56 protein-coding genes (2 of these 56 running past the window's edge) are annotated in these 55,712 nt (G+C 69.7%); 11 read left to right on the top strand and 45 right to left on the bottom strand.

Annotated features, from left to right (window positions below):
• A protein-coding gene (locus G6035_RS06865) for a LacI family DNA-binding transcriptional regulator (protein ID WP_256127792.1) crosses the window boundary here: on the bottom strand, positions 1-899 show its 5' portion. It extends 166 nt beyond the left edge of the window; 899 of the gene's 1,065 nt are visible here — the first part of the coding sequence; it begins with the start codon at positions 897-899; its stop codon lies beyond the left edge, outside the window.
• A 213-nt stretch (positions 900-1,112) separates the two neighbouring features.
• On the opposite strand from G6035_RS06865, the gene G6035_RS06860 reads away from it, so the two are divergent.
• The 3 genes from G6035_RS06860 to G6035_RS06850 are packed head-to-tail and all read left to right on the top strand — an operon-like array spanning position 1,113 to position 4,470.
• Positions 1,113-2,096: a nucleoside hydrolase gene (locus tag G6035_RS06860; RefSeq protein WP_256127791.1), complete on the top strand. Its 984-nt coding sequence runs from the start codon at positions 1,113-1,115 to the stop codon at positions 2,094-2,096.
• Positions 2,093-3,523: an MFS transporter gene (locus tag G6035_RS06855; RefSeq protein ID WP_176616325.1), complete on the top strand. Its 1,431-nt coding sequence runs from the start codon at positions 2,093-2,095 to the stop codon at positions 3,521-3,523. Before G6035_RS06860 ends, G6035_RS06855 begins: the two co-directional genes overlap by 4 nt.
• Complete coding sequence (locus G6035_RS06850) at positions 3,520-4,470, top strand: ribokinase (RefSeq protein WP_176616324.1); 951 nt, start codon at positions 3,520-3,522, stop codon at positions 4,468-4,470. The genes G6035_RS06855 and G6035_RS06850 overlap by 4 nt, the downstream gene beginning before the upstream one ends.
• A 109-nt stretch (positions 4,471-4,579) precedes the next feature.
• On the opposite strand, the gene panC is transcribed toward G6035_RS06850, so the two are convergent.
• The 14 genes from panC to dacB form a co-directional block, all read right to left on the bottom strand.
• A complete protein-coding gene (gene panC / locus G6035_RS06845; RefSeq protein ID WP_176616323.1) occupies positions 4,580-5,506 on the bottom strand; it encodes a pantoate--beta-alanine ligase in 927 nt (308 codons plus the stop codon).
• A gap of 77 nt (positions 5,507-5,583) precedes the next feature.
• A complete protein-coding gene (locus G6035_RS06840; protein ID WP_176616322.1) occupies positions 5,584-6,507 on the bottom strand; it encodes a Rossmann-like and DUF2520 domain-containing protein in 924 nt (307 codons plus the stop codon).
• Positions 6,497-8,035, bottom strand: coding sequence for a PH domain-containing protein (locus tag G6035_RS06835; protein ID WP_176616321.1), 1,539 nt, complete (start codon positions 8,033-8,035; stop codon positions 6,497-6,499). The genes G6035_RS06840 and G6035_RS06835 overlap by 11 nt, the downstream gene beginning before the upstream one ends.
• Positions 8,032-8,559 (bottom strand): PH domain-containing protein, encoded by a 528-nt coding sequence (locus tag G6035_RS06830; RefSeq protein ID WP_371130893.1) that lies wholly within the window; start codon positions 8,557-8,559, stop codon positions 8,032-8,034. The genes G6035_RS06835 and G6035_RS06830 overlap by 4 nt, the downstream gene beginning before the upstream one ends.
• A gap of 46 nt (positions 8,560-8,605) precedes the next feature.
• Entirely contained in the window at positions 8,606-9,121 is a 516-nt protein-coding gene (locus G6035_RS06825) for a DUF3180 domain-containing protein (RefSeq protein WP_256127790.1), read from the bottom strand.
• A 91-nt stretch (positions 9,122-9,212) separates the two neighbouring features.
• A complete protein-coding gene (gene folK, locus G6035_RS06820; protein WP_176616319.1) occupies positions 9,213-9,743 on the bottom strand; it encodes a 2-amino-4-hydroxy-6-hydroxymethyldihydropteridine diphosphokinase in 531 nt (176 codons plus the stop codon).
• Entirely contained in the window at positions 9,740-10,111 is a 372-nt protein-coding gene (folB, locus tag G6035_RS06815; protein WP_176616318.1) for a dihydroneopterin aldolase, read from the bottom strand. Before folB ends, folK begins: the two co-directional genes overlap by 4 nt.
• Complete coding sequence (gene folP, locus G6035_RS06810; protein ID WP_176616317.1) at positions 10,108-11,139, bottom strand: dihydropteroate synthase; 1,032 nt, start codon at positions 11,137-11,139, stop codon at positions 10,108-10,110. Before folP ends, folB begins: the two co-directional genes overlap by 4 nt.
• A 5-nt stretch (positions 11,140-11,144) precedes the next feature.
• On the bottom strand, positions 11,145-11,705 hold the full coding sequence (folE, locus tag G6035_RS06805; protein ID WP_176616342.1) for a GTP cyclohydrolase I FolE: 561 nt from the start codon (positions 11,703-11,705) through the stop codon (positions 11,145-11,147).
• A 110-nt stretch (positions 11,706-11,815) separates the two neighbouring features.
• A complete protein-coding gene (gene ftsH / locus G6035_RS06800) occupies positions 11,816-13,891 on the bottom strand; it encodes an ATP-dependent zinc metalloprotease FtsH (RefSeq protein WP_176616316.1) in 2,076 nt (691 codons plus the stop codon).
• Positions 13,892-14,090: 199 nt separating this feature from the next.
• Complete coding sequence (hpt, locus tag G6035_RS06795) at positions 14,091-14,642, bottom strand: hypoxanthine phosphoribosyltransferase (protein ID WP_113716478.1); 552 nt, start codon at positions 14,640-14,642, stop codon at positions 14,091-14,093.
• A gap of 74 nt (positions 14,643-14,716) precedes the next feature.
• Complete coding sequence (gene tilS / locus G6035_RS06790; RefSeq protein ID WP_371130892.1) at positions 14,717-15,802, bottom strand: tRNA lysidine(34) synthetase TilS; 1,086 nt, start codon at positions 15,800-15,802, stop codon at positions 14,717-14,719.
• Complete coding sequence (locus tag G6035_RS06785; RefSeq protein ID WP_176616315.1) at positions 15,803-17,023, bottom strand: zinc-dependent metalloprotease; 1,221 nt, start codon at positions 17,021-17,023, stop codon at positions 15,803-15,805. It abuts the gene before it with no gap.
• A gap of 37 nt (positions 17,024-17,060) precedes the next feature.
• Positions 17,061-18,461 (bottom strand): D-alanyl-D-alanine carboxypeptidase/D-alanyl-D-alanine-endopeptidase, encoded by a 1,401-nt coding sequence (gene dacB, locus G6035_RS06780; RefSeq protein WP_176616314.1) that lies wholly within the window; start codon positions 18,459-18,461, stop codon positions 17,061-17,063.
• 212 nt (positions 18,462-18,673) lie between these two features.
• On the opposite strand from dacB, the gene G6035_RS06775 reads away from it, so the two are divergent.
• Complete coding sequence (locus G6035_RS06775) at positions 18,674-19,162, top strand: inorganic diphosphatase (protein ID WP_176616313.1); 489 nt, start codon at positions 18,674-18,676, stop codon at positions 19,160-19,162.
• A 22-nt stretch (positions 19,163-19,184) separates the two neighbouring features.
• On the opposite strand, the gene G6035_RS06770 is transcribed toward G6035_RS06775, so the two are convergent.
• Both G6035_RS06770 and serS read right to left on the bottom strand, forming a co-directional pair.
• The gene (locus G6035_RS06770) at positions 19,185-20,054 is read right to left on the bottom strand and encodes an HAD family hydrolase (RefSeq protein ID WP_176616312.1); all 870 of its coding nucleotides are present in this window, start codon (positions 20,052-20,054) and stop codon (positions 19,185-19,187) included.
• A gap of 74 nt (positions 20,055-20,128) precedes the next feature.
• Positions 20,129-21,406, bottom strand: a complete 1,278-nt coding sequence (gene serS, locus G6035_RS06765) for a serine--tRNA ligase (protein ID WP_176616311.1) — start codon at positions 21,404-21,406, stop codon at positions 20,129-20,131.
• Positions 21,407-21,457: 51 nt separating this feature from the next.
• On the opposite strand from serS, the gene G6035_RS06760 reads away from it, so the two are divergent.
• Positions 21,458-22,525, top strand: a complete 1,068-nt coding sequence (locus tag G6035_RS06760; protein WP_176616310.1) for a diacylglycerol kinase family protein — start codon at positions 21,458-21,460, stop codon at positions 22,523-22,525.
• Positions 22,526-22,574: 49 nt separating this feature from the next.
• Here the strand turns inward: G6035_RS06760 and G6035_RS06755 are convergent, their stop codons facing one another.
• The 4 genes from G6035_RS06755 to G6035_RS06740 form a co-directional block, all read right to left on the bottom strand.
• The gene (locus G6035_RS06755; protein WP_176616309.1) at positions 22,575-22,808 is read right to left on the bottom strand and encodes a hypothetical protein; all 234 of its coding nucleotides are present in this window, start codon (positions 22,806-22,808) and stop codon (positions 22,575-22,577) included.
• Between the two features lie 99 nt (positions 22,809-22,907).
• Positions 22,908-23,840: a prephenate dehydratase gene (gene pheA / locus G6035_RS06750; protein WP_176616340.1), complete on the bottom strand. Its 933-nt coding sequence runs from the start codon at positions 23,838-23,840 to the stop codon at positions 22,908-22,910.
• Positions 23,841-23,888: 48 nt separating this feature from the next.
• Positions 23,889-24,215, bottom strand: coding sequence for a rhodanese-like domain-containing protein (locus G6035_RS06745; RefSeq protein WP_176616308.1), 327 nt, complete (start codon positions 24,213-24,215; stop codon positions 23,889-23,891).
• An 84-nt stretch (positions 24,216-24,299) separates the two neighbouring features.
• Complete coding sequence (locus G6035_RS06740; RefSeq protein ID WP_176616307.1) at positions 24,300-24,800, bottom strand: DUF4190 domain-containing protein; 501 nt, start codon at positions 24,798-24,800, stop codon at positions 24,300-24,302.
• Between the two features lie 225 nt (positions 24,801-25,025).
• Between G6035_RS06740 and pgm the strand changes: the two genes are divergently transcribed.
• Positions 25,026-26,669, top strand: a complete 1,644-nt coding sequence (gene pgm, locus G6035_RS06735) for a phosphoglucomutase (alpha-D-glucose-1,6-bisphosphate-dependent) (protein ID WP_176616306.1) — start codon at positions 25,026-25,028, stop codon at positions 26,667-26,669.
• Positions 26,670-26,723: 54 nt separating this feature from the next.
• Here pgm and G6035_RS06730 read toward each other — a convergent pair whose 3' ends face one another.
• The 3 genes from G6035_RS06730 to G6035_RS06720 form a co-directional block, all read right to left on the bottom strand.
• Positions 26,724-28,445 (bottom strand): thiamine pyrophosphate-dependent enzyme, encoded by a 1,722-nt coding sequence (locus G6035_RS06730; protein WP_176616305.1) that lies wholly within the window; start codon positions 28,443-28,445, stop codon positions 26,724-26,726.
• A 54-nt stretch (positions 28,446-28,499) separates the two neighbouring features.
• Positions 28,500-30,086, bottom strand: a complete 1,587-nt coding sequence (locus G6035_RS06725; protein ID WP_176616304.1) for an FMN-binding glutamate synthase family protein — start codon at positions 30,084-30,086, stop codon at positions 28,500-28,502.
• Positions 30,087-30,177: 91 nt separating this feature from the next.
• A complete protein-coding gene (locus G6035_RS06720; protein WP_176616303.1) occupies positions 30,178-31,113 on the bottom strand; it encodes a cation diffusion facilitator family transporter in 936 nt (311 codons plus the stop codon).
• Positions 31,114-31,166: 53 nt separating this feature from the next.
• Here G6035_RS06720 and G6035_RS06715 point away from each other — a divergent pair, with 53 nt between their 5' ends.
• Both G6035_RS06715 and G6035_RS06710 read left to right on the top strand, forming a co-directional pair.
• Entirely contained in the window at positions 31,167-31,478 is a 312-nt protein-coding gene (locus G6035_RS06715) for a helix-turn-helix transcriptional regulator (protein ID WP_113716468.1), read from the top strand.
• 551 nt (positions 31,479-32,029) lie between these two features.
• Complete coding sequence (locus G6035_RS06710) at positions 32,030-33,331, top strand: uracil-xanthine permease family protein (protein ID WP_176616339.1); 1,302 nt, start codon at positions 32,030-32,032, stop codon at positions 33,329-33,331.
• 94 nt (positions 33,332-33,425) lie between these two features.
• Here G6035_RS06710 and G6035_RS06705 read toward each other — a convergent pair whose 3' ends face one another.
• The 5 genes from G6035_RS06705 to G6035_RS06685 form a co-directional block, all read right to left on the bottom strand.
• Positions 33,426-34,541 (bottom strand): glycerate kinase, encoded by a 1,116-nt coding sequence (locus tag G6035_RS06705; RefSeq protein ID WP_176616302.1) that lies wholly within the window; start codon positions 34,539-34,541, stop codon positions 33,426-33,428.
• Between the two features lie 29 nt (positions 34,542-34,570).
• Entirely contained in the window at positions 34,571-35,395 is an 825-nt protein-coding gene (locus tag G6035_RS06700; protein WP_256882219.1) for a glycerophosphodiester phosphodiesterase, read from the bottom strand.
• Between the two features lie 9 nt (positions 35,396-35,404).
• Positions 35,405-36,214 (bottom strand): HAD family hydrolase, encoded by an 810-nt coding sequence (locus tag G6035_RS06695; RefSeq protein WP_176616301.1) that lies wholly within the window; start codon positions 36,212-36,214, stop codon positions 35,405-35,407.
• 168 nt (positions 36,215-36,382) lie between these two features.
• Positions 36,383-36,898 carry a YbhB/YbcL family Raf kinase inhibitor-like protein gene (locus G6035_RS06690; protein ID WP_176616300.1) on the bottom strand — a complete coding sequence of 172 codons (516 nt, stop codon included), beginning with the start codon at positions 36,896-36,898 and terminating at the stop codon, positions 36,383-36,385.
• On the bottom strand, positions 36,891-37,841 hold the full coding sequence (locus G6035_RS06685) for a carbohydrate kinase (protein WP_176616299.1): 951 nt from the start codon (positions 37,839-37,841) through the stop codon (positions 36,891-36,893). Before G6035_RS06685 ends, G6035_RS06690 begins: the two co-directional genes overlap by 8 nt.
• Positions 37,842-37,942: 101 nt before the next feature.
• On the opposite strand from G6035_RS06685, the gene G6035_RS06680 reads away from it, so the two are divergent.
• On the top strand, positions 37,943-39,049 hold the full coding sequence (locus tag G6035_RS06680) for a GTP pyrophosphokinase family protein (RefSeq protein ID WP_176616298.1): 1,107 nt from the start codon (positions 37,943-37,945) through the stop codon (positions 39,047-39,049).
• Here the strand turns inward: G6035_RS06680 and G6035_RS06675 are convergent.
• Positions 39,046-39,651 carry a TetR family transcriptional regulator gene (locus G6035_RS06675; protein ID WP_176616297.1) on the bottom strand — a complete coding sequence of 202 codons (606 nt, stop codon included), beginning with the start codon at positions 39,649-39,651 and terminating at the stop codon, positions 39,046-39,048. The genes G6035_RS06680 and G6035_RS06675 overlap by 4 nt on opposite strands.
• A gap of 129 nt (positions 39,652-39,780) precedes the next feature.
• On the opposite strand from G6035_RS06675, the gene G6035_RS06670 reads away from it, so the two are divergent.
• Both G6035_RS06670 and G6035_RS06665 read left to right on the top strand, forming a co-directional pair.
• A complete protein-coding gene (locus G6035_RS06670) occupies positions 39,781-40,515 on the top strand; it encodes a DUF981 family protein (RefSeq protein WP_256127789.1) in 735 nt (244 codons plus the stop codon).
• 152 nt (positions 40,516-40,667) lie between these two features.
• On the top strand, positions 40,668-41,642 hold the full coding sequence (locus G6035_RS06665; protein WP_176616295.1) for a bile acid:sodium symporter family protein: 975 nt from the start codon (positions 40,668-40,670) through the stop codon (positions 41,640-41,642).
• Between the two features lie 281 nt (positions 41,643-41,923).
• On the opposite strand, the gene G6035_RS06660 is transcribed toward G6035_RS06665, so the two are convergent.
• From G6035_RS06660 to G6035_RS06590, 15 genes are all read right to left on the bottom strand, one after another.
• Positions 41,924-43,378 (bottom strand): aldehyde dehydrogenase family protein, encoded by a 1,455-nt coding sequence (locus tag G6035_RS06660; RefSeq protein WP_176616294.1) that lies wholly within the window; start codon positions 43,376-43,378, stop codon positions 41,924-41,926.
• Positions 43,375-44,904, bottom strand: coding sequence for an NAD(P)/FAD-dependent oxidoreductase (locus tag G6035_RS20395; protein WP_305144519.1), 1,530 nt, complete (start codon positions 44,902-44,904; stop codon positions 43,375-43,377). Before G6035_RS20395 ends, G6035_RS06660 begins: the two co-directional genes overlap by 4 nt.
• Positions 44,897-45,172: a (2Fe-2S)-binding protein gene (locus tag G6035_RS06650; RefSeq protein WP_176616292.1), complete on the bottom strand. Its 276-nt coding sequence runs from the start codon at positions 45,170-45,172 to the stop codon at positions 44,897-44,899. The genes G6035_RS20395 and G6035_RS06650 overlap by 8 nt, the downstream gene beginning before the upstream one ends.
• Entirely contained in the window at positions 45,165-46,349 is a 1,185-nt protein-coding gene (locus tag G6035_RS06645) for an FAD-binding oxidoreductase (protein WP_176616291.1), read from the bottom strand. Before G6035_RS06645 ends, G6035_RS06650 begins: the two co-directional genes overlap by 8 nt.
• An 85-nt stretch (positions 46,350-46,434) precedes the next feature.
• On the bottom strand, positions 46,435-47,106 hold the full coding sequence (locus G6035_RS06640; protein ID WP_256127788.1) for a GntR family transcriptional regulator: 672 nt from the start codon (positions 47,104-47,106) through the stop codon (positions 46,435-46,437).
• A gap of 63 nt (positions 47,107-47,169) precedes the next feature.
• Complete coding sequence (locus G6035_RS06635) at positions 47,170-48,120, bottom strand: ornithine cyclodeaminase family protein (protein WP_176616290.1); 951 nt, start codon at positions 48,118-48,120, stop codon at positions 47,170-47,172.
• The gene (locus G6035_RS06630) at positions 48,117-48,620 is read right to left on the bottom strand and encodes an aconitase X swivel domain-containing protein (protein ID WP_176616289.1); all 504 of its coding nucleotides are present in this window, start codon (positions 48,618-48,620) and stop codon (positions 48,117-48,119) included. The genes G6035_RS06635 and G6035_RS06630 overlap by 4 nt, the downstream gene beginning before the upstream one ends.
• Positions 48,601-49,866 (bottom strand): aconitase X catalytic domain-containing protein, encoded by a 1,266-nt coding sequence (locus tag G6035_RS06625; RefSeq protein WP_256882209.1) that lies wholly within the window; start codon positions 49,864-49,866, stop codon positions 48,601-48,603. Before G6035_RS06625 ends, G6035_RS06630 begins: the two co-directional genes overlap by 20 nt.
• Positions 49,863-50,864 carry a proline racemase family protein gene (locus G6035_RS06620; RefSeq protein WP_176616288.1) on the bottom strand — a complete coding sequence of 334 codons (1,002 nt, stop codon included), beginning with the start codon at positions 50,862-50,864 and terminating at the stop codon, positions 49,863-49,865. The genes G6035_RS06625 and G6035_RS06620 overlap by 4 nt, the downstream gene beginning before the upstream one ends.
• 10 nt (positions 50,865-50,874) lie before the next feature.
• The gene (locus G6035_RS06615; protein ID WP_176616287.1) at positions 50,875-51,780 is read right to left on the bottom strand and encodes a dihydrodipicolinate synthase family protein; all 906 of its coding nucleotides are present in this window, start codon (positions 51,778-51,780) and stop codon (positions 50,875-50,877) included.
• 107 nt (positions 51,781-51,887) lie between these two features.
• Complete coding sequence (locus G6035_RS06610; protein WP_176616286.1) at positions 51,888-52,913, bottom strand: proline racemase family protein; 1,026 nt, start codon at positions 52,911-52,913, stop codon at positions 51,888-51,890.
• A 29-nt stretch (positions 52,914-52,942) separates the two neighbouring features.
• Positions 52,943-53,647, bottom strand: a complete 705-nt coding sequence (locus G6035_RS06605) for an ABC transporter ATP-binding protein (RefSeq protein ID WP_371130894.1) — start codon at positions 53,645-53,647, stop codon at positions 52,943-52,945.
• 5 nt (positions 53,648-53,652) lie between these two features.
• On the bottom strand, positions 53,653-54,516 hold the full coding sequence (locus tag G6035_RS06600; protein ID WP_371130890.1) for an ABC transporter ATP-binding protein: 864 nt from the start codon (positions 54,514-54,516) through the stop codon (positions 53,653-53,655).
• Positions 54,513-55,577, bottom strand: coding sequence for a branched-chain amino acid ABC transporter permease (locus tag G6035_RS06595; protein ID WP_176616284.1), 1,065 nt, complete (start codon positions 55,575-55,577; stop codon positions 54,513-54,515). The genes G6035_RS06600 and G6035_RS06595 overlap by 4 nt, the downstream gene beginning before the upstream one ends.
• Before the next feature lie 2 nt (positions 55,578-55,579).
• Positions 55,580-55,712, bottom strand: partial view of a branched-chain amino acid ABC transporter permease gene (locus G6035_RS06590; protein ID WP_176616283.1) — the 3' portion only. Its footprint extends 761 nt past the window's final position; 133 of the gene's 894 nt are visible here — the last part of the coding sequence; the start codon falls outside the window, past its right edge — the gene reads right to left on this strand; its stop codon occupies positions 55,580-55,582.

The following is a 55,712-nucleotide window of genomic DNA, read 5'->3' as shown; positions in this document are numbered from 1 at the left end:
GTGGTCAGGGCGGGGCTTGAGGCCGCCGAATACGGCAGGTCGTCAAAGCCGGTCACGGCCAGTTCCCCGGGAACCGACAGCCGCGCCACGCGCGCCTCCTGCAGCACCCCATATGCGTGCGTGTCGGTGCTGCAGACCACGGCGGTGACACCCATCCGCCGCCACTGCGGCCAGGCCGTGTCAAAGGCGTCCGCGGCCGCAGCGACGTCGATCGTGGTTTCCGCCTGTGCCACCACGTCGATCCCGCGCTCCCGGGCGTGCCGGCAGAAGGCCTCCCGGCGCACGCGGAAGGTGTCTGTCCCCGTGGTGCCGTCCAGGTAGGCGACGGTGGTGTGCCCCAGGTCCGCCAGGTGGTCCGCGAGCATGACGGCGCCGCCGGCGACGTCAAGGTTCACGGACGGCATGGCGCTCTCCACGCCCGCGGTGTCCAGGAGTACCATGGGTCCGGCCGCCGGCAACCCGGCCAGGAAATCGGCGCTGGGTGCGTCCACGAGCAGCCCGGCCGGGCGCAGGGACAACAGGTTGCGCACCACCTCAAGGGTGGGTGTGCGGCCGGCCTCGGTCACGGAAAGCAGCAGCTGGAACCCGGCGCCAATCTCTTCGCGGACACCGTCGATCACGCGGGCGAAGAAGGGGTTGGAAACGTCCGGGGCCACCAGGATCACAATGTTGCTGCGCCCCCTGGCCAGGGAGCTGCCGAGGCTGTCCACAACATAGCCCAGCTCGTTGACGGCCCGGTCCACCTTGGCGATGTTCTCCGCCGAGACGCGGCCGGCGGTCTTGCCGCTGGTGACAAGGGAAACGGTGGCCGGGGAAACGCCCGCCCTCGCGGCCACCATGGCGGCCGTGACGCGGGCCGGCCGCGTGCCGTCGTGCCGGGGGTTTGTGGCTGGCTCCATGCATCGATGGTATCCGGCACGGGCGCAATCCCCGTCCATACGGCACGTCAAACGCTTGACGAACCTAACGTTAAGCGCTTGACGTCCATCACGTTTCAGTGCCACACTTATTTTCAGGTTCCCCGCACGCCGGCCCGGAACACCCTAAACAACGCCCAACCCCAGAAGACGCAACACCCCCGGGTGCTGCCGCCCCAAAGACGTGGAGAAACATTGAACGCCAACCTGCCACAACAGCCAGCTGCCACCGCAACCCGGAAAATCATCCTGGACTGCGACCCCGGCCATGACGACGCCGTGGCGCTGCTCCTGGCCCACGGCAACCCCACCATCGAACTGCTGGCCGTGACCACGGTGGTTGGCAACCAGACGCTGGAAAAGGTCACCCGCAATGCCCTGTCCGTGGGGACCATCGCCGGCATCACCGGCGTCCCGTTCGCGGCCGGCTGCGACCGCCCCCTGGTGCGCAGCATCGAGAACGCCCCCGACATCCACGGCGACAGCGGCATGGACGGCCCGGACCAGCCCGAGTCCACGATCGAGCTGGACCCGCGCCACGCCGTCGACCTCATCATTGAGACCATCATGGCCCACGAGCCCGGCACCGTGACCCTGGTGCCGACGGCCGGGCTGACGAACATTGCCATGGCCGCCCGCAAGGAACCGCGCATCGTGGAACGCGTGAGGGAAGTCGTCCTCATGGGCGGCGGCTACCACGTGGGCAACTGGAGCGCCGTGGCCGAGTTCAACATCAAGATCGACCCCGAAGCCGCCCACATCGTGTTCAACGCGGGCTGGAACGTGGTCATGGTGGGCCTGGACCTCACGCACCAGGCGCTGGCCACCCCGGATGTGGTGGCCCGGATCGAGGCTGTGGGCACCAAGCCGGCCAAGTTCGTCATGGAACTGATGGAATTCTTCACCAAGACCTACAAGGACGCCCAGGGCTTTGACTACCCGCCCGTCCACGACCCCTGCGCCGTCGCCTACGTCATAGACCCGACCGTCATGACCACCCGCAAGGTGCCCGTGGACATTGAGCTGACAGGCGCCCTGACCCTCGGCATGACCGTGGCCGACTTCCGCGCCCCTGCCCCCGCCGACTGCAAGACCTCCGTCGCCGTTGAGCTGGACCACAAGAAGTTCTGGGACCTGGTCACCGACGCCTTGGTGCGCATTGGCGAGGTGGCCGCATGAGCGCCGAAACCCTCAAGTCCGGGATGCGCAACGGCTCGGCCAATGTCACCGCGCTGATGGTGGCGATGCTGACCGCCTGCGTGGCGTTCCAGCTCAATGCCTCCATGCTCAGCCCCGCCCTGGTCACCATGGGCGAGGAACTGCACACCAACCAGGCGGCCATAGGCCTGTCGCAGACCTGGTTTTTCACCGCCGCCGCCGTGTTCTCCCTGTTCCTGCCGCGCCTGAGCGACATCATCGGCCGCAAGAAGGTGCTCATCGCCATGATGGCGCTGATGGGGATCGGCTCCGTGGTCTCGGCCCTGGCCCCGGACGTCACCTGGCTGTTCGTGGGCCGCATCATCCAGGGCGTGTCCGGCCCCACGGTGCCGCTGTGCCTGATCATGCTGCGCTCGGCCGTGAAGGACCCGAAGAAGTACGGCGTCCTGATGGGCCTGATCACCGCGGTCAACGGAGGCATTGCCGGCATCGACTCGTTTGTGGGCGGCTACTTTGCCGAGCACTTCGGCTTCCGCAGCATCTTCTGGCTCATGGTGGCCATCGCGGCCGTCGCCACGGTGCTGCTGGCCGTCCTTGCCGGGGAAAGCAAGCCCGGCGCGGGCACCCGCATGGACTGGAAGGGCGTGTTCTTCATCGTGGTGGCCGTCGGCGCCCTGCTGACCGCCCTCAACGAGGCCACCAAGCTGGTGGGCGGCATCACCGCCGGCCCGCTCGTCACCGCATTGGTGCTGGCCGTCGTCGCGGTTGCCGCGTTCATGGCCTTCTGGGCCGTGGAAAAGCGATCCCGGCAGCCCATGGTGGAGATTGTGCACCTGCGCCGTCGCTCCACCTGGGCGCCGCTGCTGACCACCACCCTGACCATGACCGGCATCTTCGCGGTCATTAATGGCATTGTGCCCGCCTTCGTCCAGGCGGCCGATCCCGGCTTCCACATTGGCGCCACCGAGATGAGCCTGCTGATCCTGACCCCCTACGCCCTGCTCGGCTGGATCTTCGGACCCATCACCGGCCGGCTGGCACCCGTGCTCGGGTACACCAAGATGCTGCGGATCGGCCTGGTGGGCAGCGTTGTGGCCCTGGCCGTCATCGGCTTCCTGGGCCTGCACAGCCTGCCGCTGATGATCGCCGGCACGGTCTTGCTGGGCATCATGTACGCCGGTACGGTGAACATCATGCTCAACGGTCTCGGCGTGGTCCTCTCCCCCGAAGGCAACCCCGGCTTCCTGCCGGGCATGAACGCCGGCGCCTTCAACCTGGGCGCGGGCCTCAGCTTCCTGGTGCTGCCGGCCATCCTGGTCGCCACGGGGTCCATGGGTGTCGTCGGGTCCTACACCACGGTGGTCGTGGTGGCCCTGGCCGTCACGGTGGCCGCCCTGGCCGCGTCGCTGCTGGTGCCCAAGCCGGTTGACGCGGAGGTTGACGCGTGAGTGTCCCCGCCCCGGGAGCCCGCATTGTGGTGGCCGGCTCGCTTAACGCCGACCTCACCATCTACTGCGAACGCCTGCCCCTGCCCGGCGAGACCCTGCACGGCAGCGGCTTTGCCGTGAACCCTGGCGGCAAGAGCGCCAACCAGGCCGTGGCTGCAGGCCGGCTGGGCGGGGCCGTCACGCTGATTGGCGCCGTGGGCCGCGACCCCAACGGCGACATGCTGGTGGCCTCCACGGCCGGGGCCGGCGTCGACGTCAGCCACGTGCGGCGGGTGGACGGGCCCACCGGCGTCGCGGTCATCTCGGTGGAGGACAGCGGGGAAAACAGCATCATCATCTCCGCCGGCGCCAACGGCACCCTGTCCCCGGACGCCATGGCCCCGGCCCTGTTCGACGGCGCCGGCGTTGTCTGCCTGTGCCTGGAGGTGCCGCTGGAGACGGTCCGGGCCGCCGCGCAGGCCGGGCACGACGCCGGCGCCACCGTCCTGTTGAACCTCTCGCCCTACGCCCCGGTCGGGGACGCGCTGGCGCACCTCACCGACGTGCTGCTGGTCAACGCACACGAGGCCTCGGCGTTCCTGGGCGGGCCGGCCATGCCGGCGGCCGACGCGCCCGAGTCCGACTGGCTCGACGCCGCCGCGCACTTTGCCGGCCGCGGCCTGGCGCAGGTCCTCGTGACGCTGGGCTCCGACGGATCGGTGGTGCTGGATTCAACCAACCGGGCCCACCCCGTGGTGCGCATTGCGCCGACCGTGGTCGACGCCGTGGACACCACGGGGGCCGGCGATGCATTCACCGGCGCCGTGGCAGCCCGCCTGGCCGCCGGCGATTCCCTGGCCGACGCCGCCCGCTACGCCTCCGTGGCAGCCGCGCTGGCCGCCACGAGGAAGGGCACGCAGACGGCCTATCCCAACGCCGAAGAGGTGGCGGCGGCACTGGCCGCCTGAGCCGGGGGCCCTCAGCGCATCCGGCATGCGCCCAACCGGCCCCGGGGTGGGCGCATAAACGCTCATGCGCACAACTGGCGGCGGGTCCGGCGCATAAACCCACGGCACCCTACCCGAGCGTGACGTTGTCTATCAGGCGGACCGATCCGACCCGGGCGGCGATGAGCGCCAGGGCCCGTCCGGTGAAGGGAGTGTCCTGGCAGTTTTCGGCCCGGACGGCCAGCGTGTCCGGATCCACCACCTCGAGGTAGTCCAGTTCCACGCCGGGCGTCATGTGCACCAGCTCCTCGGCCGAGGGAATGTCCAGCGGCTCGTGCGCGTCGGCACGCCGGCGCAGCAGCCGCAGTGCGTGAGAGAGCACCAGGGCGGCGTCGCGCTCCCCGTCGGACAGGAAGCGGTTCCGGCTCGAAAGCGCCAGTCCGTCGCCGTCGCGCACAATGGGCACGGGCACAATGTCCACGGGGAAGTTCAGGTCCGCCACCATCCGCTGCACGAGGGCCAGCTGCTGGGCGTCCTTCTGCCCAAAGTAGGCCCGGTAGGACTGCCGCCCGGCGGCATCGGCCGGGGCCAGGCCGGTGTCGGGCCGGCCGGCGTGGAGGAGCTTGGCCACGACCGTCAGGGCACCGTCAAAGTGCCCGGGGCGGGACGCTCCCTCGTACAGTTCCCCCAGCTTTCCGGCGGTGACGCGCACCGCGGGCTCCCCGCCCGGATACATCTCCGCAGCGGAGGGGGCGAACATGACGTCCACCCCGGCGGCGTCGAGCACGGCGAGGTCGGCGTCCGTGGTGCGCGGGTACCGCTCCAGGTCCGCCGGGTCACCGAACTGCAGCGGGTTGACGAAAACGCTGGCCACCACGACGTCGTTCTCCGCCACCGCGGTCCTGGCCAGTTCCGCGTGGCCCGCGTGGAGCGCGCCCATGGTGGGCACCAGGCCCAGCGTCCCGCCGCCGCGCCCGGCCGGGTCGGGGGCGGCGGACAGCAGCTTCGCGCTGAGTGCCTTCAGTTCGGCAATGGTGGTAACCAGGGTGGTGCTCATGTCGGTCGCTTTCTCCAGTGGTGCGGCAGTTTGGAGGGCCGGGGCGGGCTGCCCGGACCGGGGACGGCGGGGAAGGGTCAGCTGCCCGGGCCGGTGGAGGGTCCGGCGTCGTCCGCGGTGAGGGCGGCCTGGACGCCCAGGAACAATTCCGCGGAGAGCAGGCCGCGGCGGGCAGCCCGGGCCGCCGTCGCGGCGGAAAGGGCCACGTAGGCGTCCAGGATGTCCGCGGAACCGGTGTCGAGGGCGTGCTCGCGGAGGGCCTGGGTGTGGGAGGCGACGGTGCCGGAATCGCCGCGGGCCACGGGCCCCGTCAGCGCTGACTCCCCCGAGGCCAGCGCATTCTCCAGCGCCGCCCGCAGCAGCGGCCCGAGGACCTGGTTGGGCGACTCCACGCCAATGTCCCCGAGGATCTGCGCCGCCTGGGACACGATGGTGACCAGGTGGTTCGAGGAGTGGGCCAGGGCCGCGTGGTAGAGGACGCGGTCCGCCTCGGCAATGACCACCGGCTCCGCGCCCATCTCCACCACGAGCGCCTGGGCAACGGGCAGCATGGCCGGCTCCGCGGTGATGCCAAAGCAGCAGTCGGCCAGCCGGGTGAGGTCCAGGCTCATGCCCGTGAACGTCATGGCCGGGTGTATCGCCAGGGCGATGGCCCCGGCAGCCTTGGCCGGCGCGAGCACGCCCGTGCCGAACCGCCCGGAGGTGTGCGCCACCAGCTGCCCGGCCTGCCACGCGCCGGTCGCGGCCAGGCCGGAGACAAGCCCGGGCAGGGAATCGTCCGGCACAGCCAGCAGTACGAGTTCGGAGCGTTCCACGATGTCCGCAATCTCCAGCACCGGCACCCCGGGCAGCAGCAGTTCCGCCCGTTCCAATGAAGCCTCCGAGACCGCTGAAACGCCGACGACGGCGTGCCCCGCCGCGCGCAGGGCCGCGCCCAGCACGGCCCCCACCTTTCCGGCGCCGATGATGCCAATGCCAAGACGGCCGGGCTTAATGGCCATGGAGGTTCTCCTGTGCGTGGGGTGGGGCGGACGACGGGGCGGGGGTCTCGACCGACTCCGACTCGACCGGCGGGGGCGGCCCTGCCGGCGGGGGCGGCGGGGCGAGCCAGTGCTCGGCGCTGTGGATGCGGCGGGCAGTTGCGGCCCGCGCGGCCTGTTCGTCGAAAAGGCGGCGGCCGGCGTCGAGCGCCACGTGGTGCACCAGGGGCTTGATGGGGCCAACGGTGGAATGGAGCTCAAAGTCGACCAGTCCCAGGGCTGCCATGAGCGGGCCCTGGCGCAGGCTCAGCGACTGCGTGCGCTCGTGCGGGACCACCTCCAGGCGCCGGAAGATGACCCCGTGGCGGCACAGCAGCGCCGTGGACGTGGCCCGGTAGGCGTTGTAGCGCCAGGCGAACGGGTCGATCCACCGTGCGGAGGGCGGGGAGTGGACAAAGCCGTGCCGGTTTCCCGGTCCGCGCAGCCCGGCGGCAAAGACCTCAAAGGGGTTGTCCACGCCGGGGTCCGGGAACACGAGGGACAGCACGGCCATGACCTCGTCAATGGTGCCGGCGGGCAGCAGCACCGTGCGGTTGCCGTGGTCGGAGCGGTCGTCCCCGTAACCGGCCACGTTGACGTGGACCCGGTACCAGCCGAAGGGCCGCCAGACGGGGCCCTGGCTGATGCCCACCGCCTGCACGCGGCCCGGCGGGATGGTCTGCGCCCGGGTCTCGAGCATGCCGTAGTGGAGGCGGACGCCATCGGGCGAGAGGGCCACGCGGAAGTTGTAGTCGCCGGTGATGGCTTTCCAGTAGGAGGCGCCGAAGCCAAGGAAGATGGGGATGGAGCCGATGAACACGCCGGGTTCCCCGCTCCACGCTGCCAGGGCAATGGCGGCGCCCAGCACCGCCAGCGTCACAATGCTCAGGCTGCTGAACACCGTGGCGCCGATGATGCGCCCGGGGCCCAGGGCCAGCACGTGCTGTTCCGGCGCCTCCGCGACCTGGCCGGGCTCCCCCGGATCCACGGCCACGCCGGCGGCGCGGGCCAGGATGGCCGCCCGCAGCCGCTTGGCCTCGTCAAGCTTGAGGAAGGAGAGGCGGAAGGCCGACCTCCCGCCGTCGGCCACGTCGAACTTCAGCTCGGCCAGGCCAAAGGCGCGGGCCACCAGCGGCTGGACGACGTCGATGGACTGGACCCGGTCGATGCGGGCCCTGCGCTGCTGGCGGAAGATGACGCCGGAGTTGATGTGGACGTGGTCGTCGGTCACCTGGTAGCGGGTGAAGCGCCAGGACAGGAAGAATCCGGCCCCAAACACGACGACGGCGGCCCCCACCACCACGGCGATCACCGCGGGCGGGGCGCCGGCGGACGGCCCGCCCGCGCCGGGCCTGCCGGTGAACAGCGAGTCCAGGGCGTTGCGGCCAAAGATGAACAGCACTGCGGCCACGGCCACCCAGCCGCGCACCAGGGGCGAGACGGGATGGACGCGGTGCCAGGTGTCGGGACTGTCCGTGTGGAAGGTGGTCCCGGGGTACGGATCGCTCACAGCCCGGCCAGTTTCGCCTCACCGCGGGCCGAAAGCTGCTCGCGGAGCCGTGCGGCCTCGGTGGCAGGCACGCCAAAAAGCACGGCATTGGTTCCGGGGGAGGCGGTGTGCAGGTGGACGCTGCTCAGGCCCAACGCCCGCTCCAGCGGCCCCATCGTGACGTCGACATACTGCATCCGCCCGTAGGGGACCACCATGACCCGGTGGAACAGGATGCCGTGGCGGAGCAGGAGGTCGTCGTTGCGTTCGGCGTAGCCGATGGCGCGCACCTGGCGCGGCACGAGCGCCAACACCCACAGGACCACCGCCAGCACGGCGGCCGGCAGCGCCCAGGCCAGCCAGGCAGGGTAGCCGTCCCATGCCCCGGCCAGCCCCAGGACCAGCGGAAGCGCGGAAATGACAAACAGGACCAGCCCGCCCAGGCCCCGCTCGATCAGGCGGAGCGTGGCAAGCCTGCCGGACACGCCCCGGAACGCCAGCCCCTCGGGATCGATGGCGCTGGCGTGGACGGGCACGACCGGCACGGGCGGAACGGGGCCGGTCGGAACGGCGGGAGGCGGGGTGGCCGGGCTAGGCAAATTCTTCCTCCCCGCGGCCGTCCCGTTTTTCGCGCGGTGTGCCGGCGGTTTCGGTGTCGTCGGGCGGAAGCTTGCAGAAGCGTTCCACCACGAGGCCCACCACAATCATGACAATCCCCCCGCCGCCCAGGGCGATCATGTTCCAGATGGGGCCGAGCTCACCGCGCAGCGGAATGGTGGGGAGCTGGTCCACCAGGATGCCCAGGTGCCAGCCAAGCAGCACGGCCCCGGCATAGGCGCAGGCCTGCGCCAGCACCAGGGTGCGTGCAGCGATCAGGGGGTCCAGGACCCGGTCGCGGTGCCCGTCGCGCCAATGCCGGACCTTGAAGCCCAAAATCAGGCAGACCAGCACGATCAGCCCCATCGTGGCCAGCGAGCTCAGGGGCAGCACCGGCAGGGGCAGGCTGGCACGCGAGGTCAGTTCCGTGGTGGTCCACCCGGCCACGCCCAGGACCGCCGTCGCCACCACCAGCCATGCAGGCCGGATGGTCCGCATTGTGCTCCTCATGATTGCCTCACCCGTTCCTTGCGTTTACGTGTGCTACCTCAACCGTACAGTTTATTCGACACGGCGGGACAGGGAGTGGGAACGCAGGTTTTCAGGCCGGCCGTCCCTCGTCCACGGGGTCCAGGCCGGCGTGCCCAATCCCGGGCATGTCGGCGGCCGCGGCGGCCAGTTCCGCCACGGAACGGCCCGCCAGGGTGGCCCCGGGGTCCATGAGCGACCACGGGTACAGCACAAACGCCCGCCCTGCGGCCCGCGGGTGCGGCAGGGTCAGTTCCGGGTCCGCGCTTTCCACGTCGTCGTAGGTGATGATGTCCACGTCCAGCGTCCGCGCACCCCAGCGCACCTTCCGTTCGCGGTGGTGGGCAAGCTCCACGGCCTGGCAGTGCGCCAGCAGTTCCAGGGGTTCAAGGGTGGTGTCGACGGCGATCACCATGTTCAAAAAATCCGGCTGGCCCCCGGGCCCGCCGACGGGCTTGGTGGAGACCACCGGCGAGACGTCGACAAGGCGCACCTCGGGGCGGTCAACGAGCTCGCCGACAGCGGCCGAGAGTGTGCCCTGCCGCTCGCCCAGGTTGCTCCCGAGGGCCAGGATGGCCCTGGTCAGGGGGCGCTGGAGCGTCATGCCCTGCTCCGAAACACGTTGATTTCCACGTCGCCAAAGGGCACCTGGATGGGCGCCTTGGGCTTGTGGACGGTGACCTCCACGGCCTCGACAATGGCAAACCCTGCCAGGATCGCCTCGGCGGTGCGCACGGCCAGGGTCTCGATCAAATCGAAGGACTCCCCGCGGATCATCGCGGCAATGGTTTCCGCCACGGCACCGTAGTCGGCCGTCTCGGCGAGGTTGTCAGTGGCTGCGGCCGCGGAAACATCCGTGTGCAGGACGGCGTCCACCACGAAGGGCTGGCCGTCGCGCTTCTCGTGCCCGAACACGCCGTGGTAGCCAATCGCGGTGATGCCCGTCAGGGTGATGGTGTCCGGGCGGCTCACAGGGAGGCCCGCGCCGGCTCGGGCCGTGCCTGCCCTGCCGCAGCCTGCCCTGCTGCAGCCTGCCCTTCCGGGGATTCCCCTTCCGCAGCCCGGGCGGCGAGGCGCGCCTCGCGGTTCCGCTTGCCGGTGAGCATGCGGGCGGCGACCTTGGCAGCGTCAAGGCTGGCGCCGACGTCGTGCACGCGGACCCCCCAGATGCCCTGGGCTGCGGCAAGCGCCGTGGTGGCGGACGTCGCGTCGTCGCGCTCCTTGGGGGCGGCGGCCTTGCCGGCCGTGGTCAGCAGGGAGCCGAGGAAGCGCTTGCGGGACGTGCCCACCAGAACCCGGTTGCCCATGGCCACAACCCGGTCCAGGTTGGCCAGCAGTTCCCAGTTTTGGTCGGCGTTCTTGGAGAAGCCGACGCCCGGGTCCACAATGATTTTTTCGGGTTTGACGCCGGCCGCGTAAAAGCGTTCGCGCACCTCGGCGAGCTCGCGCACCACGTCCCCGACGACGTCGTCGTACCGGGTCAGCGAATCCATGTGCCGTGAGTCGCCGCGGCTGTGCATGAGCACATACGGCACCTGGCGTTCGGCGATCAGCGCAATCATGTCCGGGTGGACGTTGGTGCCGGAGACGTCGTTGATCAGGCCGGCGCCGGCGTCAATCGCGGCGGCGGCCGTGGAGGCGTGGCGGGTGTCGACGCTGACCAGGGCACCGGCCTTGGCCAGGGCCTCGACCACGGGCAGGATGCGGCGCTGTTCCTCGGCCTCGTCCACGTCCTCCGCGCCGGGCCGGGTCGACTCGCCGCCGACGTCGATGATGTCCGCGCCGCCATAGAACATGCGCAGGCCGTGGGAAATGGCCGTGTCAAGGGAGTTGTATTCACCGCCGTCGCTGAAGGAGTCGGGCGTGCAGTTCAGGATGCCCATCACCACGGTGCGGTCGGTGGGCAGGCGGTCGAACGTCGCCACGGAGGTGCGTGCGCGAAGCACGGGCAGCGGCGAGGTGGCCGGGCCCGTGCCGGGGGCGGCTGCGAGGGAATCCATAGGTGTTACCTTCCGAGAATCAGGCTCATGGCCTCGGCCCGGGTGGCGGGCTCGTGGAGCAGGCCGCGGACCGCGCTGGTGACGGTCTTGGCCCCTGGCTTGCGCACGCCCCGCATGGACATGCACATGTGTTCACATTCAATGACGACGATGGCGCCGCGCGGCTTGAGGTGTTCCACCAGCGAATCGGCGATCTGGCTGGTGAGGCGTTCCTGCACCTGGGGGCGCCGGGCGTAAATGTCCACGAGCCGTGCCAGCTTGCTCAGCCCGGTCACCCGGCCGTCCGACGACGGGATGTACCCGACGTGCGCGCTGCCGTGGAACGGCACCAGGTGGTGCTCGCAGGTGGAGTAGAAGGGGATGTCCTTCACCAGCACCATCTCCTCATGGGAGATGTCGAAGGTGGTGCCCAGGACTTCCGCCGGGTCCTGGTGCAGGCCTGCAAACACTTCCGCGTAGGCCTTGGCAACACGCAGGGGCGTGTCTTCGAGCCCGCTGCGGTCAGGGTCCTCCCCCACGGCCAGCAGGATCTCACGGACCGCCGCGGCAATGCGCGGCAGGTCCATGTGCCCGCCTTGTCCGTCCCCGGGGGTCCCTGGTTCGGCCCCCGGGGTGCCGGGTGCCGCGAAGTTGGGTTCGTCGTCGAAAATGGTCACGGGTGAGATCTTATCCGCAATCAGTGGCGGCCGGGGAGCTGTTCGCCGTCGCCCTTGCCCAGGTCGATGCCCGGCATGCGGCCCGGCGCGTCGACGTCGCCCTGCAAATGGGCGCCGGCGAGCTGCTCCTGCGGGGACAGCGAATCCGGGGCCGGCTCGCCGGCGGCCAGGGCGTCGCGGCGCTCCTTCTCGGTGACCACGGGGGGCACGTCGGAGACCGGGCGGGAGTCCTTGGACAGCCACACCTCGCGCACCGGCGGGCGGCGGAGGTCGGCAAAGATCGTGGCGATTTCGGCCTGGTTCAGGGTCTCGCGCTCCAGCAGTTCCAGGGCCAGCCGGTCCAGGACGTCGCGGTTGGCGATCAGGACCTCGTAGGCGTCGTCATGGGCCCGGTCGATGAGCTTGCGGATCTCGTCGTCAACGATGGAGGCCACGGACTCGGAGTAGTCGCGGTCGTGCCCGGCGCTGGCGCCCAGGAACGGCTCGCCCTGCCCTGCGCCCAGCTTTACCGCGCCAATGCGCTCGCTCATGCCGTACTGCGTGACCATGGCGCGGGCGGTGCCGGTGGCCTTTTCGATGTCGTTGGAGGCACCGGTGGAGGGGTCGTGGAACACGATTTCCTCCGCGACGCGCCCGCCCATGGCGTAGGCCATCTGGTCGAGCAGTTCGTTGCGGGTCACCGAGTACTTGTCATCCTCAGGCACCACCATGGTGTAGCCCAGGGCGCGGCCGCGGGGCAGGATGGTGATCTTCGTGACGGGGGCCGTGTTGTGCATGGCCGCCGCCACCAGGGCGTGTCCGCCTTCGTGGTAGGCGGTGATCTTGCGCTCAAGTTCCTTCATGACGCGGGTGCGCTTCTGCGGCCCGGCCATGACGCGGTCAATGGACTCGTCCAGGGCGCGGTCGTCAATGAGCTGGGCGTTGGAGCGGGCCGTAAGCAGCGCGGCCTCGTTGAGCACGTTGGCCAGGTCGGCGCCGGTGTAACCTGGCGTCTTTTTGGCCACGGCGTTCAGGTCGACGCCGGGCGCCATGGGCTTGCCCTTGGAGTGGACCTTCAGGATCTGTTCGCGGCCCAGGCGGTCCGGGGCCTCCACGGGGATCTGCCGGTCGAAGCGGCCGGGACGCAGCAGGGCCGGGTCAAGGACGTCCGGGCGGTTGGTGGCGGCAATCAGGATGACGTTGGTCTTGACGTCAAAGCCGTCCATTTCCACAAGCAGCTGGTTGAGCGTCTGCTCGCGTTCGTCGTTGCCGCCGCCGATGCCGGCGCCGCGGTGGCGGCCGACGGCGTCGATCTCGTCAACAAAGATGATGGCCGGGGAGTTGGCCTTGGCCTGCTCGAAGAGGTCGCGGACACGGGAGGCGCCCACGCCGACGAACATTTCCACGAAGTCCGAACCGGAGATTGAATAAAACGGCACGCCGGCCTCGCCGGCCACGGCGCGGGCCAGCAGGGTCTTGCCGGTCCCGGGAGGGCCGTACAGCAGCACGCCCTTGGGGATCTTGGCACCCACGGCGGCAAACTTGCCTGGGTCCTGCAGGAATTCCTTGATTTCGTGGAGTTCCTCCACGGCCTCGTCGGCGCCGGCCACGTCGGTGAACGTGACCTGCGGGTGGTCCTTGGTGATGAGCTTGGCCTTGGACTTGCCAAATTGCATGACCTTGGAGCCGCCGCCCTGCATGCGCGAGAACAGGAACCAGAAGATCAGGCCGATGAGCACAAACGGGATCAGCAGGGACAGCATGCTGGACCAGAAGTTGTTCGACGCCGGCTGGTCGTCAAAGGACGTCAGGCCGGCGTTGTCAATCGCGGCCACCAGCGTGGGGGCACGGTAGCTGCCGTACCAGAACTGCACGTCCTTGCCGGCCTTGGTGCCGTTGGGGGTCGTGTAGTCGCTCTTGAGGACCAGGTCCACGCGGCCTTCGGACCCAAAGACCTTCGCGGAGGCCACCTGGTCGTTCTTGAGCAGCGTCAGGCCCTCGGAGGTGTCGATCTTGGTCTGGCCGCCGCCGGACAACGTGGCCAGGGCGGCGCCAATGAGCACAACCACCACAATGATCCAGATGAAGGGACCCTTGAAGAGTTTTTTGACTTTCATGTGTTCTGAGGCTGCGCCCCGTCCCTCCTGCTCAAGCAATTGGCAAAAACTTTTGTGCACGGCCACCTGCCCGCGCTACCAAGCATTGCACCGTTCCTATGTCAACACGCACGGGAAGGCTTAATAGTTCCCTCAGGGCATAACAAATTCCCCCGGCGGCGGCAAGGTGGCCCCGCCGGTCGTCATGCGCCGGTAAAGGCTACTCGTAAATGTGCGGGGCGAGGGTGCCGATGAAGTCCAGGTTGCGGTACTTCTCGGCAAAGTCCAGGCCGTAGCCCACCACAAACTCGCTGGGGATCTCATAGCCGACGTACTTCACGTCGATCTCAACCTTTGCGGCGTCGGGCTTGCGCAGCAGCGTGCAGATTTCCACCGAGGCCGGGCCGCGGGAGATCAGGTTGGCCTTGAGCCAGGACAGGGTCAGGCCGGAGTCGATGATGTCCTCCACGATCAGCACGTGCTTGCCCATGAGGTCCGTTTCCAGGTCCTTGAGGATGCGCACCACGCCGGAGGACTGCGTGCCGGAGCCGTAGGAGGACACCGCCATCCAGTCCATGGTCACGTGGCTGTGCAACGCACGGGAGAGGTCGGCCATGACCATGACGGCGCCCTTGAGCACGCCGACCAGCAGCACGTCGCGGCCCTCGTAGTCCGCGTCGATCAGTGCGGCCAGTTCGGCAACGCGGCTTTGGATTTGTTCCTTGGTGTAAAGAACATGCTTGAGATCGGCTTGGACGTCTTGTGAATCCACCAACGGCTCCTGTTTGTGAAGGAATGTGTAACTGGTTTGGTGCAGCGGCAATGCTTGTGCACTGCCTCAACGAATTACCTGCTGCGTCTAAAGACTAGCTTCCCATAGCCGTGCCCCTCGTGGGGAACGGCGGCGCTGCGGGAAAGGCGCCAGGCGCTGACCTTCCCGGCCATTTGCACAGGCCCGGCAGATCCCCGGCGCGCCAGCAGGGCCTCTGCCGCACCCAGGCGTTCCTGGCTGGGCTGATATCCCCCCAGTGCGACGACGGCCCTCGCCAACACCCTCATCCTCAGGGCCGGGGCCAGTTCCCGGAGCGCGTCTTCGGCCAGGCTGACCTCCTCGGGCCAGTCCGCGCCGGCGGGCGCCAGCTGCGCGATCCGGGCGAACTCGTCCCCGGCGAGCGCGTCCAGGAAGTCGGCGTCGTGGCCCAGGATGCCGGCGGTGCGGGCCAGCGACTCGGTGACGCCCGGTCCCAGCTCGGCGGCCAGGAACGGCAGCACGGTGTGCCGCACGCGCACCCGCAGGTAGGCGGGGTCGCTGTTGGCCGGATCGTGCCAGGGCTCCAGCCCCAGCGCGTTGCATATGGCCAAGGTCTCATCGCGGCGCAGTTTCAGGAACGGCCGGGCGTACAGCCCGCGGCGTTCGCGCATGCCGGCCAGGGAGCGTGTGCCGGAGCCGCGGGCCAGGCCCAGCAGCACGGATTCGGCCTGGTCGTCAAGGGTGTGCCCCAGCAGGACGGTTTCGGCCCCGAGCTCCCGGGCCGCCGCGTCCAGGGCGGTGAAGCGGGCGGCGCGGGCCGCAGCCTCGGGGCCGCCGCCGTCGTGCTCCACGTCCACGGTGCGCACCTGGACGGGGTCAAGGCCCAGGCCGCGCAGGGTTTCCGCCGTCCGCCCGGCCACGTCCGCGCTGCCCGGCTGCATCTGGTGGTCCACCACCACGGCGCCGACGCGGACCTCCCCGCGGGTGGCGAAGAACGCGGCGACGGCGGCCAGGGCCAGCGAGTCCGGGCCGCCGCTGCAGCCCACCAGCACCAGGGGCGGGTTGTCCACGGGATGGTGCTTGCCGGTGGTGGACAGGCCCAGCAGCCCGCCGACCAGGGTGCGGGCCTTGCCCACGGTGGGGTCCAGGCGCCGGCGGGGGCGGATGTTTGCCTCCGCCACCTACAGGCCCATCCGCTCGACCCAGAGGCGGGCATTGTGGATTTCGGTCTCGGTGGGCAGGTTTTCCGCCTGCGCCCAAACGGTGTTGAAGCCTTCCATGCCGGCCACCGCCACCACGTCGCGGACAAACTTGGCGCCGTCGCTGTATTGGCGCATCTTGGCATCCAGGCCCATCAGGTTCCGGATGAACTTCTCCAGCATGCCCCGGTCGCGGCCGCGGTTGTTGAAGCGCTGGCGGATGGTGCGCACGGTGGGCACAATGGTCTGGTCCACGCCGTCCATGACCACGTTGGCGTGGCCTTCCAGGAGGCTCATGACGGCCGTGACGTGGGAGAGTGCGGCCTTTTCCGCCGGGTCCTGCAGGAGGTCCAGGACGGCGCCGCGGCTGGGCCCGTCCGGTGCGGCCCTTTTGCCGCCCAGGGACCTGCTGCCCAGGGACTTGACGGCCTGCAGCATCTTCTCGCCGAGCTTGTCGCTGTCCCCTACCAGGAGACCGCCGAGCTTTTCAATTTCCGCGAGCATGTGGTGGCGCAGCCAGGGTGCGGCCGCAAACTGCACGCGGTGGGTTTGTTCGTGCAGGCACACCCAGAGGCGGAAGTCGTCCGGATCCACCTTGAGGTCGCGCTCCACGGTGATGATGTTGGGTGCCACGAGCAGCAGGCGGCCGCCGCTGGCGGCCGCCGTGGCCCCCTGCCCGGCATTTCCGGGCGCCGTCCCGGAAGCGCCCAGGGCGGCGAAGGGATCGTACTGTCCCAGGACCTTGCTGGAGAGGAAGGCCAGCACGGCGCCGAGCTGGGCGCCGGTCACGGTGGCCCCCCCCGCCGCGGTGTTCTTGCCTGCCGCCGCCTGCTTGGCCGCGAGCAGGGACATGATCGGGTCCATCATGACGGCGAAGCTCTGCGTGTTGGCCTTTGCCCAGGACGCCCGGTCCACCACCAGCACCTCGGAGTCCCGGAGGTCGCGGGCGGCTTCGAGCTTGCTGATCTCGTGCACGTGCGGCACGGACCTTTCCGCCATGAGCCGCAGGTTTTCCACGGCCGCGCCAATTTCGCGGCTGCCCAGCGCCGGGCCCGCCGGTGCCAGGTTTGCCGCCGTCCTGGCGGCCAGCTCCCAGTTGACGAGGGACGACGGCTTGCTTCCGGAGGGGGTCCCCCGGCCCGCGGGGGTCGGGCTGCCCTCGGGGGCGGAAGGGGCGGACTGTGCGCTGCTGTGCGGGCTCATGTCCACCATGAGATCACACTTCCCTGTGGCGGGGCGGTCAGCTGGCGGCGAGGGCGGCGGCCGCGGCGTCGATGGCGGGGATGGCGGAGGCCGGGCCGCCGTCGAGCTGGTTGCCCATGAGGGAGAAGGCCAGCAGGCGCCCCTGTGCGTTGACCACATAGCCGGACAGCGTTGAGACCCGGTTCAGGGTGCCCGTCTTGGCATGGAGCACGCCCGCGGCGGCCACCGTGTCGGCTGCGCTGAAGCGGCCGCCCAGGGTGCCCGTCAGGCCGGCGACGGGCAGGCCTTCCAGCGCCTGTCCCGCATCCGAGCCGGCATGGGCCAGCAGGTGGGAGACCACCTGCACCAGCTGGTGGGCGCTGATCAGGTCGGCCCCGGCCAGGCCGCAGTTGTCCACCGTGACGACGCCGGGCAGCGGCAGGCCCAGCCGGGCGAGGACGCTGCGGACGGCGGCGACGGATCCGGTGTTGTCCGCCGCCCGGCCTTCCTTCACGGCCACCAGCCGGCCCATGACCTCGGCCATGTAGTTGTCCGATTCGGTCAGCAGGTACTGCACCTGCCGGGCCACCGTGGCTGAGCTGACGGAGGCAAGCACGGCCGGGGATGTGGTGGCGGCGGGCGTCCTGGTGATGGCTCCGGCCACCTCGACGCCGGCATCCTTCAGGGCGGCGGAAAAGGCGACGGCCACGGCCAGGGCGGAGTCCTGCGGCCGCGGCCCGTCCGCCCCCGCTGACGTCCGGCCGGCATAAAGGGCCATCGGGTAGACCGGGGCGATCTCACCGGCGTTCACGTCGCCGGGGTCCCAGGCCGGGTTCAGCGCGGGGCCGGTGAAAAGGTGGTCGTCGATGCGCAGTGTCACGGGGCCCTTGACCCCGCCGGCGGCCAGTGCGGCGGCAGTCTTGGCGGCCAGGGTTGCCAGGCCGGCGTGGCCCATGACGGCGGTGGGATCGCTCCTGCCCTCGGACAGCATGGAGTCCCCGCCGGCCCGGAGGATGATCACATTTGGCTCGTCGCCGGCCACCACGGAGGTTTGCAGCCGCGTGCCGGCTCCCAGCACGGTCAACGCGGCCGTGGCCGTGAGCAGTTTCAGGTTGGAGGCCGGGGTGCGGGCACTGTCGCCGTCCTTGGAGTACAGCACCGTGCCGCTCGCGGCATCCGTGACATACGCGCTGAACTGGCCGGCGTTGCCCAGGGCCAATGCCGCATCCATGGCCTTCCCCAGCTTCGCCGGGTCCGGCAGGGGCGCAGTGGCGGGGAGCGGGGCCACGCCGGGAAGCGTGGACAGCGAGGTGGGGGCCAGCTGTGCGGCCGGCGCGGGCGCGGCGGCCGTCTTCCCCGGCAGCAGGGCGGGGGCCAGGTTCACGCCGGCAGGCACGGTGACTGCGGCCAGGGCCAGGATGAGCAATGCGCTCGTCAGGGCTTTGGACGTGCGTCCCATGTCTTAGGTGTTCCTTCGCGGCAGCGGGCCCGGCAATGGCTCAACGGTGCCGCCGGGCAGGTGAAGTCCCGGCCGGATGACGCGGGCGGGGATCGGCAGGGTTTCAGTGAAGCAAAATCCGCCTATATCCTCATACAGAGGCAAGTTTACGCGATCGGCCGCGCCCGGCCGCGCCACCACGGCACTGCCGACCACATGATGAGGAGCACCCCATGAAGCACGACGTCACCATTGAGATCCCCCGCGGATCACGCGTGAAGTACGAGGTTGACCACGAAACCGGCCGCGTCCGCCTGGACCGCGTGCTGTTCACCTCCATGCAGTACCCCACCCACTACGGCTTCTTCGACAACACGCTCGGCGAGGACGGCGACCCGCTGGACGCCCTGGTCTGGTACCCCGACGTGGACCTGTTCCCCGGGATCGTGCTGGACGCGCGCCCCATCGCCATCTTCAACATGGAGGACGAGTCCGGCGGGGACGCCAAGCTCGTGTGCGTGCCGGCCGACAAGCGCTTCGACCACATCCAGGAAGCCAGCGACCTGGACCCGTTCCTGATCAAGGAGATCGAGCACTTCTTCACCACCTATAAGGACCTGGAGCCCGGCAAGTGGGTCAAGGCCGACGGCTGGGCCGACCGCGCCGCCGCCGAGGCGGAGCTGGAAGCCTCCATCAAGCGCTTCGGGTCCGAAGGGCACTAAAACGTTCGACGGCGGCGCCCCGCTAGGCGAGCAGGCTGCGCAGGACGGCGGCTGCGCCGTCGTCGTACACGGAGTCGGTGACCTCGTTGGCTGCGGCCAGCACGTCCGCCGCGGCCTGGCCCATGGCCACGCCGCGGCCGGCCCAGCGGAGCATGTCAATGTCGTTGGAACCGTCACCCACCGCCACGGTCAGGCCCGGGTCGATGCCCATCCCGGCCCGCAGCTTTTCCAGCGCGGTGGCCTTGGTGACGCCGTAGGCGGCGATGTCCAGCCAGGCGCTCCAGCCCACGGCGTAGGCGACGCCGTGCAGCCCGGCGGCGGCGATGGCTGCGGAAAAATCCTCGGTGCTGGCTTCCGCGCTGTTGACCACCACGCGCACGGCCCGGGCGTCCAGCAGGTGGTTGAAATCCACGCCGCGGGCCTCGATGCCGAAGCTGGCGTCCTGGAAGCGGGAGGTGGAGAGGAAGTTGCCCTCGCCGTCCTCCAGGGCAAAGCGGGCCCCCGGAATCTTCTCACGCAGCGTGGTCAGGGCGGCGCGCGGGCTGAAGGTGACCCGTTCGACCACCTCGTAGCCGCGGTCCAGGGCGGGGTCCAGGCGGACGGTCACGCCTCCGTTGGAGCACACGCCGTAGCCGCGGACCATCCCGATCTGTTCCACCACGGGGAGCATGGCACCCAGGGAGCGGCCGGTGGCGATCACCACTTCGTGGCCGGCGTCCACCACGGCCGTGGCGGCGTCCCGGACGGCGGCGGTCATGGTGCCGTCGTGGTCCACGAGGGTCCCGTCAACGTCAAGGGCCACGAGATGGCGGCGGGTGCTTGCTGCAGGGGCCGAAGCTGCGGATTCCTGGTCATCGATGCCAGGGACGGCTGTCATTGCTGTCATTGTCATGCTTCCAGTGAAGCAGACCGCCCTGCCTGGAACCTAGGAGCGGGCCCACATGTGCCGTGAACGCCGGGTGAACTTTACAGGACGGGGAACACTTCCATCCCGCCCAGGTATGGCCGCAGCGCCGCCGGAACCGTGACGGAGCCGTCCGCGTTTTGGTGGTGCTCCAGGATGGCCACAATCCAGCGCGTCGTCGCCAGGGTGCCGTTGAGCGTGGCCACCGGCCGGGTGCCGCCCTTGGTGCCGTCGTCGTGCATGACACGCTCGCGGATGTTCAGCCGGCGGGCCTGGTAGGTGGTGCAGTTGGAGGTCGAGGTCAGTTCGCGGTAGTTGTTCTGCGTGGGCACCCAGGCCTCGCAGTCGAACTTGCGGGCCGCGGAGCCGCCGAGGTCGCCGGCGGCCGTGTCAATGACACGGTAGGGCAGCTCGACCTTGGCCAGCATTTCCTCTTCCCAGGCCAGCAGGCGCAGGTGTTCCTCCGCGGCCTTTTCCGGGGTGGTGTAGACGAACATTTCCACCTTGTTGAACTGGTGGACCCGGATGATCCCGCGGGTGTCCTTGCCGTGCGAGCCGGCCTCGCGGCGGTAGCAGGAGGACCAGCCCGCATAGCGGATGGGTTCATTGACGTCGATGATCTCGTTGCCGTGGTAGCCGGCCAGGGCCACCTCGGAGGTGCCCACCAGGTAGAGGTCGTCGTCGGCCAGGCGGTAGATCTCGGCGTCGTGCTGGACGTCAAAGCCGGTGCCGGCCATGGTTTCGGGCAGCACCAGGGTGGGGGTGATCATGGGCGTGAAGCCGGCGGCGATGGCCTGGTCCATGGCCATCTGCAGCAGCGCCATTTCCAGCCGGGCCCCCACGCCCTTCAGGAAGTAGAACCGCGAGCCGGAGACCTTGGCGCCGCGTTCCATGTCGATGGCGCCAATCAGCTCACCGATCTCCAGGTGGTCGCGGGGCTCGAAGTCGGGGAATTCTCGGGGCGTGCCCACCTTCCTGACCGTGACGAAGTCGTCCTCGCCGCCTTCCGGGACGCCGTCGGAGACGAGGTTGGGCAGTGCCCGCACCAGCCGGTCCGCCTCGGCGGCAGCCTCGTCGGAGGCGGCTGCGGCGGCCTTGACGCGCACGGCCAGTCCCTTGACGTCGGCCAGCAGTGCCTGCTTCTCCTCGCCCTTGGCCTGGGCCACCTTCTTGCCGTACAGGTTTTGCTCCGCCCGGAGGGCCTCATAGGCGCTGATCGCGGACTTGCGGGCGGCATCGGCGGCAATGATGTCATCCACCACGGACGGTTCGTCTCCGCGGGCACTTTGGCTGGCGCGGTATTTGGCAGGATTTTCGCAGAGGTCTCTTACATCGATCACGCCCTAAGCCTATCCAATCAAGACAAACCAAACGGCTAAGGTTAGAGAATCATGCCAACTGGAGTCCTCATCATCGTCATCGTGGCCGCCGTCCTGCTCGCCGCCGGCTTCAGCTGGCTGGGGGTCCGCAAGCTGGCACAAAACCACACGCGCAGCGCCGTGGCCGAGCCCCCGCACAAAATCCATGCCGCAGCGCAGAGGGTGGCCTTCATCTACAACCCGACCAAGGGCGGGGCCGCCGCCGCCAAGACGCTGCTGCTGCGCTCCACCACCTTGGCCGGCTGGCCGGAGCCGCTGTTCCTGGAGACCACCGCCGCGGACCCGGGCCACGCCATGGCGCGGCAGGCGCTGGCGGCCAAGTCCGACGTCGTCATTGTGGGCGGCGGGGACGGCACCGTGCGCGCCGTGGGCCAGGAACTGCGGCACACCGAAGTCCCCCTGGCCGTGATCCCGCTGGGCACCGGAAACCTGCTGGCCCGCAACCTTGACCTGGATGTCAACGACGTGGCCGCGAACGTCCAGGTTGCCCTGTTCGGGCACCAGCGGCACATCGACGCCGGCCTGATGGAGATTGAGGACCATGTCACCGGCTCCGTCTCCCAGCATTCCTTCATGGTCATCGCCGGGCTGGGCCTGGACGCCGAGGTCATGAATGACACGAATTCAAAGCTGAAGGAGTCGGTGGGCTGGCTGGCCTACAGCGAGGCCGGACTGCGCCACATGGCCGGACGGCGCAAAAAGGTCAGCATCGCCCTGGACGACCAGCCGGCGCAGCAGCGCAAGGTCCGCTCCGTGCTCTTTGCCAACTGCGGGCTGCTGCCCGGCGGCATCGACTTTGTGCCGGCTGCACTCATTGACGACGGCGTGCTGGACGTGGTGGTCATCAGCCCGCGCAGCGCGATCGGCTGGGTGGCGATGGTCGGCAAGATCGTGTTCCAGCACAAGAACCGGCTGCCGGTCATTGACTTTTACCGGTCCAGGAAGCTGGTGATCCGCACCGTGATGCCGGTGGAGACGCAGGTGGACGGCGACCCGTGCGGAACGGCCACGGTGGTCAGGGTCGGCGTCGAGCACAAGGCGGTGCTGGTGCGCGTGGCCGCCCCCGACAACCCCGCCTAGCTTCCGGACTGCGTGGCTTCCGGAGGGCGTTGAACTGCCTGCGCGGCGGCTAGTCCTCGATGAGGCGGTCCGCCTCTTCCTGGCGCAGCGACTGCTCCCGGACCAGGCGTGCTTCTTCTTCGGGGCGGTGCGACTGTTCCATGATCAGGCGCTGCTCTTCGTCAAAGCGCAACTCGTTGGCGTTGTCGCCCTCGTCGCCCACTGACGTGTCGCGGCCTTCATCCCTGCCAGGGTTGACGATGGTGCCGTCCTGGCTGCTGTCCTTGATCCCGTGGGTGTCCATGGCTCCCGGCCCCTTTCTGTTGCCTCGCCTGCTCCGCATGCTTGGCGGATACCCACAGCATAGGCTTGCGGGACGCCGGCGGGAAGAAGCCGCACCGGATCAGCCCAGCAGCGCCTCCACCCAGGCTGCCGCGTCGGCAAAGGCGGTGTCGGCGTTGTACGGCCGGATGAACGGCGGCTGCCGGTCCGCCCGCGGGTACGACCCCAAAAACCGCAGCTCAGGGCTGACCCGGTGCAGGCCGCGCAGGGCGTCGGCCACGCGGGCGTCGCGGATGTGGCCGTCCACGTCCACACTGAAAATGTAGTGGCCCAGGAACTGGCCGGTGGGGCGCGACTCAATCCTGCTGAGGTTCACGCCGCGGCTGGCGAACTGCTCCAGGATTTCCATCAGCGCACCCGGCCGGTCCTCGGGGAGCGGGATGGCCACCGTGGTCTTGTCCGCGCCGGTGGGTTCGGGCAGTTCCCCGGGCGGGCCCACCAGGACAAAGCGGGTGACGGCGCCGATGTTGTCCTCAATGCCGGCCGCCAGGATGGCCAGGCCGGTCTGTTCGGCCACGAGCGGCGCGCAGACGGCCGCCTGGAAGGCGGCGCCGCTGCCGAGGAGTTCATGGGCGGCCGCGGCCGTCGAGTTGGCCGGGACGTGGACGGCGTCGGGCAGGTGGTCCTGGAACCAGTTCCGGGTCTGTGCCCAGGCATGCGGGTGGGTCCCCACGTGCGTGATGTCCTGCAGGGAGACCCCCGACGGGGCCACGAGGACAAAGCTGACGGGCACCACCACCTCGTGCAGGATCCGCAGCTCCACACCGTTGGAAATGGCATCCAGCGTGGCCGGCACGCCGCCTTCGATCGAGTTTTCAATGGGCAGCATGGCCGCTCGGGCCACGCCCGTGCGGACCTTGGCAAGGGCGTCGGCGGCGTTGGTGGCCGGGACCCTTTCGGCTTCCGCGGCGCCTGGCACCTGCAGGAGCGCAGACTCGGTAAACGTGCCGCCGGGCCCCAGGAAGGTGTAGGGCAGGGGTGAGCTGCCGGTCATGGTGTTCATCGAAGTCGACGTCTTTCTGCTGTGCCGGTCGGCGGGTGGTTAGAGGACGCGGGGTGTTTCGCCGTTTTCGCTGGTCATGGGCTTGCCGGCCTCAAACCAGGCACCCATGCCGCCCACCACGTTGAACGCGCTGTAGCCGTTCTCCGTCAGCCAGGTGGTGGCACGGAAGGAACGCCCGCCGGTGCGGCAGATGACGTTGACGTCCACATCGGGGTCCAGGCTGTCCAGGCGCTCCGGAAGCTGTTCCATGGGGATGTGGACGGCACCGTCAATGTGCCCGGCCTCCCACTCGTAGTCTTCGCGGACATCCAAGATCACGGCGTCCCCCGGAAGCTCCTCCACAGTGACGTTCATGATGTCTGACATGGCTTTACTCCTGAATATTGGCGGGTGCACTGCGATTAAGCTTAACGCTCTGTGCCGTCCAACGCCCGGCGCCGTCCGCGGCGCTTAAATCCTTGAGGCCGCGGAGGACCAGGTGTCCCCGGTGGTGGAGGCGCCGTCAAACGTGGCCACCACGTATATCAGGAACGCGTAGATCCCCAGATAGATCAGCAGGGCCAGGTAGTTGGTGACCAGGCCCGTGATGGAGAAGGGGCGGCCCTGCGGGCTTTCCCGGGACAGTGCGATGTGGCCCAGGACGATCCCGACAATTTGGGGAATGATGAGCCAGCCCGCAATGAACAGGGACGCCAGGCCGATGATCATGCTGGACAGGCTCAGCCCGCGGGGGCCGCTGCCGGCATCCACGTAGCCGGGCGCGCCCTGGTAATGGGCAGGCGGACCGTACTGGGGCTGGGAGAACTGCACCTGGGCCGGTGCGCCGTAGGGGTTCTGGCCGTAGCCCTGCTGGCCGTAGGGTTGCCGGCCGGGCTGCGCAACGTAGTCGGGCGGCCCGTAGGCCGGAGGCGTTCCGGAATACGGCTGCGGCTGTTCCGGCTGGTTGGACAAGGCTGGCTCCTGCTGTGTTCCGGGCCTCCGGGAGGGAGGCAGGTAAACTCATCGATTCCTGCCCTCCATCGTAGTGCAGGCACGTGCGCGGCCCCTGTGGGGCATGCCGGCCGCGCCGCCGGGGCCGCCCTGCGCACCCGCCGCGGCAGCCGGCTGGAGATGCTCCGGCGTCCATACTGTGACGAATGGATGCGCCGGGACTGCCTCCTCTGGCATGCTGGGACCATGGCTAGCCGCGCGGGCACACTTGCCCTCCCCCAGGACCTTGTTGACCTCACGTCGTTGTTGGACGCCTACTATGACATTTCCCCCGACCTGGGCGATCCAGGGCAGCGCGTGGCGTTCGGCACCTCCGGGCACCGCGGCTCGTCGCTGAAGGCTTCCTTCAACGAGGGCCACATCGCCGCCATCACCCAGGCCATTGTGGAATACCGTGCGGGGCAGGGCATCACCGGCCCGCTGTTCATGGGCAAGGACACCCACGCGCTCAGCGAGCCGGCACAAAACACGGCGCTGGAGGTGCTCGCGGGCAACGGCGTGCAGGTGCTCATCGACGCCCGCCACGCCTTCACCCCCACCCCGGCCGTCTCGCATGCGATCCTGAGCTACAACGCGGGCCGGACCGACGCCGTCGCGGACGGCATCGTGGTGACCCCGTCCCACAACCCGCCCGGCGACGGCGGCTTCAAATACAACCCCCCGCACGGCGGGCCGGCGGACTCCGACGCGACGGGCTGGATCGCCAACCGCGCCAACGAGCTGCTGGAGGCCGGGCTGCGCGGCGTCCGGCGCGTGCCGCTGGCTGATGCCTTGAACGTATCCACGACGGGCAAGTTCGACTTCCTCTCCGGCTACGTCGATGACCTTCCCTCCGTCCTGGACCTGGACGCCATCCGCACCGCCGGCGTGCGCATCGGCGCCGATCCCATGGGCGGGGCGTCGGTGGACTACTGGGGCGAGATCGGCGAGCGCCACCACCTGGACCTGACCGTGGTCAACCCGACCGTGGACCCGCAGTGGGCGTTCATGACGCTGGACTGGGATGAGAAGATCCGCATGGACTGCTCCTCGCCGTCGGCCATGGCGTCCCTCATCAACAAGCTCGAGTCCGGCGCGCCGTACGACGTCGCCACCGGGAACGACGCCGACGCCGACCGGCACGGCATCGTGACCCCGGATGCGGGCCTGATGAACCCCAACCACTACCTGGCCGTGGCCATCCAGTACCTGTACACGCACCGCCCCCAGTGGCCCGCCACCGCGGGCGTGGGCAAGACCCTGGTGTCCTCCTCCATTATTGACCGGGTGGCCGCCGACCTGGGCCGCCGGCTCGTGGAGGTGCCCGTGGGCTTCAAGTGGTTTGTGCCCGGCCTGCTCTCCGGCGAGGGCGTGTTTGGCGGGGAGGAATCCGCCGGCGCCTCCTTCGTGAAGAAGGACGGCTCGGTCTGGACCACGGACAAGGACGGCATCCTGCTGGCCCTGCTCGCCTCGGAAATCACCGCCGTCACGGGCAAGTCCCCCTCGGCGCACTATGGTGAGCTGACCGCCCGCTTCGGGGCGCCGTCGTACGCGCGCATCGACGCGGCCGCCACCCGGGAGCAAAAGGCAGCGCTGGGCAGGCTGTCCGCCACCGACGTCACGGCCACCACCCTGGCCGGCGAGGACATCACGGCCAAGCTGACCGAGGCCCCCGGCAACGGGGCGGCCATCGGCGGGCTGAAGGTGACCACGGACAGCGCCTGGTTTGCCGCCCGCCCCTCCGGCACCGAGGACGTGTACAAGATCTATGCCGAGTCCTTCAAGGGCCCGGAGCACCTGGCGCAGGTCCAGGCCGAGGCAAAGGCGCTCGTGGACGGCGTCATCGCCTGACAGGGGCACCCTCGCCGGGTAATTTCGCCGGGGCACCCTCGCCCGGCACTGCCCCTAATCCGCCGGGCCGAGCGTCTCCTTGATTTTGGCGGCGGCAAAACCGAATGCCTGGCGCAGCGTCGTCTTCGGCGGCAGTGAGACCTCGTCCGGGTTGGTAAGGATGTCCAGCAGCACCGGGCCGGGGTGGGCCAGGGCCGCGCTGATGGCGGCGTCCAGTTCCTCCGCCGCCTCGACCCGGACCGCGTGCAGGCCGCAGGAACCGGCCACCGCGGCCAGGTCGGGGTTGTGCAGAACGGTCCCGAACTCGGGCAGCCCCACCTCCTCCTGCTCCAGCTTCACCATGCCCAGCCGGCCGTTGTTGAACACCACGAGCTTCACGGGGAGGTCGTAGGCCACTGCCGTGAGCAGGTCCCCGAGCAGCATGGTCAGCCCGCCGTCCCCGCAAAAGGCCACGACCTGCCGGGACTTGTCCAGCGCGGCTGCGCCCAGCGCCTGGGGCATGGCGTTGGCCATGGAGCCGAGGTTGTAGGAGCCCAGCAGCCGCCGGTCCCCGTCCATGGCGACGAAGCGGGAGAGCCAGACCGTGGACATGCCGGTGTCGGAGGTGAAAATGGCGTCCTGGTCCGCATGGGCGTTGACGGCGGCGGCCACAGCTTCGGGCCGGATCCGCTCCTGCGGGTTGTCCACCGCGGCGCGGAGCCTTCCCGTCAGCGTCGCTTCGTAGCCCGGCGCCGCAAGCCGCGCCTGTTCCGCCGTCCAATCGACGTACTTCCTGCGGGCGCCGGCCAGGTGGCCCCCGTCCCGGCCGTCGCGCAGCAAGGGAAGCAGGAGGTCCAGCGCCAGGGCGGCGTCGCCCACCACCCCGTGGTCCACGTTGATGCGTGCTCCGATGTTCTCCCCGCGCACGTCAAGCTGGACCACCACCTTGCCTTCGGGCAGCCACTCCCGGTATGGGAAGTCCGTGCCCACCATCAGCAGCACGTCGCAGGAGTCCAGGGCATGCAGGGCGGCCGGGTTGCCGATCAGCCCGCTCTGGCCCACCTGGAAGTCATTGTCCTTCTCCAGGCCCTCCTTGGCCTTGAGGGTCAGCACCATGGGTGCCTGGAGGGCCCTGGCGGCGGCCAGCACCTGGGTCCGCGCCTCCCTGGCGCCCATGCCCACCAGCATGGTGACCGCCCCGGCGCCGTTGAGTGCCTGCGCGGCGACGGCGACGGCATCCGGCTCCGGGGACTGCCGCCGCCGGACATCCACAAAGTGCGGCCGCACGTCGGAGTCCGCCGGCTGGGAGCCGATGTCCCCGGGGATGCTCAGCACCGCGACGCCGGACAGGGTGCGGGCGGCGTTGACCGCCTGTTCGAGCAGGTAGGGCAGCTGCCCGGGACTGGTCACCGTCTTGCAAAACACTGCGACGTCGGCAAAGAGCTGATCGTTGTTGACTTCCTGGAAGAAGCCGCTGCCGATTTCCGCGCTGGGCACCTGGCCGCAGATGGCCAGCACGGGCGTGCGCGACTTCTTTGCGTCGTACAGGCCGTTCAGGAGGTGGATGGATCCGGGCCCCACCGTGCCCATGCAGACGCCGAGCACGCCGGAGAGCTGGGACTGGGCACCGGCGGCAAAGGCGGCCGCCTCCTCGTGCCGGACCCCTATCCATTCCAGCCGCTCTTCCGTCCGGATGGCGTCCGTAAGCGGGTTCAGCGCATCCCCCACCACGCCCCAGACCTGCCGGACGCCCAGGTCCGCGAGCGCAGTGACGATCATGCCGGCAAGAGTGCCCATTGTCTTCTCCCTGGTTGGACGTGGCCGCACGGCGGTGGAGCGGCCGGTGGATTTCTAGCTGCGTGGGAACGAGTCGGCGCTGGCAGCGGCCCAGTCCTGCGCCCAGTCCTGCGGCGGCTCGTGCAGGAGCTCGCCCGGCTCCAGCCAGTTGTACAGTTCCGCATATGACTGGGTGTTCATGTGGCCTATCCGGCGCCGGAGCATGGCCGGCGACAGCTCCGAGAAGTTGTGCACGCCCATCGAGGCGGCCATGCGCAGCGCCTCGCTGACGGTGGCGTGCTGGTAGCGCTGGACCCGGTGGCTTTTATCCTCGACGTCCAGGGCTGATGCCCGGCGCGGGTCCTGGGTGGCGACACCGACCGGGCACTGGTTGGTGTGGCACCGCTGGGACTGGATGCAGCCGGTCGCCATCATCATGGCCCGGGCGGCGTTCGTGTAGTCCGCACCCTGGATGACGCGCTTGATGATGTCGGTGCCCGTGGCGACCTTGCCGGAGGCACCGATGCGGATGCGGTCCCGCAGCCCGGTGCCCACCAGCGCATTGTGGACCAGCATGAGCCCCTCGGTCAGGGGCGTGCCCACGTGGTCTTCATATTCCAGGGGTGCAGCCCCCGTGCCGCCTTCGGAGCCGTCCACGATGATGAAGTCCGGTGTGATACCTTCTGCGGCCATGGCCTTGCAGATGCCCAGGAACTCACTGCGGGCCCCGACGCACAGCTTGAATCCCACCGGCTTTCCCTGGCCCAGGGTGCGCATCCTGGCCATGAACAGGACCAGCTCCCGCGGCGTGGAGAACACCTTGTGGGAGGCGGGGCTGACACATTTTTCGCCTTGGGGGACGCCGCGGGCCTGCGCAATTTCGGCGGTGACCTTCCCGGCCGGAAGCACCCCGCCGATGCCGGGCTTCGCGCCCTGGCTCAGCTTCAGGCTCAGGCACCGCACGGACGGGTGGGCCGCCTTGTCCGCATACATGTCCGGATCGAAGTCGCCCTGCCTGGTCCGTGCCCCAAAGTAGCCGCTGCCGATTTCCCACACCAGGTGCCCGCCGTGGCGCAGGTGGTAGTCGGTGAGGCCGCCTTCCCCGGTGTCGTGGGCGAAGCCGCCCATCGCGGCGCCCTTGTTCAAGGCCAGCAGCGCGTTGGCGGACAGCGCGCCAAAGCTCATGGCGGAAACGTTCAGCAGCGCCATGTCGTAGGGCTGCGTGCAGTCGGGCCCGCCGATCCGGACCCGGGGCTGGTGCTCCGGAGGCTCCAGCGGCGCCGTGCTGTGCACCAGATATTCATAGCCGACGGCGTTGACGTCCCGTTCCGTGCCGAACGCCTTCTCCTGGTTGGTGCCCTTGGCCCGCTCATAGATCAGGGAGCGGGTGTCCCTGTCATAAGGTCGGCCGTCAAAGTTGCGCTCGATGAAGTACTGCTGCATCTCGGGCCGGATGTATTCGAGCATGAAGCGCATGTGTCCCAGGACGGGGTAGTTGCGCAACACCGAATGCCGCTTCTGCACCACGTCGTGGATTGCCACCAGCAGCAGGAACAGCAGGACGGCCACCGCCACCCACCACCCCGCTCCCGTGAACCAGGCCAGCGCCACGGCGGCAAGCGTGAGGAAAGCCAGTGCACACAACATTGTGATCCGCAACATGGGGCCATGCTACTCCCCGGTTGCTCCCCCGCCTCGTACGTCGGCCGGGGACCCCTGCACCGTGGGCCCACCCGGCAACACCTTCCCTGCGTCAGTGGTGCGTGCCGGGCTCGTGTTCGGCGTGTCCCAGGGGCTCCAGCTGGAACGTGGAGTGCTCCACGCTGACGTCAAAGTGGCCGGCGACGCAGTGCTGGAGGGAATCGAGCATGGCGGCGGCGTGCCCGTCGTGGAAGCATTCGGGATCCACCACCACGTGGGCGGAGAGCACCGGCAGGCCCGTGGCGATCTGGCTGGCATGCAGGTCGTGGACCTCACGGACATGGTCCAGTTCCAGGATGTGTTCGCGCACCTTGGCCAGGTCCAGCCCGGCGGGGGTGGACTCGAGCAGGACGCCGATGGTTTCCAGCAGCAGCTTCACGGCGCGCGGCAGGATCAGCACGCCGATGAGCATGGCCACGACGGCGTCGGCCTGCATCCAGCCGGTGGCCGCGATGACAGCCGCCGCCACGATGACCGCCACCGAACCCAGTGCGTCGTTGAGCACCTCCAGGAACGCCGCCCGCATGTTGAAGTTCCGGCTGCGCCCGCCCAGCAGCACAAACAGCGAAATCAGGTTTCCCACCAGGCCGATCGCACCGAAAACCAGCATTTCCCGGGAGGCGATGTCCGCCGGATGGAACAGCCGCTGCACCCCTTCCACCAGCACCACCAGGCCGACGGCGAGCAACACCGCGGCCTGTGCCGTTGCGGCCAGCACTTCGGCACGGGCAAAGCCCCAGGTGCGCCGGTTCGTGGACGGCCTGGCCATCAGGCGGGCAGCCAGCAGCGCCATGGCCAGCCCGCCGGCGTCGGTCAGCACGTGGGCGGAGTCGAACAGCAGGGCCAGCGAACCCGTCAGCAGCGCACCGATGAGCTGCAAGGCAAAGACGGCCAAGGTCACGCCCAGCGCAACGGCGATGCGGCCCTGGTGGGTTTCCCCGGGGGCCCCGCCGTGGCTGTGTCCATGCGAATGGCTGTGTCCTGACATGCCACCATAGTACATCTTCCAATGAATCCATCAAAGGGTGTACCATAATGAGAATGAAGCCCATTAGCAACGCTGCCGTGCTGGCCAGGTTTGGCTATGCCATTTCCGACCCCACCAGGGCGCAGATCCTCATGGAGCTGGCCCACGCACCGAACTATCCGGCGGCCCTCGCGGACAAGCTGGAGGTCTCGCGCCAAAGCATGTCCAACCACCTCTCCTGCCTGCGCGACTGCGGCCTGGCCGTGGCCGTCCAGGAGGGGCGCCGGTCCCGCTACGAACTGGCCCACCCGGCGCTCGCCCATGCACTCAACGACCTGCTCGGCGTCGTGCTCCAAGCCAGCGAGGGCCACCTGCCCCACCCGTAGTTGCGGCGCCCGCTTCCGGGCCCGTGGTAGATCGGTACGGGCATGCACGCTCAGAGGATCAAGCCGCACGGGACGTCGTTGCCCCGGATGCAACCAGTCCCCGCAAGGGGAGGCTAAACACGACACTCAAAACCATGACCGGACTCTCCCAGTGGATACGCCCGAGCATCCACCCGTGACCAAGACCTCACAACTCAAAAGAAGGCCCTGACCGCCCCCGGGGTGCCACCGGAGGTGACTTTCACCGGCCATGGCCTCACCGGTGCGGGGATGCCCTGGCCGTCACCAAGCCCGACCGCCTGGCCCGGTCGTTGCGCAATGCAAAGGGCATCGTCGATGGGCCCACCCGCCGCGAGGCCAGGATCCGCATCGGCGGCCCTGTCAACGACCCCACCGTTCCCGTGGGCCTCCTCCTTTTCAACGTCCTTGGCGTCAATTTCCGCACCGATCCTGCCCGGACCCCATTTCCGGCAGGGGCGCCGGGGCCGATATCCTTGTCCGTGGCCGCGCACCTGTTCTGCGCACACACCACACACTGGGAAGGCACTGCCATGAGCCTATTGGGCACCAAATGGACCATCCACGGGGACGGCAGGACCGTCAAGCCGGGCCAGGTGGTGGCACCCCAGGAGCGGTTGGCCTGGCCGCTGACCATCGGGATCGGCCTGCAGCATGTGGTGGCCATGTTCGGCGCCACGTTCCTGGTGCCCATCCTTACAGGAATGCCGCCGGCCACGACCCTGTTTTTCTCCGGGATCGGCACCTTCTTCTTCCTGCTCCTCACCCGCGGCCGCGTCCCCAGCTACCTCGGTTCCAGCTTTGCCTTCATCGCCCCGATCATGGCGTCCCAAAAGGAGTTCGGCGTGGGAGGGGCGCTGGGCGGGGTGGTGATGGCCGGCGTCGTGCTGGCCCTGATCGGCGCGCTGGTGCAGAAGTTCGGCGCCACCTGGATCAACCGGCTCATGCCCGCGCCCGTGACAGGCACCATTGTGGCGCTGATCGGGCTGAACCTGGCGCCGTCCGCGAAAGACAACTTCCTCAAGGCCCCCGTCACCGCGTTCACCACACTGCTGGTGATCATCCTGGTCAGCGTGCTCTTCCGCGGCATCCTGGGCCGGCTGTCCATCCTGGTGGGCGTGGTGGTTGGCTACGTCGTGGCCGTGCTGCGCGGCGAGGTCGACTTCTCCGGCATCGACGGCGCTGCCTGGATCGGGCTGCCGCCGTTCCAGGCGCCCACGTTCCACGTCGCCGTGATCGGCCTGTTTGTGCCCGTGGTGCTGGTGCTGGTGGCGGAGAACATCGGCCACGTGAAGTCGGTGGCGCTGATGACCGGGGAGGACCTGGATCCCTACGCCGGGCGCGCCATCATGGCCGACGGCGTCGCCACCACCCTGGCCGGTCTCGGCGGCGGCTCCGGCACCACCACCTACGCGGAAAACATTGGCGTCATGGCGGCCACGAAGGTCTACTCCACGGCGGCCTACTATGTGGCGGCCTGCACGGCGCTGCTGCTGAGCTTCTTCCCGAAGTTCGGCGCCCTGATCGCCACCGTGCCCGTGGGCGTGCTGGGCGGCGCGGCCACACTGCTGTACGGCATGATCGGTGTGCTGGGAGTGCGGATCTGGGTGCAGAACAAGGTGGACTTTTCCAACACCATCAACCTGACCACCGCTGCCGTGGCGCTCATCGTGGGCGTGGCCGACTACACCTGGGCCGTGGGCGGCCTGCAGTTCGCCGGCATTGCGCTCGGCACGGCCGCGGCCCTGGTGGTCTACCACGGCATGCACGCGCTGGCGACGTGGCGCGGCACGGCGGCAGACCCCCTGGAGCCGGAAAAGGAACCCGCCCTCTGACCGAGGCCCGGTGACCCACCGCCCCGGGTGACCGGGCGTGTCGGGATCCGGGTTTCGACAGGCTCAACCGGCGACAGGCTCAACCGGCGGCAGCTTAGATGCCGTTAAGGGCCTCCGAGGTGGCCCGCGTTGTGTGCCGGGCTGCGTCGGCCAGGGCGGCCTCCGGCGATCCGGCCACATCGGTGGCGCTCACTGCCGCCACCACGCCGTGCGCCGCCAGCTCCTGGGGCGCCACGGCAATCCGGCCGGCCACCACGACGACGGGAATCCCCCTCGCGTGGGCGGCGTCGGCCACGCCGATGGGCGCCTTCCCCGACAGGGACTGCGCGTCCATGGAGCCCTCGCCCGTAATGACCAGGTCCGCGTCCGCCAGCGCCGCGTCCAGCCCCACCAGCTCCGCAACCAGGTCAAAACCACGCTCAATCGAGGCGTTGGCGTACGCCACAAACAGCGACGGAAAGCCGCCCGCCGCCCCGGCACCCGGAATGTCAATGTCCACGCCGGTGCTCTCCCGGACCAGCGACGCCAGGTGGCGCAGCCCGGCGTCGAGTTTCTCCACGGCGTCGTCGTCGGCACCCTTTTGCGGGCCGAAGATGTGGGCGGCGCCGTTGTAGCCGTACAGCGGGTTGTCCACGTCCACGGCCATGCGGATCCTGGCCGTGGCCAGGCGCGGGTCCAGCCCGGACGCGTCGACGGCGGCCACGTCCAGCAGCGAGCCGCCGCCCAGCGGCACCAGGTTGCCGTGGGCGTCCAGCAGCTTCAGGCCCAGCGCGCGCAGGGCGCCGGAACCGGCGTCGGTCATGGCCGAGCCGCCCAGGCCGATGATGATCTCGGTGGCACCGGCCTCCAGGGCGGCGGCAATGAGCTGCCCGGAACCGTAGGAATGGGCCCGCAAGGCGTTCTCCACGGTGGGCTCGGAAAGCAGGTAGCCACTGGCCTGGGCGGTTTCAATGACGGCCACATGGGTGTCCGGGTGGATGGCCCAGGCTGCGCCCACCGGCTTGATGATAGGACCCACCACGGGGTTGAGGTGCTCCTCGAAGCCGGCTGCGACGGCCGCCTCAAGGGTGCCCTCGCCGCCGTCGGCCACGGGCAGGGTGGTCACCACGGCGTCGGGGTAGACCCGGAGGGCGCCTTCGCTCATGGCGGCGGCCGCTTCGACGCCGGTCAGGGTGCCCTTGAACTTGTCGGGCGCAATCAGGATTCGCATGGCTCCATCCTGCCAGCCCGGCCGGCATGTTACGCAGTCGGGGCGGGCGCCGTGGAGCCCGGCGCCGCGGGGTTCCCCTCCGCGGGCCAGTACCCCCGCTCCCGCATGACGCCGGCCAGCAGCTCCGCACGGTCTGTCATGATGCCGTCCACGCCCAGGTCCAGCAGCCGGTGCATCTGCGCAGGGTCGTTGATGGTCCACACGTGCACCTTCAGCCCCAGCCGGTGGGCCTTCGCGACGGACCGCCGCGTCACGAGCCTCATGGACTTGTAGTGCGTCGGGACCTGCAGCACGTCCACGGTGCGCATCATGGCCGCCAGGACCGGCACGGGCATCCATGACTGCAGCGCAAAATAGGCGGCCAGCAGCGTCTTGCCGGGTGAACAGGCCACCGGCCGGCCCAGCCGCGCGAGCACGTCCTTCCGCCGCCGGTCTGAAAACGACGCCACGCAGACCCGGTCATGCAGGCCGAATTCCCCAATGAGCGCGGCGAGGTTGGCCGCGGACCGGCCATCCTTGACGTCGATGTTGAAATTGGCGTCCGGCAAGGAGGCAAAGAGTTCCCGCAGCGTTGGGAGGGGTTCCCGCCCGGCCACGCGTGCCTGCCGGACGACGGCGTAGGGCAGTTCCGCGATGGCCCCGCCCTTGTCGGTGACGCGGTCCAGGGTGGGGTCGTGGAAGACCATGGTGACGCCGTCACTGGTGGTGTTGATGTCGGTTTCCAGGTAGAGGTAGCCCAGGTCCAGGGCTGCCCGGAAGGCGGGAAGCGTGTTTTCGCCTCCGGCGGGGGCGAATCCGCGGTGGGCGATGGCCAGCGGGACGGGCGATGCCAGGTAGGGCTTGGCGCGCTTCACGTCCGCCGCCTACGTCCGGTGCAGTGCGGCGAGGCGCTGCTCGATGATTTGGGCCACGCCGTCGTCCACCATGCGTGGGGCCTGCATGGCCGCGGCGGCGAGCGCATCCGGGTGGCCGCTGGCCATGGCGTAGCCGGCGCCGGCCCAGCCGAGCATTTCGATGTCGTTGGGCATGTCGCCAAACGCCAGTACGTCCGCGGCCTCGATGCCCTTGGAGGCGGCGTACTCGGCGAGGGTGACGGCCTTGTTGACGCCCAGCGGCCCCATTTCCAGCAGGGCCATATCCGGCGCGGAGTGCGTGACGGCGATCAGCCTGCCAATGCTCGGGCGGACCAGCTCCAGAAATTCATCCGCCGTGCCGGAGTGGAGGATGGAGAGCATCTTGATGATGCCGCCGTCCTCCATCGACGGGGCCAAGGGCGCGGGCACCACGTCCCTGACATTGGCCGGGCGGTCCCTGGCAAGGAAGCCGGGTTCCACGTGGAAGCCGTCGAGGCTTTCCAAGGCAAAATACGGCTCCGGGACCAGGTCCGTGATCCTGGCGCGGACCTCGGCCACCGTCTCCCACGAAAGCAGGTGCGAGGCCACCACCGACTCGCTTTCCAGGCTGTAGGTGACGGCGCCGTTGGAGCAGATCACGGTTCCGGTGTGGCCGATTTGTTCCCGGATGGGGTCCAGCCAGCGCGGCGGGCGGCCGGTGACGAACACGATGTCGATCCCGGCGTCGGCGGCATCGCGGAAGGCGGCCACGGTGCGGGGGCTGATCCGTCCGTCGTGCCCCAGAATGGTTCCGTCGATGTCACTGGCAATTAAGCGCATACCCAAGGCTATCCAACTTCACGGGAAAGGGTGCACGGGGCCGCCCAGCATGCCTTATCGCCGATGAAGGGGCCAACCCGCGAGGAAGGTGTCAGTTGACACCTCTTTGGCGGGTTGGCCCCTTCATCGATGTGCGACGGCGAAAAGCGTGCGGGTTGGGGGCAGCCCTTACTGCACCTCGAAAATTCCCGTGATCCGGGCGCGGGCCAGGGTGTGGAAGGCCAGGTTGAAGCCCAGCACGGCCGGGGTGGCGTTCGGGTCCACGTCCAGCGCGGGGACGTCGACGGCGTGGACCACCACCATGTAGCGGTGCGGGCCGTGCCCGGCGGGAGGTGCGGCGCCCATGTAGCCGGGGAACCCGCCGTCGTTCTTCAGGGCCAGGGCGCCGTCGGGCAAAGGGGCACCCTCCGCCAGGGACGCCACGGACGCCGGGATGTTGGCCACGGCCCAGTGCCAGAAGCCGCTGGCCGTGGGGGCGTCGGGGTCGTACATGGTGACGGCGAAGCTGCGCGTGCCCTCCGGGAACCCGGACCAGGACAGCTGCGGGGACAGGTCCTGCCCGTCCGGGTGGCCGCCGGGATTGACTTGGCGCAGCGGCAGGGTGGCCCCGTCGGCAAAGGAAGTGCTGGTGAGCGTGAAGTCCGGGACGGGGGCAAGGAATGAGTAGGGGTCGAAATCATACATGGGGCTGGCCTTCCTGCAGTTCTTTTCGGGTGGGAGGGTTGGCGCCCGCGCGGGACACCGTGATGGCCGCGGCACGGGAGGCGTAACGGAGGATTTCCTCCAGTTGTTCACGGGTCATGGCACGCAGGGCGTCGCGGCGCTGGGCGCCGTCGAGTTCGCGGTCCACGAGGGCCCCCAGCAGCGCGGCCATGAAGGAATCCCCGGCGCCCACCGTGTCCACCACGGCCGTGGGCGGGACGGCGCACGCGGCCTCGCCGGCGGCGCACACGGCCCAGGGGCCGGCCGCGCCCTGCGTGACCACCACGACGGCGGGCCCTTCCGTGCCGCCCATGGCGAGCCAGCGGCGGGCCGAATCCTTCGGACGTGTGCCGGGGTAGAGCCACAGCAGGTCCTCGTCGGAGGCCTTGACGACGTCCGCGAGCGCCACGAACTTTTCGGCCTGCGCCCTCGCGTAGCCGGCGTCCGTGATGATGCTGGGGCGGGCGTTGGGGTCGTAGGAAATGGTGGCGGAGGGGTGGGCGGCAACGACGGCGTCGAAGACCTGCCCGGCTCCCGGGGCCAGCATGGCGGCGATGGAGCCGGTGTGGAGCAGCGTGGTGGCGGCCGGCATGAAGCTGGGGACGCCCTGGCCGTCCGCGGACGGCAGTTCCCAGTCCAGCGCGAACTCGTATTCGGCGGCGCCGTCCGCACCGACGACGGCACGGGCAACGGAGGTGGGGAGCCCGTCCGGGGCCACGGGCACCAGGACGTCGTTGTCTTTGAGATGCCCGGCGATCATGTCACCGTAGGCGTCCCTGCCGAAGCGGCCCAGGAACTGCGCGGGGTGGCCCAGCCGGGCCAGCCCCACGGCCACGTTCAGGGGGCTGCCGCCCACGTGCGGCACCGGTTTCCGCCCCGGGCGCACCACTTCGTCGATCAGGGCTTCACCGATTACCGTCAGCATGCCACCAGCCTACGGCCATGGCCGGAAAAGGGTGGAACGCGGCGAAATTTCCCCCGCGGCATGTTCGCCTTCCACCGGCCGCTGCACATAGGCTCGAAGGCATGAGCAGCCATTGGGAACGCCTTGACGAATCACTGCGTCCCTCCGTCGCCGCCTCCGTCGCCACCTATGAACGTGCCCGCCCGCAGCTGCTGGCCGTGACGGCGGAAATGGAGGCGCTGGTGCGCGAGGTCATGGAAGACGCGGACGAGCGGCCGTTGTTTGTCACCAGCCGCACCAAGACGGTGGAGTCGTTCCGGGAGAAGGCATCGCGGATGGTGGCCGCCGAACCCGGCGCCGCCCCCGTGCTGGCATTTCCGGAGCCGCTGCGCAATCTTACCGACATGGTGGGGGTGCGGGTCATCACCACGCTCCCCGGGGAAAATGCCAACGTGGCGAACCTGATCAAGCGGCGCCGGAACATCTTTGACTGCCGCGGGGACCGGGAGAAGGACATTGGCTCCATCGAATCCGGCACCTACGGCTATTCCAGCCGGCACCTGATCCTGCGCAGCATCCACAATGACGTGGTGCGGGCGTACCAGGAGGTGCTGGATCCGGAGGCCAAGGCCAACGGCAGCTACTTTTTTGAGTGCCAGATCCGCACCATTTTTGCCCATGCCTGGAGCGAGATTGAGCACGACATCCGTTTCAAGGCGCAGGACCCGCGTGCCTGGAGCCCGTACTTTGACCGCCAGTTCACGGCCACGGCGGCCATGTTGGAGACCGTGGAATCGGCCTTCTCGGAGCTGCACGAACGCTACGAGACCGTGACGAGCTTTTGGGACGCGGAAGGCGAAGGTGCGGAGTCGCTGACCCCGAACCGGATCAAGGCCGTGTGGCAGACCCTGCTCCCGCATGTGGACCGGAAGGCCGACGACGACTGGGGCTGGGCCGCCGAGCTGGTCGCCGCGCACGGGCTCACCAGGACCATCGACCTGGCCGCGCTGCTACAGCCGGAAATCATCTCCAACGTCCGCAAGGCCCTGGACCACCGCTACTCCCCGGGCCCGGACAGGCTGCTGGACGACCTGCTGCTGTGGCAGTTTGGCCAGAGCCACATCGACTTGACGGCTGAGGACGCCGACGCCGGGCAGACACCGCGGCGCGACAGCCTGCAGCGCCGCCACCAGCAAATGCAGCGCTACCGCAAGGCCATGGGCTTTTAGACGGCCGGGATCCGTATGCCCAGCAGTTCCAGCAGCCTGGCCGTCGAGCGGGTGGAATAGGACAGCGGGTCCTCCTCCCCGAGGGCAAAGCCGTACAGCAGCGACGCCGCGATGTTCTGCACCAGCATCTCCATGTCGCCGTCCGCCAGCATCCGGCCCGTCATGCGTTCCAGCCCGAGGTTCAGGGCCTGCGCCAACAGCGGCCGGTGGCTGCGGATGATCTCCTGCAGTTCCGGGTCGTGGCCGGCCTCCAGGATCGGGTTGAGCCGCATGGTGACCACGTCCGGGCCCAGCCTGGGGGCAAAATAGATGCCCGTCAGCCGCAGTGCCACCGACACGAGGCTGGATTCACCGCGCCGGCAGTCCAGGGCGGCCTTGAGGGCGCTTTCGGCGCGCAGGTCCTCGGCCCCTGCAACGGCAGTCCGGAACAGGTCCTTCTTGGACGGAAAATAGTAGTTCCCGGAGCCGGCGGCCAGCCCGGCGGCCTCGGCCACGCGTCGGTGCGTGACGGCGGAGGGGCCCTCGTCAATGAGCAATTGCGCGGCTGCCACGGCCATCAGCTCCCGTTTGGCCTGGCTACGACGTTGCTTGACTGTTCCCACCCCCCGCTCGACTGGACTGCCGGAATATTTCCACCGCTTCCGGCGCTACACCAAAAGCCATACAACAGTATGGGTTTTAGGATGGGCCAGACCGACCCACGCAACAGGGAAAGCGATTGCATCATGAGCATGGCAGCGGAAGCTCTCAAGATTGACTGGGCGACTATGCCTACGTACAACACCATCATGTCACTGGCCGCGGGGGCCGGGTTGCTGGCAGTGGTCATTTTTGGCCGTGACCTCCTCCGGCTCCGCCGCAACAAGGACGCCGCCGTCAGCACCGACGGCTGGTCCATGGCCTTTGGCGTGCTGGGCCTGATCCTCACCGCCACCGGCCTGCACATGACCTTGACGTGGCCGATGGCCGCAGGCGGCTTCCCGTTTGACAACATCATTTTCGGTGAGACCAGCCTGGGCTTTGGCGTGCTGTTGCTTGGCGCGGCCTTCTACCTGTGGCGCCGCGGCGGGGCCCTCACCTCGGCCCCCGACCCGGTTGCCTTCGCGGCCACGACGGCCCGCCCGCTGTCCCTTTTCATTGGCGGACTGGGCCTGAGCCTGTTCGCGATCGCCGCAGCCGGCATCACCTACCAGCTTTTTGCCGCGCCGGCCGAGGAGCCTATTTCCGGAACCTTCGCCGCCTACCCCATGATTGAGGCCACGTTCATGTCCGGGCTGTTCGCCCTCGTCGGCGTCGGCGCAGTGCTGTTCCCCGTCGCCGTTGCCAAGCTCCGCACGTCCGGCGCTGCCGCGGCCGGGCTGGTCAAGGTGATCGGCGTGGTGTGGTTCCTGGCCGGGCTGGCGTTCCTGCTCTTCGGTGCCATGAACTACTTCACGCACATCGGCCTCATCGTCCACACCATGTAGCTCGCAGGCCCGGCCTGGGTGCCGGGCCGGGTGCCGGGCCGGGGGCGGTCCCCGGGCGGTCCCCGGGCCGCCGGGGCCGTTGCACCCCATCCCATCACGTCCACATAATGGGATGACTTGTTCACGGGCTGGACCCGGCGGAAAATATAAAGGTGCCCCAGTCAACCAAATCCAGCCCGACATCCACCACGCCCGCCCAGGCGGACCGCACCGCGAGGATCGCCGTGACGGTCTTCCCGCTGCTCGTCATCGTCGCCGGCGTCCTCGGCTTCCTGCTCCCCGGCTCCTTCAAGCCGATGGCCCCGTCCGTGCCGTACCTGCTGGGCATCATCATGTTCTGCATGGGCCTGACGCTGACGCTGCCCGACTTTGCCGCCGTCGCCAAGCGCCCGTGGGCCGTGGCACTGGGGCTCGCCGCCCACTACGTCATCATGCCCGGCGCGGGCTGGCTCATTGCAATGGGCCTGCACCTGAGCCCGGAGCTGGCGGCCGGCGTGATCCTGGTGGGCTGCGCACCCAGCGGGACGTCGTCGAACGTCATGGCCTTTCTGGCCAAGGGCGACGTTGCCCTGTCCGTGGCCGTTGCCACCGTCTCCACGCTCGTGGCCCCCATCGTCATGCCCGCCCTGACGCTGTTTTTGGCCGGTTCCTTCCTGAACGTCGACGCCGGCGCCATGATGCTGGACATCCTCAAGACCGTGCTGCTGCCGGTCATCGCGGGCCTGCTGGTGCGATTGTTCCTCAACCGTGTGGTGGACTTTGTGGTGCCGGTGCTGCCGTGGATTTCCGCCGTGGTCATCTCCCTGATCGTGGCCATTGTGGTGGCGGGGTCCGCGTCCAAGATCGTGGCCGCCGGCGGCATCGTGTTCCTGGCCGTGGTCCTGCACAACGGCTTTGGCCTGGGCCTGGGCTACCTGGCCGGCAAGGCCGGCCGCCTGGACGCCCGCGCCCGGCGTGCCCTGGCCTTCGAGGTGGGCATGCAGAACTCGGGCCTGGCGGCCACCCTGGCCACCGCCCACTTCTCCCCGCTGGCCGCCCTGCCCTCCGCAGTGTTCTCGGTCTGGCACAACATCTCCGGCGCGGTCGTGGCCGCCTGGCTGGCCCGCAAGCCGCTCGCCGCCAAGTAGCGGCACCCCTGTCCAGCCGGCCTGTCTACCCCGTCCCGTTCACTCCGCCTGGACCCGCTTCATCCACGCCTCGATGCCGGGGACCATGGGGGCGCCTGGTGGCGTTCATGGCTGGACTGGCCGCAGCCGTTGGGCCCGGTGGCAATGGCCTCCATGCAGGCGGTGTCGCTGGAAGCCATGGCGCCAATTTTCCCACGGCCAATTGATGGTTCAGCTTGCGCGGGTTGGGCGGGCTTCAGCCCGCACAAGCTGCACCGCCGGATCGTGGTGCCTGGACCGGCTCAGCCCAATTTCCCGTTGATCCGTTGCGGCACGCCGAGCGGGTTGTCGTCGCGAAGCGCCGCGGGCAGCAGGTGCGCGGGCAGGCCCTGGTAGGCCACCGGGCGCAGGAACCGTGTGATCCCGGCCGTGCCCACCGACGTCGTCGTGGGTGCCGTGGTGGCCGGGTACGGCCCGCCGTGCTGCTGCGCGTAGGTCACCGACACGCCCGTGGGCCACTCGTTCCACAGCACGCGCCCGGCCTTTTTTGCCAGCAGCCGCACCAGCTCCGGTGCCACGTCTTCCGTCCCCTCCCCCTGGATCGACGCCGTCAGCTGCCCGTCCAGGACCCGGGCCACGGCCAACAGCTCCTGCTCGGAGTGGTACGTCGCCACCAGGGCGGACGGGCCAAAGCATTCGGTGACCAGGCCGTCCGGGTCGGCCAACAGGGCGGACGCCGTGGTCACCGTCAGCGCCGGGGCCGGCGGAACGTCAAAGGTGCCTTCCACGGCACCCAGGGCGTCAACGGCGTCGTGCTCCAACAGCGCGGACAGGGACGCCGTGTAGCCGGACTGGATGTGGCCGTTGAGCAGTGGCGCCGCCTCCGGGCGCGCCGCGGCGGACAGTTCGCCCGGCATCGACGAGGCGGCCGGGACCAGCAGGATCCCCGGCTTGGTGCAGAACTGCCCCGCGCCCAGGGTGTACGAGGCCACGAATTCGGCCACGATGTCCGCCCCGCGCGCCGCCGCGGCCGCCTCCGTCACGAACACGGGGTTCACGCTGCCCAGCTCGCCATAAAACGGGATGGGCTCGGGCCGTGAGGCGGCCAGGTCAAACAGGGCGCGCCCGCCGGCAAGGGAACCGGTGAATGCCCCGGCCTTGATCCGCGGGTCCAGCAGCGCGTCCCTCCCCACCTGGGTTCCGTAGACAAGTTGCAGCAGCCCGTCCGGCGCCCCGGCCCCGCGCAGGGCAGCGGCGGCAACGCGTCCGACGGCGGCCGAGAGCCTGGGGTGCCCCGGGTGCGCCTTGAGCACCACGGGACACCCGGCGGCGAGTGCCGAGCAGCTGTCGCCGCCCATGACGCTGAACGCAAAGGGAAAGTTGCTGGCGGCAAAGACCAGCACCGGGCCAAGGGGTTCAAGCACGCGGCGCAGGTCCGGCCGGGCTCCCATGGGCCAGCCGGCGTCGGCATGGTCGATCCGCGCGTCAAGGTAGCCGCCGTCGGTGAGGAGTTCGGCGAAGAGGCGCAGCTGGAAGGTGGTCCGCTTCAGCTCCCCGGACAGGCGCCCGGCGGTGAGGGAGGTTTCCTCCTGTGCGAGCGGGACCAGTTCCGGCGCGGCCGCGTCCAGCGCGTCCGCCACGGCGGTGAGGGCGGCGGCCCGGCCGGCAGCCGGCGCCGCCGCCCACATTGTGGCGGCAGCGTCCGCGGCCGCCACAATGCGTTCAAGTTCCGCGGGGGTGGTGTCGGCAATGCTCATGTCGGGTCTCCTTTGGCAGCGGGTGTTTCCAGGGGTGGCAGGGCCGGTTCCGGTTGCCCGGGGGCCATGGCCGCCAGCCGCCCCAGCGGCACCGGCGCGGCCAGTGCGCGCTTGGCCATGGCGCGCAGGTCGGCGGCAGCCGCCGGCCCTTCGAACGGGCGGCCGGCCAGGTTGGCGGCGATGGACGCGGCGGCGTAGCCGCACACGCGCCCCTGGCACCAGCCCATGCCGGGCCGGGCAAATGATTTCAGGCTGCGCGCGTCCCGGGCGCCAAGTTCCACGTGGGCGCGGCACAGCTCGCCGTAGCTGACTTCCTCGCAGCGGCACACCACGGTTTCGGGCACCAGCCAGCCCTGCCAGCGTTCCGGGACGGGGTTGGCACGGTGCATGGCCACGGCAAAGCCACGCAGCCTGGCCCGTTCGCGCTGCAGCCGGGCAATCCGGGCGCCGAGCCCGGCGGCGCCGGCCCGTGCCCCGCCGGATTCCGCCGCGACGCACAGCGCTGCCAGCTCGCCCTCGACGACGGCCATCGAGGCGCCGCCGACGCCGGCCGCCTCGCCGGCCACGCTGATGCCGGGGACGCCGGTCGCCAACCTGTCGTCCACCACGGCCACGAGCGAGCCGTCCACGTCCATCGTGGTTGCGGCGCCGGCGGCGAGCACCAGTTCCAACTGGGGGGTGAAGCCCCAGCCGAGCGCCACGACGTCGCAGCTGACCCGCCTGCCGGTTCCTGGCACAACCATGCCATCACGGGCCAGGCGTGACATGGTGACGGCCTCCACCCTGTCCGTGCCGTGGATTTCGGTGACGGCCGTGCGCACCCGGTACGGGATGCGGTGCCGGGCCAGCGCGGCCGCGTAGGCGGCGCCCTCCACGGCCTTCTCCGGCGCCTGCACCGCGCCGCGCAGGTTCCGCAGCCAGCCGGCCGGGCTGTTGGCCTCGCAAATCGCGGCCACCCTGATTCCTGCCCCCGCCAGCCCGGTCGCCACAGGGAGCAGGAACGGGCCGGTCCCGGCTACAACGGCAACCTTGCCGGCGGCGGTGCCGCTGCCTTTCAGGAGCGCCTGGACACCGCCCGCGGCCATGACGCCCGGCAGGTCCCACCCGGGAACGGGCAGCTGGCGGTCGTAGCCGCCGGGGCAAAGGATGAGGCGGCGGGCGCGGACCGTGGCCGGCAGCGCGTCCGGCGCACCGCCCGGAACGTCCAGGGCGGGTGCCAGGTGCAGCACGCCCGCCGCCGGACCGGCCGCCAGCAGCCACACCTGGGCGTTGCGCCAATACGTGATGCGGCCGGCGGATTCATGGGCGTACAGCCGGGCGCGAAGCACCGCGAACCGCTGCCAGCCGTGGTGGCCGGCGGGCTCCGGGGCGCCGGCCGACGCCTCCCCCTCCACCGGGTGCCGCCAAAACTGCCCGCCCGGCTGCGCCCCGGCGTCCACGAGCGCCACGGACAGCCCGGCATCGGCGGCATGCACGGCGGCGGCCAGCCCGGCCGGCCCGGCGCCCACCACGGCCACGTCAAACATCGCGCCCCTCCCCCGCATCTTCGGACTCCGTGCGCAGTTCCATGCCGTCCCGTGCTGGGGTGAGGCAGGCGCGCTGGTTGGGGACGCCGTCGACCGTCAACAGGCAGTCAAAGCAGACGCCGATGCCACAGAACAGCCCGCGCGGGCGCCCTGCGTGGCGGGTGGTGCGCCACGAGGCGATGCCCGCACCGGCCAGGGCGGCGCCGACCGTTTGGCCCGGCCGGGCGGACAGCGGGGCGCCGTCCAGGGACAGCTGAAGCTCAGGCATGGGCGGCCTCCGTCTCGGGGTCCGGGGAGTGCAGGTCGAAGCGTTCGGGGGCAAACGGCGCCAGGTCCATGGCGGGTGTGGCGCCGGCCAGGGACGCGGCAATCAGTGCCCCGGTCCCCACGGCGAGGCCGATTCCCGCGCCTTCGTGCCCGCAGGCGTGCCACAGCCCGGGGGCCCGCGGGTCGGGGCCGATCACGGGCAGGTGGTCGGGGCAGTAGGGCCGGAATCCGGAGTAGCTGCGCAACGCCTTCACGCCGGCCAGGAACGGGAACAGCGCGATGGCCTTGCCTGCCATTTCGGCCAGGACACGGGGGTTGAACTGCTTGTCAAAGCCCACGCGTTCGCGGCTGGAGCCGATCAGGATGGTGCCGCCGCGAGTGCCCTCCACCACGGGGGACGTCTGCAGGCCTGCGTCGGAGCTGGCCACGTTGTCCACGTATTCGGCCGCGTAGACCTTGTGCCGCACCATGGGGGGAAGCGGTTCGGTGACCATCACGTAGCCCTTGCGCGGCAGCACGGGGACGTTGACGCCGGCCAGCTGCGCGACGGCCCCGCCCCAGGTGCCGGCCGCGTTGACCACGGCGTTCGCGGAAATGGCGCCGCGGCCGGTGGCCACGCCCGTCACCCTGCCGCCGGACCGCGTGAACCCGGTGACGCCCGTGTCCGGGTGGACGGTGGCGCCCAGCGTGCGTGCCAGCCGCAGCAGGTGGGCGGCGGCGAGCATGGGCTGCACCTGCGCGTCCTGGGGGTAGTACGCGCCGCCCGCCAGGCCGGGGGCCAGCTGCGGCTCATGGCCCGCCAGGTCCTGCGCGTCCACCAGTTCGACGTCGATACCCGCCTCCCGCTGCCTGCCCGCCAGCCGCTCGAGGTTGGCCTGGGTGCCGGGCCTGGCGGACACCACCAGGCCGCCCTTGGATTCAAATTCCCAAAGGTGGCCGAATTCGGCCAGCTCTCCGCGCCACAGGGACTGGGAATACTGCGCCAGGTCGAGTTCGGGGCCGGCCTCTTTGTCGGAGACCAGGAGGTTTCCCTCGCAGGCGCTGGAGGTGCCGCCGGCAACGGCGCCCTGGTCCACGACGGCCACGCGGAACCCAGCACGCGCGGCAGAGTACGCACACGCGGCGCCCACGGCGCCGGCGCCGATGACTACGACGTCAGCAGAGCGGGGCAGCAACATTTCAGTAGTATGTCACATGTCACAGCTGGCGAACACCCCCTGTCCGGCCGGTGTGCCGTGACGGCTTCCGCGGATGCGGGAGGCCCTACGGCTTGGCCCATTCGCCGCGGACGTGGCCGATGTGCCGGGTCATCAGCGCCTGCGCCTCGGCGGCCTTGCCGGCAGCCATCAGCTCCACCAGGTCCAGGTGCTCCACGGCCATCCCGCGCAGCTCCCCGGAGGCGGCCAAGGGCGCCAGGCCCAGCAGCCGGGTGTGCGCCCGTAGCTCGGTGATGAGCGTGACGAGGCGTTTGTTGCCGCTGTACTCCAGGATGGCGATGTGGAAGGCGCGGTCCGCCTCGGTATAGGAAATCAGCTCACCCTGGCCGGCAAAGTCAACGATGGCGGCGGCCATCCCGCGCAGCCGTTCCAGCCCGTCCGCATCGATCAACGGCGTCACGTCGGCAACCGTGGGCGGTTCGATGAGCAGGCGCAGGGCCGTGATTTCATCAAGGTCGGCGTCGGAGACCTCGGTGACGCGGAAGCCCTTGTTGGGCAGCGAGACCACCAGCCCCTCCTTGACAAGGTCCAGCATGGCCTCGCGGACCGGCGTGGGTGAAACGCCAAAACGCTTCCCCAGGGTAGGCGCCGAATACACCTCCCCGGGCTTCATCTCCCCGGAAATGACGGCAGCCCGCAGGGCCTGGGCCACCGTTTCGCGCAGGCTCACACTCTTCTTGACGGCAGCGAGGTGCGTCGTCGTCTCCATGGAGCCCATGGCCCCTCCGTTCCCCAGCCCTGCATTGAATGTGGGACGGCCGTCCCTGTGCAATATGATATTTTAGTCCCTCGCGGGATGGCCCGCGAAGCGTTCATGGGCCAGTCCGGCCACCACGATGTCCTCCCACGACATCCCAACGCCCGTGTACAGCAGCGGCGTTCCCTCCTCCGGCACAAAACGGCCGCCCACCAGCTCGGCCAGCGTGCCGAGCCCGCCCTCCGCCCACTCCTGCGCGGAACGGGCCGGGATCAGGTCCCCGGCCTCGCGCAGCGCCGAGGCCCGGCCCTCCACCACCACCGAGGCACGCCGCGCCAGCACCGGGTCGATTTCGCGGGCCTCCAGGCCGTGCGAGCCAATCGCAGCCACGACGGCCGAGTCCCGCACCAGGGCGCCGTCAAACACGGGCTCCGGGGAGGAGGTGGCACACACCACGACGTCGGCGCCTTCGACCTCCGAGGGGGATCCGGCCCGTGCCGCCACGCCCCGCGAGGCCCACCTGGCCGCCAGTTCCTGCGCCGCACCGGCCCTCCGGCCCACCACCACGAGGGACGCCAGGCCGCACACCGCCTGCAGCGCCCCAATGTGCCGGTCGGCCTGCAGCGAGGTGCCAAACACCACCACGGCGCCGGCGGAGGCGGCACCCCGCAGCGCCAGCAGGTGCTTGAGCGCCATGGCCGTCACGGCGGGCGTGCGGACGAGCGTCAGCTCGGCCCCGTCCATGGCGCACAACGGTGTTAAATACGTGCCGTCGAGTAGCAGGTAGGTGCCCTGTATCTTCGGGTGCCCCTTGGCGGGATTCCCGGGCGCCACCGTGGCCACCTTGACCCCGGCGTAGCGGGCGGACTGCGCCGGCATGAGCAGGAACTCGCCGGCGGCCAGCGGGGCGAACAGCCGCGGGGGATCCAGCTCCGGGTCCTGGCCGCCGCGCAGGGCGTCCTCCAGCGCGGCCACGGCGGCGGCCGGCGGCACCAGCGCCCGCAGGGCGGCTGCATCGATGTATGGCAGGGTCATGGGGCTCCTTCGGCGGGGTTCCCTCGCGGTCTGTCTGCAAGTTCGACGCCGGCCCGTCCGTCCGCGCCGGCACCCACCCGCGCGACTGCTCCGGTGCACTGCCCCAGCCGGCCGGCGTCGGCGGCGCCCAGCAGCACCACCGGCACTCGTGTGCCATAAAGTTCCGCGGCGGCCAGGGCCCCCAGCGCCACAATGGCGTCCCGGGCCGTCAGCAGGATGGCCGCGGGGCCCACGCCGGCGCGGATTTGCTCGGCCAGCACCGACGAGGAGGAACTGGAGCCGCGCGAGGCGTCCATCAACAGCACCCGGCCAGCCAGGGAGCAGCCGTGTTGTGGATGGTGGGCGTCGATGACCAGGCCCGTCCCGCGGTCCGTGCCGCCCCAAAACGAGAGCGGCTCGGTGAGCACCAGCAGGGGCCCGCTTCCCTCGCCGGGGCACAGCGTCCGCCCCGTGAGCCGGGCGTGGCCGCCCGCCTCCGCCTCAACCCCACAGCCCGTCATCGCGCACCACCTTTCCGGCGCAGGCCGAGTCGAGGCATTCGGACAGCGTGCCAAACACCACGTCCACCCCGAGGTTCATCGGCGCATACCAGGCCCACTTGCCCGAGGGCGTCATGACGGTGCGTTCCTGCGGGCCCAGGATGGGCGTGATGTACGTGCAGGTGTCCACCACAATGCGGGCCCCGCGCTCCTCGGCGGCCTGCACCAGCCCGGCTTCCCGGGCCTGCCCCAACACTTCGCGGGAGGTGTTGATCCACACGGTGCAGCCGGGGTGGAAGGCGGGCCGGCCCTCCAGCGCGGCGGCCAGCTTGCCAAACTCGTGCACGGAAAAGTGCGGGGTGCCCAGGGCCACGGCGTCCAGCGGGGCGGCGGCGTCCGCGGTGGTCAGCTCGTCCCGGGCCGCCCGCAGCATGCCCGTGGTGACGGTTACGGCGGGCAGCCCCGCCCAGGCGCGGCCGGCGGCCACTGCCTCGGGCGTCACGCCGGCCACGTGGAAAAGGGCCACGCCGCCGGCGGACGCCGAGGTGGCCCCGAGCGCCTTGAGCTTGTCCTCGTCCGCCAGCGCCGGGTCGATCCCGGTCAGCAGCGGCACCCCGGTGCCGGACTGCCGCCCCACCACGTCCCCCAGGGCGGCCCAGACCGCCTCCTCCGCCAGCATGGACGCGGGCAGCGCGGAGCAGTCAAGCTCCAGCGTGGGCACGCGGTTGGCGTCCAGGTGCAGCCCGGCCTGCGGCACGCGGCCGGTGACGGCGGCGCAGATGTCGATGAAATCGCCATACCGCTCGGTCCGGGCGCCCAGCACGGAATTGGCAAAGACAATCGCGTTGGATTCCGCCCACGCCACGTCCTCGCCAAAGGCGGGCCGGTCCAGGGACTGGTACGGCGCACAGGTCCAGGTGGCGCGCGCCCCGAGGGTCCGGTAGGCGTCCATGAGCGCCCGGGCGGGGGCGGCCTCCCCGGGCGGCAGCCGCACCAGGCCCGGATGCATCAGGTCCAGCGAGCCCACGTTCAAGGTGGTGGGGACGGCCACCCTGGCGCCCAGCCCGGCCAGTTTTTGGGCGAAGTCGAGCCCGGCCTGCCCGTGGTACAGGCAGCTGTCAATGTGCGCCCCCCTGACGGGGATGAGCCGTTCGGCGCCCAGCACGCCCGCCAGGGCGGCCACCAGGCGCATGGCCATGGCGGCACCGGGGCCGCGGCCGCCGTCGAGCATGGCCTTTTCCTCCCCGCTGAGCGCCAGGGCGGTCACAGCAAAAACCCTGCCGGGAAGGGGTCCTCGGGGTCCAGGTGGTACTGGGCTGTACCCGTCACCCAGGCCCGCCCCGTGATGGTGGGGACGACGGCGGGCAGCCCGCCCACCGTCGCCGTCTCCACGAGCCGGCCGGTGAACTGGGTGCCGATGAACGATTCGTTCACGAAGTCCGTGTTGAGGGCCAGCTCGCCCCGGGCGTGCAACTGGGCCATGCGGGCGCTGGTGCCGGTGCCGCAGGGCGAGCGGTCAAACCAGCCCGGATGGATGGCCATGGCGTGGCGGGAGTGCTGCGCCGTGGAGCCGGGCGCCTTCAGGTAAACGTGGTGGCAGCCGGTGATGTCGGCCCGTTCGGGGTGTACGGGCGGGTTGTGGCCGTTGATGGCGGCCATGATTTTCAGGCCCGCGTCCAGCAGGCGGTCCTTGGCAGCACGCTCAAACGGCAGGCCCAGCGATTCGAGGTCCACGATGGCGTAAAAGTTCCCGCCGAACGCCATGTCGTAGCGGACCTCGCCGATGCCGTCCACGCCCACCCGCTGGTCCAGGGCGAGCGAAAACGAGGGCACGTTGCGGATGGTGACGGACCGTGCCGCGCCGCCTTCCACGGCCACCTCGGCCACCACCAGCCCGGCGGGGGTGTCCAGCCGGATGGTGGTCACCGGTTCCACCACCGGCACCATGCCGGTTTCCACCAGCACGGTTGCCACGCCGATGGTGCCGTGGCCGCACATGGGCAGCAGTCCGGAGACCTCGATGAACAGCACGCCGTAGTCGGCGTCGGGCCGGGTGGGCGGCTGCAGGATGGCCCCGCTCATGGAGGCGTGGCCGCGGGGTTCGTACATGAGCAGGGTGCGCACGTCGTCGCTGTGGTCCATGAACCACTGCCGCCGCTGCGCCATGGTGTCCCCGGGGATGGTGCCCACGCCGCCGGTGACGACGCGGGTGGGCATTCCCTCGGTGTGGGATTCCACGGTGTGGATGACCCGCTTGGAGCGCATGGATGGGCCTTTACTTGTAGCCCTTGGCCAGCACGGCCTCGGTGTCGGCGGTGATCCGGGCGGCGACGTCCGCGGGCAGCGGCAGGCGCGGCTGGCGGCAGGCGCCGCCCTTGCGCCCGGCAAGGTCCATGGAGAGCTTGATGGACTGGACGAACTCCGGCTTGGAGTCCCAGCGCAGCAGCGGATGCAGGTCCCGGTAGATGGGCAGCGCCGCCTTGATGTCCTCCGCGGCCCCGCTGGTGGCGAGGTTGTAAAGTTCCACGGTGCTTTGCGGGATGGCGTTGGGGTAGCCGGCAATCCAGCCCACGGCCCCGGCCAGGCCCAGTTCCAGCAGGACGTCATCGGAGCCCACCAGCAGGTCCAGCTCCGGTGCCAGTTCGGCAATCTCGTAGGCGCGGCGCACGTCCCCGGTGAATTCCTTCACGGCCACGATGAGCCCCTCGCCATGGAGGCGCGCCAGCAGCGCGGGCACCAAGTCCACCTTGGTGTCGTAGGGGTTGTTGTAGGCCACCACGGGCAGGCCGGCCTTCGCCACTTCCCGGTAGTGGGCCAGGACCGCGTCGTCGTCGGCCTTGAAGGTGTTGGGCGGCAGCGCCAGCACGGACGCGGCTCCGGCATCCCGTGCCTGCTCGGCCCAGCGGCGGGATTCGTCGGCGCCGTAGGCGGCCACGCCGGGCATCACCGTGAAGCCCTCCGGGGAGGCGGCGACGGCGGTCTGAACCACCTTTGCCCGTTCCTCCGCCGTCAGGGTCTGGTACTCGCCCAGCGAGCCGTTGGGGCAGGCGCCGTCACAGCCGTTGGCAGCCAGCCAGGCCACGTGCTCCGCGTAGGCCGCGAAGTCCACGCTGCCGTCGGCATTGAACGGCAGGGCGGTGGCCACATGGATGCCGTGCCAGGGCCGGGTTCGGGTTGTCATGAGGGGCTCCTTTGCGTTGGAAGGACGGTTGTCGGCCTCCCCGGCACGGGGAGTGATGGTTCTCACACTATCAGTACAATGTCACATAATACTAGGGCCGGAGGGTGCTACCGCAGCACGAACCCCAGGCCCAGTTCGTCGTCGGCCTCCAGGGTGAACTTCCCCTCCCCCACCGGGAACGCCTGCCCCAGGACCTCCACCACCACGCCCGCCTCGGAGTGGTCCGCCACCCGGGCGGTGAAGTGGGAGTCGATGATGGAAAAGTGGTCCAGCACGTCGCCGTAGGCCAGTTCGCCGGAATCCGTCAGCGCGGCCACGCGCGCCGCCGTGCCCGAGCCGCACGGCGAGCGGTCCACCTGCCCGTCGGCAAAGACCGCCACGTTGCGCTGCGCCAGCGCCCCGCGCAGCTCCAGCCCGCTGTCCGGGCCCACCGGTTCGTGGAAGATGGTGCCGTAAATGCCATCCAGCCGGGTGTCGGAGGGGTGGTGCGCGGCGGGATGGCCGGCGAGCGCGGCCTTCACCTGCCGGCCGGCGTCGATGAGCCGGTGCAGGTTCGACGGCGTGACGTCCAGTCCCGCCGCCTGCGCCGGCAGCGCGGCGTACAGCGCCCCGCCCCACAGCACATCCACGCGCAGCCGGCCAAAGTCGGGGGTCTTCACCTCCACGTCCCGGTCCACCACGTAGGACGGGACGTTGCGGAAGGTGACCCCCGTGACCCGCCCGGCCGCCACGCCCACCCGGGCGGTGACCCGCCCGGAGGGGACGTCGATGACCACGTCGGTGTCGCCGTCGTCCGCGGCGCGCACCCGGCCGCTGCGCACGGCCCATGCGCCCAAGGCGATGGTCCCGTGCCCGCAGGCCGTGGAGAAGCCGTCCTTGTGCCAGAACAGCACGCCAAAGTGGGCGCCGGCGTCGTTCGGCGGGACGATGAAGCCGCCGTACATGTCGGCATGCCCGCGGGGTTCGTTGACCAGCAGGCGGCGCAGCTTGTCCGCGTCCCCCGTCATGGCGCTTTCGCGGCGTTCCAGCACGGTTTCGCCCGCGATCAGGAAGGGCGGGGCCGGCACTATCCGGAACGGCTCACCCGCCGTGTGGTAGTCCACGGTGCCAATGTCCCACGTTTCCGCCTTCATCCCGTCCCCTTTTTAGACCAGCTGGGATCCTACGACCCCAGGTATGCCTCAACAATGCGTGAATCCGCCATCAGTTCCGCGCCGGTGCCGGTCATGGTGGTGGCCCCGTTTTCAATGACGTAGCCGCGGCTGGTGATCTTCAGGGCGGCCCGCGCGTTTTGTTCCACGAGCAGCACGGTGGTGCCGTTGGCGTTGACTTCCCTGATTACGTCCATGACCTGGGCCACGATGAGCGGCGCCAGCCCCATGGACGGCTCGTCCAGCATCAGCATGCGCGGCCCGGCAATGAGCGCCCGGCCAATCGCCAGCATCTGCTGCTCGCCGCCGGACAGCGTGCCGCCCTGCTGCGTGCGCCGCTGCGCCAGCAGCGGGAGCAGTTCAAGGACGTCCTTGAGCCGCCTTTGCACGGCCGCGCGGTCCTTGACCAGGTACCCGCCCAGCTGCAGGTTTTCCAGCACGGAGAGGGTGGAGAAGATCCGCCGGCCCTCCGGGACGTGGATCAGGCCGGCGCCCACCACCTCCCACGGCTTGGCGCGGGTGATGTCCTTGCCGTCAAAGCTGATCCGCCCGGAGTGCGCCTTCACAATGGCCGACGCCGTGGACAGCGTGGTGGTCTTGCCGGCGCCGTTGTTGCCCAGCAGCGCGACGATCTCGCCCTCCTCGACCCGGACGTTGATGCCGCGCAGCGCCTGGATCTTGCCGTAGAACACTTCCACGTTCTCAAATTCGAGCATGGCCATCAGCCCCGGCCCCCTTCGCTTCCGTCGGATCCGGCCGCCTCGTTGGCGGCCGCTTCGGCGTCGTGCACGGCCGCGGCGGTCGGCGGCGGGACCGGTTCGTCGTCGGCCTTGCCGAGGTAGGCCTCGATGACGGCCGGGTTCGCCTTCACCTGATCGGGGGTCCCGTCCGCGATCTCCTTGCCAAAGTTCATCACCACCACCCGTTCGCTGACCTCCATGACCACGCCCATGTCGTGCTCAATGAGCACGACGGCGGCGCCGAGGTCCCGGATCTTGCGGCACAGTTCCAGCAGTTCCTGTTTTTCCGAGTGGTTCAGCCCGGCGCCGGGCTCGTCCAGCAGCACCAGCTTGGCCTTGCGGGCCATGGCGCGGGCCATTTCCACCTGGCGCTGCTGGCCATAGGCAAGGTTGCGCACCGGGATGCCGCGCCCGCCCTTGTAGCCCACAAAGTCCAGCCAGCGGTGCGCCTCGCGGGTGTAGGCCCGTTCGCTTTTGCGGTACCGGGGCGTGTGGAACAGGGCGTCCACAAAATTCTGCCCGCCGTACAGGTGCATGCCGCCGCGCACGTTGTCCAGCACCGTCAGGTCCGGGAACAGGCGCAGGTTCTGGAAGGTGCGGGTCACCCCGGTGGCCGCAATCACGGCCGGGCGCTTGCCGGTGATGTCCGCTCCGTCCAGCACCACCTTCCCGCCCACCGGCTTGTAAAACCCGGTGATGCAGTTGAAGGCGCTGGTCTTCCCGGCACCGTTGGGCCCGATCACCGAGACGATCTCCCCGGCGTCGGCGGAGAAGGAGAGTCCGTTGACGGCCTTCACCCCGCCAAAGGCAATCTGCAAATCGCGCACTTCCAGCAGCGGGCTCACGGGGTCCCTTCCTTTGCGGTGGCGACGGGGGCACCCGGGCCGGGGCCGGCGTCGTCCTTGACGTCCTTGGGCTGTTCAGGTTCATAGGCGCGCGACGGCCAGAAACCCTGGGGCCGGAGCACCATGACGGCCACCAGCACGACGCCGAAGATCACGTAGCGCAGGTTGCCCAGGTCCCGCAGGAATTCCGGCAGCAGGGAAATGACGACGGCGCCCACCACCACCCCGCGCGTGTTCCCCATGCCGCCGAGCACCACGGCCATCAGCACCAGGGCCGACTGCAGGAACACAAAGCTTTGCGGGGAGATGGCGGAGAGGTGGGAGGCAAACAGCACCCCGCCGATCCCGCCCCAGATGGCCCCGAAGATGTAGGCGGCCAGCTTCACCTTGTAGGTGTGGATGCCCATGGCCTCCGCGGCGTCCTCATCCTCGCGCACAAACCGCCAGGCCCGGCCCAGCCGGGACTTGCCCAGCCGGGCGGAGCCGAGGACCATCAACGCCACGACCACCACGCAGAAGTAGTAGAAGGGGACCGGGGCGGAGAGGTCCAGGCCAAACAATTCCACACCCGGGATGCCGTAGATGCCGGACGGGCCGCCGGTGACGGACAGGTTGTTCGCCGTCAGGCGGATGATTTCGCCGAAGCCGAGGGTCACGATGGCCAGGTAGTCGCTGCGCAGGCGCAGCGTGGGCCCGCCGATGATCAGCCCGGCCAGGATGCACATCCCCACGACGGCCGGGATGGTGAAGAGGATGGGCAGTTCCCACGCCTTGGAGAGGATGCCGGCGGTGTAGGCGCCCACCGCCATGAAGGCGATGTAGCCCAGGTCCAGCAGTCCGCAGTAGCCCACCACAATGTTCAGGCCGGAGGCGAGCAGGATGAAGATCACGGCCGTGGTGCCGATGCTCATGGCGTAGTTGCTGGCCAGCACAAAGGGGAAGAGCACGGCGATGGCGAAGGCCGCCCAGCCCAGCTGCCGGCTTTCAAACAGGCGGGAGACGCGGCTGGCGGGCTTGCCGATGCGGCGCGGGGCGCGGGAGGTGTCGACGTTGTCGCTCATGGCTACACCCTCTCCGTCACGCGTTCGCCCAGCAGGCCGGTGGGCTTGAGGGTCAGGAAGGCAATGAGGACGCCAAAGGTGAAGACGTCGCGCCATTGGCCGCCCAGCCACTGGGACCCGAAGGCCTCCAGCAGG

Source organism: Arthrobacter sp. SDTb3-6 (genome assembly GCF_013376095.1).
Taxonomy (GTDB): Bacteria; Actinomycetota; Actinomycetes; order Actinomycetales; family Micrococcaceae; genus Specibacter.
This window is presented reverse-complemented; position numbering and strand designations above follow the sequence as displayed.

Excerpts from the sequence above, each read along its gene's own strand:
- G6035_RS06705 (WP_176616302.1), bottom strand. The coding sequence starts at position 34,541 with ATGCGAATCCTGATTGCGCCCGACAAGTTCAAGGGCACCCTGACCGGC.
- folK (WP_176616319.1), bottom strand. The coding sequence starts at position 9,743 with ATGACGCTCCAGCGCCCCCTGACCAGGGCCATCCTGGCCCTCGGGAGC.
- G6035_RS06605 (WP_371130894.1), bottom strand. The coding sequence starts at position 53,647 with ATGCTCGAATTTGAGAACGTGGAAGTGTTCTACGGCAAGATCCAGGCG.
- G6035_RS06680 (WP_176616298.1), top strand. The coding sequence starts at position 37,943 with ATGAGCAGCCATTGGGAACGCCTTGACGAATCACTGCGTCCCTCCGTC.
- G6035_RS06620 (WP_176616288.1), bottom strand. The coding sequence starts at position 50,864 with ATGCGCTCCAAGCGGGTCATCCACACCGTGGAATCCCACACCGAGGGA.
- G6035_RS06650 (WP_176616292.1), bottom strand. The coding sequence starts at position 45,172 with ATGCCTGAGCTTCAGCTGTCCCTGGACGGCGCCCCGCTGTCCGCCCGG.
- G6035_RS06755 (WP_176616309.1), bottom strand. The coding sequence starts at position 22,808 with ATGGACACCCACGGGATCAAGGACAGCAGCCAGGACGGCACCATCGTC.
- G6035_RS06775 (WP_176616313.1), top strand. The coding sequence starts at position 18,674 with ATGAAGCACGACGTCACCATTGAGATCCCCCGCGGATCACGCGTGAAG.
- ftsH (WP_176616316.1), bottom strand. The coding sequence starts at position 13,891 with ATGAAAGTCAAAAAACTCTTCAAGGGTCCCTTCATCTGGATCATTGTG.
- G6035_RS06690 (WP_176616300.1), bottom strand. The coding sequence starts at position 36,898 with ATGTATGATTTCGACCCCTACTCATTCCTTGCCCCCGTCCCGGACTTC.
- panC (WP_176616323.1), bottom strand. The coding sequence starts at position 5,506 with ATGAGCACCACCCTGGTTACCACCATTGCCGAACTGAAGGCACTCAGC.
- G6035_RS06660 (WP_176616294.1), bottom strand. The coding sequence starts at position 43,378 with ATGAGCATTGCCGACACCACCCCCGCGGAACTTGAACGCATTGTGGCG.
- G6035_RS06640 (WP_256127788.1), bottom strand. The coding sequence starts at position 47,106 with ATGGGCTCCATGGAGACGACGACGCACCTCGCTGCCGTCAAGAAGAGT.
- G6035_RS06760 (WP_176616310.1), top strand. The coding sequence starts at position 21,458 with ATGCCAACTGGAGTCCTCATCATCGTCATCGTGGCCGCCGTCCTGCTC.
- G6035_RS06825 (WP_256127790.1), bottom strand. The coding sequence starts at position 9,121 with ATGAGGAGCACAATGCGGACCATCCGGCCTGCATGGCTGGTGGTGGCG.
- G6035_RS06720 (WP_176616303.1), bottom strand. The coding sequence starts at position 31,113 with ATGTCAGGACACAGCCATTCGCATGGACACAGCCACGGCGGGGCCCCC.
- pgm (WP_176616306.1), top strand. The coding sequence starts at position 25,026 with ATGGCTAGCCGCGCGGGCACACTTGCCCTCCCCCAGGACCTTGTTGAC.
- G6035_RS06610 (WP_176616286.1), bottom strand. The coding sequence starts at position 52,913 with ATGAAGGCGGAAACGTGGGACATTGGCACCGTGGACTACCACACGGCG.
- G6035_RS06785 (WP_176616315.1), bottom strand. The coding sequence starts at position 17,023 with ATGAGCCCGCACAGCAGCGCACAGTCCGCCCCTTCCGCCCCCGAGGGC.
- G6035_RS06745 (WP_176616308.1), bottom strand. The coding sequence starts at position 24,215 with ATGTCAGACATCATGAACGTCACTGTGGAGGAGCTTCCGGGGGACGCC.
- folE (WP_176616342.1), bottom strand. The coding sequence starts at position 11,705 with ATGGACCTGCCGCGCATTGCCGCGGCGGTCCGTGAGATCCTGCTGGCC.
- G6035_RS06645 (WP_176616291.1), bottom strand. The coding sequence starts at position 46,349 with ATGTTGCTGCCCCGCTCTGCTGACGTCGTAGTCATCGGCGCCGGCGCC.
- G6035_RS06695 (WP_176616301.1), bottom strand. The coding sequence starts at position 36,214 with ATGCGCTTAATTGCCAGTGACATCGACGGAACCATTCTGGGGCACGAC.
- folP (WP_176616317.1), bottom strand. The coding sequence starts at position 11,139 with ATGGATTCCCTCGCAGCCGCCCCCGGCACGGGCCCGGCCACCTCGCCG.
- G6035_RS06670 (WP_256127789.1), top strand. The coding sequence starts at position 39,781 with ATGGCAGCGGAAGCTCTCAAGATTGACTGGGCGACTATGCCTACGTAC.
- G6035_RS06630 (WP_176616289.1), bottom strand. The coding sequence starts at position 48,620 with ATGACGGGCTGTGGGGTTGAGGCGGAGGCGGGCGGCCACGCCCGGCTC.
- G6035_RS06615 (WP_176616287.1), bottom strand. The coding sequence starts at position 51,780 with ATGACAACCCGAACCCGGCCCTGGCACGGCATCCATGTGGCCACCGCC.
- G6035_RS20395 (WP_305144519.1), bottom strand. The coding sequence starts at position 44,904 with ATGTTTGACGTGGCCGTGGTGGGCGCCGGGCCGGCCGGGCTGGCCGCC.
- G6035_RS06840 (WP_176616322.1), bottom strand. The coding sequence starts at position 6,507 with ATGGCCATTAAGCCCGGCCGTCTTGGCATTGGCATCATCGGCGCCGGA.
- G6035_RS06685 (WP_176616299.1), bottom strand. The coding sequence starts at position 37,841 with ATGCTGACGGTAATCGGTGAAGCCCTGATCGACGAAGTGGTGCGCCCG.
- G6035_RS06710 (WP_176616339.1), top strand. The coding sequence starts at position 32,030 with ATGAGCCTATTGGGCACCAAATGGACCATCCACGGGGACGGCAGGACC.
- pheA (WP_176616340.1), bottom strand. The coding sequence starts at position 23,840 with ATGACCGGCAGCTCACCCCTGCCCTACACCTTCCTGGGGCCCGGCGGC.
- G6035_RS06635 (WP_176616290.1), bottom strand. The coding sequence starts at position 48,120 with ATGACCCTGCCATACATCGATGCAGCCGCCCTGCGGGCGCTGGTGCCG.
- dacB (WP_176616314.1), bottom strand. The coding sequence starts at position 18,461 with ATGGGACGCACGTCCAAAGCCCTGACGAGCGCATTGCTCATCCTGGCC.
- G6035_RS06725 (WP_176616304.1), bottom strand. The coding sequence starts at position 30,086 with ATGTTGCGGATCACAATGTTGTGTGCACTGGCTTTCCTCACGCTTGCC.
- G6035_RS06715 (WP_113716468.1), top strand. The coding sequence starts at position 31,167 with ATGAAGCCCATTAGCAACGCTGCCGTGCTGGCCAGGTTTGGCTATGCC.
- G6035_RS06595 (WP_176616284.1), bottom strand. The coding sequence starts at position 55,577 with ATGAGCGACAACGTCGACACCTCCCGCGCCCCGCGCCGCATCGGCAAG.
- G6035_RS06730 (WP_176616305.1), bottom strand. The coding sequence starts at position 28,445 with ATGGGCACTCTTGCCGGCATGATCGTCACTGCGCTCGCGGACCTGGGC.
- G6035_RS06770 (WP_176616312.1), bottom strand. The coding sequence starts at position 20,054 with ATGACAATGACAGCAATGACAGCCGTCCCTGGCATCGATGACCAGGAA.
- G6035_RS06855 (WP_176616325.1), top strand. The coding sequence starts at position 2,093 with ATGAGCGCCGAAACCCTCAAGTCCGGGATGCGCAACGGCTCGGCCAAT.